51 protein-coding genes (1 of these 51 running past the window's edge) are annotated in these 57,671 nt (G+C 38.5%); 31 read left to right on the top strand and 20 right to left on the bottom strand.

The genetic code is table 11. From position 1 onward, the window contains the following. From nhaA to IW22_RS21595, 3 genes are all read right to left on the bottom strand, one after another. Positions 1–1,104: the 5' portion of a Na+/H+ antiporter NhaA gene (gene nhaA / locus IW22_RS21605; RefSeq protein ID WP_034731141.1), read on the bottom strand. Its footprint begins 75 nt before the window's first position; the window shows 1,104 of its 1,179 coding nt (coding positions 1–1,104); it begins with the start codon at positions 1,102–1,104; its stop codon lies off the left edge, out of view. A 2-nt stretch (positions 1,105–1,106) separates the two neighbouring features. Beyond that, positions 1,107–3,317 carry a RelA/SpoT family protein gene (locus tag IW22_RS21600; RefSeq protein WP_034731136.1) on the bottom strand — a complete coding sequence of 737 codons (2,211 nt, stop codon included), beginning with the start codon at positions 3,315–3,317 and terminating at the stop codon, positions 1,107–1,109. 111 nt (positions 3,318–3,428) lie between these two features. Continuing rightward, positions 3,429–3,794, bottom strand: coding sequence for a hypothetical protein (locus IW22_RS21595; protein WP_034731133.1), 366 nt, complete (start codon positions 3,792–3,794; stop codon positions 3,429–3,431). Between the two features lie 235 nt (positions 3,795–4,029). Here IW22_RS21595 and IW22_RS21590 point away from each other — a divergent pair, with 235 nt between their 5' ends. After that, entirely contained in the window at positions 4,030–5,286 is a 1,257-nt protein-coding gene (locus IW22_RS21590; RefSeq protein WP_034731129.1) for a photosystem II stability/assembly factor-like protein, read from the top strand. A 456-nt stretch (positions 5,287–5,742) separates the two neighbouring features. Here IW22_RS21590 and acs read toward each other — a convergent pair whose 3' ends face one another. The 9 genes from acs to IW22_RS21545 all read right to left on the bottom strand — a co-directional run bounded on the left by acs (position 5,743) and on the right by IW22_RS21545 (position 17,107). After that, positions 5,743–7,674, bottom strand: a complete 1,932-nt coding sequence (gene acs / locus IW22_RS21585; protein ID WP_262483642.1) for an acetate--CoA ligase — start codon at positions 7,672–7,674, stop codon at positions 5,743–5,745. A 40-nt stretch (positions 7,675–7,714) separates the two neighbouring features. Beyond that, the gene (locus IW22_RS21580) at positions 7,715–9,601 is read right to left on the bottom strand and encodes an AMP-binding protein (protein WP_034731122.1); all 1,887 of its coding nucleotides are present in this window, start codon (positions 9,599–9,601) and stop codon (positions 7,715–7,717) included. A gap of 150 nt (positions 9,602–9,751) precedes the next feature. After that, positions 9,752–10,114, bottom strand: coding sequence for a response regulator transcription factor (locus IW22_RS21575; RefSeq protein ID WP_034731121.1), 363 nt, complete (start codon positions 10,112–10,114; stop codon positions 9,752–9,754). A gap of 6 nt (positions 10,115–10,120) precedes the next feature. Continuing rightward, positions 10,121–12,826 (bottom strand): ATP-binding protein, encoded by a 2,706-nt coding sequence (locus tag IW22_RS21570; RefSeq protein WP_034731118.1) that lies wholly within the window; start codon positions 12,824–12,826, stop codon positions 10,121–10,123. Beyond that, complete coding sequence (locus IW22_RS21565) at positions 12,819–13,013, bottom strand: hypothetical protein (RefSeq protein ID WP_034731116.1); 195 nt, start codon at positions 13,011–13,013, stop codon at positions 12,819–12,821. The genes IW22_RS21570 and IW22_RS21565 overlap by 8 nt, the downstream gene beginning before the upstream one ends. A gap of 69 nt (positions 13,014–13,082) precedes the next feature. After that, on the bottom strand, positions 13,083–13,310 hold the full coding sequence (locus tag IW22_RS21560) for a DUF6814 family protein (RefSeq protein WP_034706377.1): 228 nt from the start codon (positions 13,308–13,310) through the stop codon (positions 13,083–13,085). A 43-nt stretch (positions 13,311–13,353) separates the two neighbouring features. After that, positions 13,354–14,934 carry an MFS transporter gene (locus IW22_RS21555; protein WP_051891348.1) on the bottom strand — a complete coding sequence of 527 codons (1,581 nt, stop codon included), beginning with the start codon at positions 14,932–14,934 and terminating at the stop codon, positions 13,354–13,356. A gap of 50 nt (positions 14,935–14,984) precedes the next feature. Then, on the bottom strand, positions 14,985–16,364 hold the full coding sequence (locus IW22_RS21550; protein WP_034731113.1) for a hypothetical protein: 1,380 nt from the start codon (positions 16,362–16,364) through the stop codon (positions 14,985–14,987). A gap of 326 nt (positions 16,365–16,690) precedes the next feature. Beyond that, positions 16,691–17,107, bottom strand: a complete 417-nt coding sequence (locus tag IW22_RS21545; RefSeq protein WP_034731110.1) for a terminase gpP N-terminus-related DNA-binding protein — start codon at positions 17,105–17,107, stop codon at positions 16,691–16,693. Between the two features lie 160 nt (positions 17,108–17,267). Here IW22_RS21545 and IW22_RS21540 point away from each other — a divergent pair, with 160 nt between their 5' ends. The 8 genes from IW22_RS21540 to argH all read left to right on the top strand — a co-directional run bounded on the left by IW22_RS21540 (position 17,268) and on the right by argH (position 26,148). Beyond that, positions 17,268–17,873: a GNAT family N-acetyltransferase gene (locus tag IW22_RS21540; protein WP_051891347.1), complete on the top strand. Its 606-nt coding sequence runs from the start codon at positions 17,268–17,270 to the stop codon at positions 17,871–17,873. Continuing rightward, a complete protein-coding gene (gene argG / locus IW22_RS21535) occupies positions 17,842–19,035 on the top strand; it encodes an argininosuccinate synthase (RefSeq protein WP_034731108.1) in 1,194 nt (397 codons plus the stop codon). The genes IW22_RS21540 and argG overlap by 32 nt, the downstream gene beginning before the upstream one ends. 126 nt (positions 19,036–19,161) lie before the next feature. After that, positions 19,162–20,124, top strand: coding sequence for an N-acetyl-gamma-glutamyl-phosphate reductase (gene argC, locus IW22_RS21530; RefSeq protein WP_081874002.1), 963 nt, complete (start codon positions 19,162–19,164; stop codon positions 20,122–20,124). A 292-nt stretch (positions 20,125–20,416) separates the two neighbouring features. Further along, positions 20,417–21,556 (top strand): aspartate aminotransferase family protein, encoded by a 1,140-nt coding sequence (locus IW22_RS21525; RefSeq protein WP_034731197.1) that lies wholly within the window; start codon positions 20,417–20,419, stop codon positions 21,554–21,556. Positions 21,557–21,603: 47 nt separating this feature from the next. Continuing rightward, positions 21,604–22,563: an acetylornithine carbamoyltransferase gene (locus IW22_RS21520; RefSeq protein WP_034731102.1), complete on the top strand. Its 960-nt coding sequence runs from the start codon at positions 21,604–21,606 to the stop codon at positions 22,561–22,563. 169 nt (positions 22,564–22,732) lie between these two features. Then, positions 22,733–23,527, top strand: a complete 795-nt coding sequence (argB, locus tag IW22_RS21515) for an acetylglutamate kinase (protein ID WP_034731099.1) — start codon at positions 22,733–22,735, stop codon at positions 23,525–23,527. After that, positions 23,502–24,584: a M20 family metallo-hydrolase gene (locus tag IW22_RS21510; protein ID WP_034731096.1), complete on the top strand. Its 1,083-nt coding sequence runs from the start codon at positions 23,502–23,504 to the stop codon at positions 24,582–24,584. The genes argB and IW22_RS21510 overlap by 26 nt, the downstream gene beginning before the upstream one ends. Before the next feature lie 259 nt (positions 24,585–24,843). Beyond that, positions 24,844–26,148, top strand: a complete 1,305-nt coding sequence (gene argH / locus IW22_RS21505; RefSeq protein ID WP_034731093.1) for an argininosuccinate lyase — start codon at positions 24,844–24,846, stop codon at positions 26,146–26,148. 153 nt (positions 26,149–26,301) lie between these two features. Here argH and IW22_RS21500 read toward each other — a convergent pair whose 3' ends face one another. Then, positions 26,302–26,763: an Lrp/AsnC family transcriptional regulator gene (locus tag IW22_RS21500; protein ID WP_034731090.1), complete on the bottom strand. Its 462-nt coding sequence runs from the start codon at positions 26,761–26,763 to the stop codon at positions 26,302–26,304. A gap of 240 nt (positions 26,764–27,003) precedes the next feature. Here IW22_RS21500 and IW22_RS21495 point away from each other — a divergent pair, with 240 nt between their 5' ends. From IW22_RS21495 to IW22_RS21435, 13 genes are all read left to right on the top strand, one after another. Continuing rightward, entirely contained in the window at positions 27,004–27,900 is an 897-nt protein-coding gene (locus tag IW22_RS21495) for an aspartate carbamoyltransferase catalytic subunit (RefSeq protein ID WP_034731088.1), read from the top strand. A gap of 140 nt (positions 27,901–28,040) precedes the next feature. Beyond that, positions 28,041–29,123 carry a carbamoyl phosphate synthase small subunit gene (locus IW22_RS21490; RefSeq protein ID WP_034731085.1) on the top strand — a complete coding sequence of 361 codons (1,083 nt, stop codon included), beginning with the start codon at positions 28,041–28,043 and terminating at the stop codon, positions 29,121–29,123. Between the two features lie 10 nt (positions 29,124–29,133). Continuing rightward, on the top strand, positions 29,134–29,496 hold the full coding sequence (locus IW22_RS21485; RefSeq protein ID WP_034731082.1) for a four helix bundle protein: 363 nt from the start codon (positions 29,134–29,136) through the stop codon (positions 29,494–29,496). Between the two features lie 45 nt (positions 29,497–29,541). Continuing rightward, positions 29,542–32,721, top strand: coding sequence for a carbamoyl-phosphate synthase large subunit (carB, locus tag IW22_RS21480; RefSeq protein ID WP_034731079.1), 3,180 nt, complete (start codon positions 29,542–29,544; stop codon positions 32,719–32,721). A gap of 150 nt (positions 32,722–32,871) precedes the next feature. After that, on the top strand, positions 32,872–34,425 hold the full coding sequence (locus IW22_RS21475; protein ID WP_034731076.1) for a rhomboid family intramembrane serine protease: 1,554 nt from the start codon (positions 32,872–32,874) through the stop codon (positions 34,423–34,425). 231 nt (positions 34,426–34,656) lie between these two features. Next, positions 34,657–35,127, top strand: a complete 471-nt coding sequence (locus IW22_RS21470) for a DUF1203 domain-containing protein (RefSeq protein ID WP_034731073.1) — start codon at positions 34,657–34,659, stop codon at positions 35,125–35,127. A 63-nt stretch (positions 35,128–35,190) separates the two neighbouring features. After that, entirely contained in the window at positions 35,191–35,961 is a 771-nt protein-coding gene (locus tag IW22_RS21465) for an isocitrate lyase/phosphoenolpyruvate mutase family protein (protein WP_034731070.1), read from the top strand. Positions 35,962–35,966: 5 nt separating this feature from the next. Beyond that, on the top strand, positions 35,967–37,010 hold the full coding sequence (locus IW22_RS21460) for a bifunctional transcriptional activator/DNA repair enzyme AdaA (protein WP_034731068.1): 1,044 nt from the start codon (positions 35,967–35,969) through the stop codon (positions 37,008–37,010). 23 nt (positions 37,011–37,033) lie between these two features. Further along, entirely contained in the window at positions 37,034–37,609 is a 576-nt protein-coding gene (locus IW22_RS23865; protein ID WP_051891346.1) for a Crp/Fnr family transcriptional regulator, read from the top strand. 59 nt (positions 37,610–37,668) lie between these two features. Next, complete coding sequence (locus IW22_RS21450) at positions 37,669–38,493, top strand: acyl-CoA thioester hydrolase/BAAT C-terminal domain-containing protein (protein ID WP_034731064.1); 825 nt, start codon at positions 37,669–37,671, stop codon at positions 38,491–38,493. Between the two features lie 155 nt (positions 38,494–38,648). Continuing rightward, entirely contained in the window at positions 38,649–40,805 is a 2,157-nt protein-coding gene (locus IW22_RS21445) for a TonB-dependent siderophore receptor (RefSeq protein WP_051891345.1), read from the top strand. 58 nt (positions 40,806–40,863) lie between these two features. Beyond that, positions 40,864–42,129, top strand: a complete 1,266-nt coding sequence (locus IW22_RS21440; RefSeq protein ID WP_034731061.1) for a PepSY-associated TM helix domain-containing protein — start codon at positions 40,864–40,866, stop codon at positions 42,127–42,129. After that, on the top strand, positions 42,113–43,171 hold the full coding sequence (locus tag IW22_RS21435) for an alpha/beta hydrolase (RefSeq protein WP_034731057.1): 1,059 nt from the start codon (positions 42,113–42,115) through the stop codon (positions 43,169–43,171). The genes IW22_RS21440 and IW22_RS21435 overlap by 17 nt, the downstream gene beginning before the upstream one ends. 118 nt (positions 43,172–43,289) lie before the next feature. On the opposite strand, the gene IW22_RS21430 is transcribed toward IW22_RS21435, so the two are convergent. The 3 genes from IW22_RS21430 to IW22_RS21420 all read right to left on the bottom strand — a co-directional run bounded on the left by IW22_RS21430 (position 43,290) and on the right by IW22_RS21420 (position 45,771). Further along, positions 43,290–43,703: a hypothetical protein gene (locus tag IW22_RS21430; RefSeq protein ID WP_034731055.1), complete on the bottom strand. Its 414-nt coding sequence runs from the start codon at positions 43,701–43,703 to the stop codon at positions 43,290–43,292. Positions 43,704–43,856: 153 nt separating this feature from the next. Continuing rightward, complete coding sequence (locus IW22_RS21425) at positions 43,857–44,909, bottom strand: hypothetical protein (protein ID WP_131401776.1); 1,053 nt, start codon at positions 44,907–44,909, stop codon at positions 43,857–43,859. 7 nt (positions 44,910–44,916) lie between these two features. Then, the gene (locus IW22_RS21420; protein WP_034731051.1) at positions 44,917–45,771 is read right to left on the bottom strand and encodes a hypothetical protein; all 855 of its coding nucleotides are present in this window, start codon (positions 45,769–45,771) and stop codon (positions 44,917–44,919) included. 76 nt (positions 45,772–45,847) lie between these two features. On the opposite strand from IW22_RS21420, the gene IW22_RS21415 reads away from it, so the two are divergent. From IW22_RS21415 to IW22_RS21395, 6 genes are read left to right on the top strand one after another with little or no spacing between them, the layout of a single operon-like run. Further along, positions 45,848–46,366, top strand: coding sequence for a Crp/Fnr family transcriptional regulator (locus tag IW22_RS21415; RefSeq protein ID WP_034731047.1), 519 nt, complete (start codon positions 45,848–45,850; stop codon positions 46,364–46,366). Positions 46,367–46,420: 54 nt separating this feature from the next. Continuing rightward, positions 46,421–46,969 carry a DinB family protein gene (locus IW22_RS21410; RefSeq protein ID WP_185113586.1) on the top strand — a complete coding sequence of 183 codons (549 nt, stop codon included), beginning with the start codon at positions 46,421–46,423 and terminating at the stop codon, positions 46,967–46,969. Between the two features lie 9 nt (positions 46,970–46,978). Beyond that, positions 46,979–47,098: an MGMT family protein gene (locus IW22_RS24070; RefSeq protein ID WP_081874004.1), complete on the top strand. Its 120-nt coding sequence runs from the start codon at positions 46,979–46,981 to the stop codon at positions 47,096–47,098. A gap of 29 nt (positions 47,099–47,127) precedes the next feature. Then, positions 47,128–47,733, top strand: coding sequence for a DUF2911 domain-containing protein (locus tag IW22_RS21405; RefSeq protein ID WP_034731184.1), 606 nt, complete (start codon positions 47,128–47,130; stop codon positions 47,731–47,733). A gap of 3 nt (positions 47,734–47,736) precedes the next feature. Beyond that, positions 47,737–48,264: a GNAT family N-acetyltransferase gene (locus IW22_RS21400; protein ID WP_034731044.1), complete on the top strand. Its 528-nt coding sequence runs from the start codon at positions 47,737–47,739 to the stop codon at positions 48,262–48,264. Beyond that, entirely contained in the window at positions 48,261–48,620 is a 360-nt protein-coding gene (locus tag IW22_RS21395; protein WP_034731041.1) for a cupin domain-containing protein, read from the top strand. The genes IW22_RS21400 and IW22_RS21395 overlap by 4 nt, the downstream gene beginning before the upstream one ends. A 103-nt stretch (positions 48,621–48,723) precedes the next feature. Here the strand turns inward: IW22_RS21395 and IW22_RS21390 are convergent, their stop codons facing one another. The 3 genes from IW22_RS21390 to IW22_RS21380 form a co-directional block, all read right to left on the bottom strand. After that, positions 48,724–49,467: a dienelactone hydrolase family protein gene (locus IW22_RS21390; protein ID WP_034731036.1), complete on the bottom strand. Its 744-nt coding sequence runs from the start codon at positions 49,465–49,467 to the stop codon at positions 48,724–48,726. A gap of 109 nt (positions 49,468–49,576) precedes the next feature. After that, a complete protein-coding gene (locus tag IW22_RS21385; RefSeq protein ID WP_034731032.1) occupies positions 49,577–50,188 on the bottom strand; it encodes an HAD family hydrolase in 612 nt (203 codons plus the stop codon). Between the two features lie 490 nt (positions 50,189–50,678). After that, positions 50,679–51,110, bottom strand: coding sequence for a type I restriction enzyme HsdR N-terminal domain-containing protein (locus IW22_RS21380; RefSeq protein ID WP_034731026.1), 432 nt, complete (start codon positions 51,108–51,110; stop codon positions 50,679–50,681). Between the two features lie 7 nt (positions 51,111–51,117). Here IW22_RS21380 and holA point away from each other — a divergent pair, with 7 nt between their 5' ends. The 3 genes from holA to trxB all read left to right on the top strand — a co-directional run bounded on the left by holA (position 51,118) and on the right by trxB (position 54,514). Continuing rightward, entirely contained in the window at positions 51,118–52,155 is a 1,038-nt protein-coding gene (holA, locus tag IW22_RS21375; RefSeq protein ID WP_034731023.1) for a DNA polymerase III subunit delta, read from the top strand. Positions 52,156–52,216: 61 nt separating this feature from the next. Then, complete coding sequence (locus IW22_RS21370; RefSeq protein WP_034731019.1) at positions 52,217–53,110, top strand: alpha/beta hydrolase; 894 nt, start codon at positions 52,217–52,219, stop codon at positions 53,108–53,110. Positions 53,111–53,572: 462 nt separating this feature from the next. Next, a complete protein-coding gene (gene trxB, locus IW22_RS21360; protein WP_034731014.1) occupies positions 53,573–54,514 on the top strand; it encodes a thioredoxin-disulfide reductase in 942 nt (313 codons plus the stop codon). A 725-nt stretch (positions 54,515–55,239) separates the two neighbouring features. Here trxB and IW22_RS21355 read toward each other — a convergent pair. Continuing rightward, the gene (locus tag IW22_RS21355) at positions 55,240–56,649 is read right to left on the bottom strand and encodes a T9SS type A sorting domain-containing protein (RefSeq protein ID WP_034731009.1); all 1,410 of its coding nucleotides are present in this window, start codon (positions 56,647–56,649) and stop codon (positions 55,240–55,242) included. Positions 56,650–57,671: the final 1,022 nt, after the last annotated feature.

Genomic DNA, 57,671 nt, shown 5'->3' with positions numbered 1-57,671 from the left:
AGAAGCGATCAGAATGGCAAATTTAGCCTCATCCTGAATCGGAATATCATCTTTAAAGGAAAGAAGGGCAATAAAAATAGACATTGTAAATCCTATTCCCGCGAGAAGTCCGACACCAGCCATCTGTGGCCACGTACTGTTTTGAGGCAGGGAACTGAGTTTTAGTTTAATCGCAATAAACGAGAACAGATTGATCCCGATCAGTTTTCCTAAAATCAAACCGCAGATAATTCCCATCCCTAATGTACTCGTAACTCCTGCTACCATTTCACTGGTAAACGCAATATTGGTATTCGTTAAGGCGAATATCGGCATGATCAGAAAACTTACCGGAAAATGAAGCTTATGCTCCAGTTTTTCAAGAGGAGAAATGTCTACATTCGAAACATTCGTAGGAATGGAGAAGGCAAGTAAAACCCCTGCTATAGTCGCATGAATCCCTGAATGATGCAGGAAGTACCATAAAAACAATCCCGGAATGATATAAAAAACAAGGCGTGTAACCTTTAAAAAGTTTAGTAAAAATAATAAAGCTGCCGTTCCAAAAGACAACAGAAGATACGTCCAGTGAATTTGTTCTGTATAAAAAACAGCAATCACCAGAATCGCACCCAGATCATCTACAATGGCCAGTGCAGCAAGGAATATTTTAATTGAATTCGGGATCTTTTTCCCAAGCATTGAAATGATCGCCAGTGAGAAAGCAATGTCCGTGGCCATAGGAATTCCCCAGCCGCTGCTGTAATCCGTCCCGGCATTGAAAAAGGTATAGATCACCGCAGGAACCAGCATTCCGCCTACAGCTGCAAAAATGGGCAGTGAAGCGTTTTTAAAAGAAGAAAGTTCTCCTTCCACCATTTCTCTTTTGATTTCCAGCCCTACCAGCAGGAAGAAAACAGCCATAAGGCCGTCATTGATCCAGATGCTGACCGGATAGGTAAGATGGAACAGTGAAGTACCTACTTCTTTATCTAAAAAGTTCTGGAAACCTTCACCGGCAGACGAATTAGCGATTAATAATGAAACCAGTACACAAAAAATAAGGATAATTCCTGATGCCTGATTACTGCTGAAAAATTTTTTAAAATATAGAGATAAATTCATGCTTATGATTGTACTCGTCTCACTCTTGAAACGCCGTCAATATTTTTAAGTTTTTTAAATGTTTCTTCCAACTGGCCTTTATTTTTCACTTCGAGATTAATATTCCCGGTAAAAATGCCGTTGTTGGATTCTATGGACATACTTTTCATATCCATTCCCATACTTCCACTGATCACGGTGGTAATATCGTTGATCATTCCCATTCTGTCGAGACCTTCAATTTCGATCTTCACTCTGTTCTTGAAGCTTTCCGCATTCACCCATTTGGCAGGGATCACACGGTAATCGTACTGGGCTCTCAGGTTGATGGCATTTGGACAGTTGTCACTGTGAACTTTAATACCATCAGAAATGGTAATAAATCCGAAAATTTTATCTCCGGGAATTACCGTACAGCATTTTGCATAGCTATAATTCAGCTTTTCTTCATCTTTTCCGAAAATAATCATGTCGAGGTTTTGCTCTTTCGGCTCCTCATAGTGCACATTTTTCGGTGGCGATTTTCTGAATCTGGAAAGTAAATTGTTGAATACGTTTTTACTTTCGATATATTTTCTCAGGCTGCTGACATCCAGTTCATTGCTTTGGAATTTAAGGAAAAGTTCCTGAGAGGTTTTTAAATTAAAGAATTTCTGAAGTTTGTTGACCTCTTCATCATTAAAATTGATCTTCGCATGACGCAGCTTTCTCTGAAGAATTTCTTTTCCTTCTTCTACCAGCTGGTTTTTCTGAGAATTCAGATAACTTTTGATCTTCGACTTCGCTTTGGAGGTAACCACAAATTCCAGCCAGTCAGACTTTGGTTTCTGGTTTTGAGAAGACAGAATGTCGATCTGATCACCATTTTGAAGCACATAGGAAATAGGAACCAGCTTTCCGTTGATCTTTGCCCCAAGACATTTCATCCCAAGGTCAGAGTGAACGGAAAAAGCAAAATCCAGCGCCGTAGCATTGGTGGGAAGGATTTTAATTTCCCCTTTTGGCGTAAATACAAATACTTCCTTAGAATATAAATTGAGCTTAATATTATCTAAAAGTTCAGAAGTAGAAAGGTTCTGCTGCTGTTCAAGAACTTCGCGTATCTCCGTTACCCATCTTTCGAAATTACGGTCTTCGGAGCTCTGTTTGTAGCCTTCTTTGTATTTGTAGTGTGCGGCAACCCCTTTTTCTGCGATCTCATTCATCCTTTCCGAACGGATCTGTACTTCGATCCATTTTTTATCCGGACCGAGAACTGTCAAATGGAGACTTTCATACCCTGTAGAACGGGGCTGTGTGATCCAGTCCCTCATTCTTGAAGGATTACTGTGATAAACGTCGGTTACGATAGAGTAGATCTTCCAGGCAAGAAATTTTTCATTTTTTGCATCCGATTTGTAAATAATCCTGATCGCATAATTGTCAAAAACTTCCTCAAAAGAAACCCCTTGCTTCAGCATTTTCCTGTAAATGGAGGAAATGGCTTTTGCGCGGCCTTTGATATTAAAGTTTAAACCTTCTTCTTTTAATCTCTCCGAAACTTCGGTTTTAAACTCCTCAATATATCGTTCACGGTTTTCTTTGGCAGATTCCAATTTCTCCGTGATCTCGTTGTAAACTTCGGGATTGTTATATTTTAATGAAAGATCTTCAAGCTCTGATTTGATATTGTACAGACCCAGACGGTGTGCCATGGGAGCGTAAATATACACAGTCTCCGAAGCAATTTTTTTCTGCTTATCCGGAGCCATGCTTTCCAGCGTTCGCATATTGTGAAGGCGGTCGGCAATTTTGATCAGAATCACTCTGAAATCTTCTGAAAGCGTCAGTAAGAGTTTTCTGTAATTTTCAGACTGTACCGAAATGTTCTGATGATTCATGATGGAGATCTTCGTGAGCCCGTTCACAATGTTGGCGATCTTTTCTCCAAAAATCTTTTTCAGATCTTCATAGGTGTAGTCCGAATCCTCTACTACATCGTGCAGCAGGGCACAGGCAATGGAAGTAGCTCCCAGACCAATCTCGGTTGCTACAATTTTAGCAACGGCAATGGGGTGGTAGATGTAAGGTTCGCCGGATTTTCTCCTTTGATCCTTGTGAGCATCCAATGCAATATCGAATGCCTTCCGGATGAGCTTGTTATTTTCCTCATCCAGAGTTCTGTATGTATTAGAAATCAAATCCTTATACCGGGCAAGGATCTCTTTATTTTCCTGTTCTAAATCGTAACTCATTTGTGCTAATGCCTATATTTAAACGAAAATACGAAATTTTTTAAACTTTTCACGCATAAAAAATCCGCAGAACGCTCCGCGGATTTCCGGTTATTAGATTTTATGTTTTTGTCAGAATTTCACTTCTGAATCCATGCCGCTGCTTGATGCCTTTATTTTCACATCGGGGCTGTTATGGATTTCGGCTCTGTTTCTGGCATCGATAAATCTTTTGAGATTATCATAGTTCGCCTGCCCAATACCCATATTCTCGAATAAATAGGTCTTCAGTACTGAATTTTGGCTAAAAATATTCCGGGCGCCATCAGTTTGGTTATTATCTTTTACCGCAACACTCGCCAGGTACTGAGAGGTTTCAGAGCCGTTGTTAAGATATACTATGTAATCTGAATTTTCAAATCCTGAATTTTCCAGATCGGCTTCAAGCTTTTTGTAATCGCTGTGATGTGCAAATAATCCAGCTAATATATTTGACATAAGCAATGGTTTTTTAAATTGTACTTAAAGATAATAAATATTTTTCAATATAACTAGTGTAAATGTAATAAAACTTCATGTTTATTATTTTATCTATAATATAATGTTAAAATTATTAGGAATATCTATTGAACGGGTGTTTGATTTTTGAGGAAGTTTAAATTTTACACATTTAAAAATGTTGTACACTTGGTTTAAATAATTCAAATTTGTTTTTATAAAAAATTAATCTACCATGAGAACAGTTTTATTTATTTTTTCCTTACTGTCTTCGTTGATGCAGGCGCAGTACAGCTGGACTACTTTTTCATATCCGCCTTCTAACGGAACCGGAAGATATGATGATGTGTTTTTTCTGAATGAAAATCTGGGCTGGGCGGCACGCGGAGGCAGTGGAGCTGTTTTTAAAACGACAAACGGAGGTAATACCTGGGTACAAAAGGCGGTGAACGGACCTGCTAATCAATATTACCGGAATATAGAATTTCTTAACGAAAATGTAGGCTTTTTGGGAACTTTGAACAACAGTTTCTATAAAACGGTTGACGGTGGAGAATCATGGCAAAAAGTAAATAATATTTCACCTTATCCTGAGGCTATCTGTGGTTTGGACTGTGTAGGAACTTCTACCGTTTATGGCTGTGGCGCATGGTTTTCTCCGGCCTATATTATAAAATCTACAGACAGTGGTAATACATGGGAGTATATCGATATGTCTGCCTATGCGAATGCTTTGGTGGAAATTAGTTTCATTAACGAAAATGTAGGTTTTGTTTCAGGAAACGACAATGACGGAGCTGTAATCCTAAAAACGCTTGATGGCGGGGCAAGCTGGACAAAAATTTACAACAGCAACATCGCCAGTGAATTTGTTTGGAAAATGCAGTTTCTGGATAATAATAAGATCTTCTGCTCTATCGAATCTGAAGCCACAAACGCAGGGAAACTTCTGAAATCTGTGAACGGAGGATTTACGTGGGAAACAAAAGATTTTCCGGATCCTTATGTACAGGCTGTTGGTTTTGTATCGGAAACGCACGGCTGGATGGGCGGTCACAGTACAGGATTTTATGAAACTTTAGACGGTGGAAATACCTGGACCAATACCGGAGTGGGGGGGTCTCTGAACAGAATCTTTTTTGTCAATAATAATCTTGCTTTTGCTGCCGGATCCAATATTTATAAGATGACGAGAGGAAGTTTGGACGTTAAAGAAAACCCCGGTGAAAATCAGGAAAGAAAGCTGAAAGTAGAAGTTGTTCCGAACCCTGTAAAAGATAAGCTGAACCTCAATGTTTATTATGTACATACCGATCATATTGTTATTGGGTTGTACGAAGCTTCCGGAAAGTTCATTAAAAATATTCTGAAAGATGACATCAGCGCTAAAGGATTGAAAAAATACTCTCTGGATTTCAATTATCCAAAAGGGAATTATCTTCTTGATGTGCATTCTAATCTGGGAAGACAATCGATTAAAATAATAAAGTAAGAAGTGAGTAAGTAAGTTGGAAGCGCGAAGAGGGGAGTTGTTGAAAGCTACAGGAGGAATCTTAAAACTGCCTTTTACATCTATATACAGGATCAATTTCAAAACCTGGAAATGAGATAAGCTTTTTTTAACGCAAAGATTTTTATTTTAGAGAGAGTTGAGTTTTTAGGAAGGCAAAGAGTGTGACTGCGTCACTGATGAAGCGATCGGTATAAATCGTCCGCTTAATTGAATCAATGAAATTGATTCCTTCTTTGCAGTCTTAAAATTTCACATTGTAATAATCAAACTTTGCGTTTAAAAACTTGATCTCCTTCCCAATTCTGTACCTCATATCCCTGAAACTTATAACTCATCATTTAAAACTCATCACTCTGTTGACCTGAGTTCAAGTTAAAAATAATAAATGCGCAGAGGTTTTCTGCGCATTTACTTTATCATGTTCAATCAGTTTACTTAACCGATTCTTTCATTTTTGATTTCTTCCACGATTTCAGGATTCAACAAAGTAGAAATGTCTCCGAAATTACTGAAATCTCCTTCTGCAATTTTTCTCAAAATTCTACGCATAATTTTCCCTGAACGTGTTTTCGGCAGCCCAGAAACAAACTGGATCTTATCAAGCTTGGCAATAGGGCCTATCTGGTCTGAGATCAGCTGATTGATCTCCTTCTTAAGGTTTTCTTTATCACGGCCTTCTCCGGTTTCTTTTAAGATCACGAAGCCATACAAAGCATTTCCTTTGATGTCATGAGGATAACCAACGATTGCAGATTCTGCAACGGCAGGATGCTCATTGATACTGTCTTCAATAGGAGCGGTTCCCAGATTATGCCCGGAAACAATGATCACATCATCTACACGGCCTGTAATTCTGTAGTATCCGACTTCATCTCTCAGTGCACCGTCTCCAGTGAAATATTTCCCTGGGAAAGCGCTGAAATAGGTTTCTTTATATCTTTGGTGATCACCCCAGATCGTTCTGGCAATTCCCGGCCATGGAAAACGGATGCAGAGATTTCCGGTTACCTGGTTTCCTGTAATTTCATTGCGTTTATCATCCATCAAAACAGGCTGGATTCCCGGAAGTGGAAGCGTAGCATAGGTTGGCTTAGTTGGAGTTACAAATGGAAGCGGAGAGATCATGATGCCTCCTGTTTCCGTCTGCCACCAGGTATCAACCACCGGACATTTTTTCTTTCCGACATGGTCATTGAACCAGTGCCATGCTTCTTCGTTGATAGGCTCGCCTACAGAACCTATCACCTTCAACGTACTTAGGTCGTGCTTATCTACCCATTCCGTGCTTTCTTTAGCTAATGAACGGATGGCGGTAGGAGCAGTGTAAAACTGAGTGATCTTATGTTTTTCGATCACTTCCCAGAAACGGTCCGGTTCAGGATAGGTAGGCACACCTTCGAAAATAACAGTGGTTGCCCCATTAAGAAGCGGTCCGTATAAAATGTAGGAATGTCCTGTGATCCATCCTATATCTGCAGTACACCAGTAAATATCGTTTTCTTTATAGTTGAATACATTTTTAAACGTATAGGCTGTGTACACCATATAACCGGCAGAGGTATGAAGCATGCCTTTCGGTTTTCCGGTAGAACCTGAAGTATATAGGATGAAAAGAGGATCTTCGGCATCCATGATAACAGTCACGAAATCAGCGGAGGCTTTTTCATACAGATCAGCCATCCAGTGGTCTCTGCCTTCTTTCATTTTGATCTCGTTGTGTGTTCTTTTCACTACCAGAACGGAGTCTACGCTTGGTGTTTTTTCCAATGCTTCATCTACGATCGTTTTCAGATCCAGCACTTTATTTCCTCTGTAACTTCCATCTGATGTGATGATCATTTTGGCATTACAGTCATTGACTCTTGAAGCCACGGCAGAAGCGGAAAATCCTGCAAAGATCACGGAATGCACAGCTCCCAGCTTGGCGCAGGCCAGCATAGTAACGGCCAGTTCAGGGATCATGGGAAGATAGATGCAGACTCTGTCGCCTTTTTCAATCCCCATTTCGCGTAAAACATTGGCAGTTTTGTTGACGCGGTTGTACAGTTCATTGTAGGAAATATGCTGTGCTTCCTCTTTCGGGTCGTTGGGTTCCCAGATAATGGCTGTCTTTTCACCTCTTACGGCCAAATGTCTGTCTATACAGTTTTTGGTGATATTTAATTTAGCATTCTTAAACCATGTGATTTTGGCTTCATTCATATCATACTTAACCACCTTGCTCCATCTTTGGTACCACACAAAATTTTGATCAGCTATTTTGTCCCAGAATTTCTTCGGGTTTTTAATAGACTTTTTGTACTCTTCAAAATAATGCGGCAGATCTTCAATTAAGTAATTTCTCATATCCCTTCGTTTTTTTGAAATTTGAATTTTATTAATATTAAATATATGTTTAATTTATCGCTTAAGCCCTATAGTCATTGATTTTTTCCTGAATTTCCTCGATGATTTTTTCATCATCAATGGTAGACGGAATCTGAAAATCTTTTCCGTCCAGCAGCGTTCTTATCAGTTTCCTTAAGATCTTTCCGGAACGTGTTTTTGGTAAGCGTTTGACAACCATAGCGTTTTTTAAAAAAGCCACAGCGCCAATCTTTTCCCGAACCATTCTGATGATATCTTTTTCTACTTCCTCTTCAGAGATTATTGTTCCATTTTTCAAAACAATTGTAGCAAAAGGAACCTGTCCTCTCAGTTCATCATCGATACCTACGACGGCACATTCTGCAACATCGGGATGCGATGAAACAATTTCCTCCATTTCCGACGTTGAAAGCCGGTGTCCGGCTACATTGATCACATCATCCACTCTTCCGGTAATGAAAATATAGCCGTCTTCATCCCGAATAGCGCCGTCTCCCGAGAAATAATACCCTTTGTACTGTGAAAGGTAGCTGTTCTGAAAACGCTCATTGTCATTCCAGATGCCTAAAAGTGCGCCCGGAGGAAGAGGAAGTTTGATGATTAAATAGCCTTCCTGATGAGCATCAAGTTCATATCCGTTCTCATCAAAGATCTTGATATCATATCCCGGAATAGGTTTTCCGGCGGAAGCTCTTTTAATTTTATATTGATCATCGAAAGTCATAAGTCCCAGCATAGGCCATCCGGATTCGGTCTGCCACCAGTGATCAATAGCGGGAACTCCAATGTGCTCTGCAAACCAGTCTAAAGTGGCCACATCACATCGTTCTCCGGCGAGAAACTGTTTTTTGAAATGAGACAGATCATATTTTTTAACCAGTTCACCGTTCGGGTCTTCTTTTTTAATCGCTCTGATGGCTGTCGGAGCAGTAAACATCGCAGACACTTTGTATTCTGAAATAATTCTCCAGAATGTACCCGCATCAGGTGTCATGATGGGTTTTCCTTCAAAAATAATCGTTGTATTCCGGTTGATAAGCGGTCCGTAGACGCTGAAACTGTGACCTACCGCCCATCCGAAATCCGAAGCTGCCCAATAGGTTTCTCCGGGCTCAACTCCGTAAATATATTTCATGGAAAACTTCAGCGATGTAGCATAACCTCCGGTGTCCCGTGCAATTCCTTTCGGTTTTCCTGTAGTTCCTGAAGTATAAAGAAGATACAACGGATGGGTAGACTCCACTGAAACACACTCAACAGGCTCTGATTTTTGAACCAGTTCTTCATAATCAATCAGTCCTTCGAACATTTCATTCTGATTGTCTACCAGTTTTCTGTTGTAAACAATAATGTTGTCCACTTTATCCTGCGCAAGTTCAATGGCTTTTTCAACGAGTGGTAAATAAGGAATTCTCCTGGCTATTTCTATACCGGCTGTAGCGGTGATCAATGCTTTAGGCTTGCAGTCATCAATTCTTACGACCAGTTCATTCGGGGCAAAGCCTCCGAAAACCACATTGTGAATCACTCCGATTCTTGCACAGGCCAGCATGGCAAAAAGTGTTTGCGGAATCATCGGCATATAGATAACGGCTGTATCTCCTTTTTGAAGGCCTAATGAAACCAGTCCTCCGGCCAATTTTGATATCTCTTCTTTGGCCTGATTAAAAGTGTAGGTTTTCTTCTGATTGGTAACCGGAGAATCATAGACAATGGCAATCTGATCTCCAAAACCATCTTCAATGTGCTGATCAATGCAGAGATAACACATGTTGAGTTTTCCATCCGCATACCACTGAGGATAATCATTTTTATCTTTAGAAAGAATCTGCTCCGGAAACTCAAACCATTGTATTTCTTTGGCCTGTTCTTTCCAGAAATTTTCTTTGTCTTCTATGCTTTGTTTAAACAGAATATCTGCGTCCATATTAATTTTTGTGTTTCATGTTTTTTTGTCATCAAGAAGAGGCTTCTTCACTTTAATCCCAAATATCCCAGTCTCAAATCTCGTGTCTAACGTCTTGATTCTTGGTTCTTGATTCTTGCATCTTGATTTTTATCTCTTCCCTTTCTTATTCTACCCAAACATCTCCTCAATCTGCTGCATCAGCTTCTTAATGGAATAAGGCTTCGTTACATACGCATCAGCGCCCATTTTTAGACCTTTTTCTATGTCTTTAGGGTTGTTTTTTGCGCTCAGAAAAATGACTTTTGTGTCATTCATCCTTTCATCTTTTTTGATGGCTTCCAGGGTGCTGTATCCGTCCAGATTGGGCATCATGATGTCCAGAAGGATCACATCGGGAGCCATGGTTTTCAGGAAGTCCAGAACTTCTGTTCCGTCTCTTGCGATATAAACGTCGTAGCCGTTTTTCTTAAAGCTGTATTCCAGCGACATTAATATTTTGTGTTCGTCATCGGCAATAATGATCTTTCTCATAGATGGTTATTGGTTTTGTTCAACTTCATTTATAATCTCTTGTAGTCTGTTGTAAGGAATGCGTATCGTAAAAGTGACACCCAGACCGCTGTTTTCTGCCTGTATGGTTCCGCTGTGAGCCTGAACGATCTTTTTTGAAATAGCCAATCCGAGTCCGCTTCCTGTAGGTTTTAAAATATTCTGGTTTTTTGACTGATAAAATTTATCAAAGATCATTTCCAGATCTTCTTCCGGGATGTGTCTTCCGGTGTTAAAAATGCTGATGATCAGATAGTTTTCTTTTTCTGATAATTTGGTTTGTATGGTTCCCTGATCATCGGTAAATTTTAAAGCGTTTCCTAAGATATTCTGGAAAAGCTGAATCATTCTCGCCTCGTCGTGTTCAAATGTAGGATGATTCAGGAGATTCACTTCACTTAAATGAATATTTTTCTGCTGTATCAGATGGAGTAGAGGATTTAACGCTTTTTTGTAGGTTTCAAGAATATTATTTTCTTTGATGTTCAGAGCAATTTCGCCGTGTTCCAGTTTATCAAGGTAAAGAATATCGTTGATGATCTCGCTCAGCCTGTCAGATTCCGTGATGATGTTGTTTAAAAATTCCTGTTTGATGTCTGTTGGAATATCGTCATCGTCTGCCAGAATTTCTCCTGCCGAACGGATGGCAGTGATCGGGGTTCTTAATTCGTGTGCAACAGAATCCAGAAAGTCATCTTTCTGACGGTCTTTCACGATTAAGTTTTCATTAGCTGTTCTCAGGTCATCAGAGAGTTTCTGCAATTCTTCAGACTGTTCCGTCAGCTTTTTATTGAGTGTAATATTTTCCTTGGATTCTTCTAAAATGTTTAAAACTTCCTTTAAAGATATTTTATCTTCTTTAGTCACGCCCTCGATCAGAATTTTTGCGGATGCAGTCCCAATTCTTCCTGCGAGAAGGTTTTCAGAGAATTTAATAAACCTTGAGTCTGCCGTTTCCGTTTTAGAATCAATATTATATTTTAAATTAAAAATCCTTAAGGCCTGTTCCGTTTTATTTTTGCCCAAAAATCTTTCCAAAATATTCCTGATATCTGATACATAAGCGGTTCCGCGCCATACAAAAGCATTCTCATGATTTAAGATATGCTTATCAATATCCACATATAATTCTGCAAAATTTCTTTCCCGGTAGTTTCCTTTAACGCTTACCGAAATAATGGTAAATAAGGCTGTATTGGTAAAAATGGACCAGAAAAATATTTCAGGAATTCTGCTTAAAAAAGAAATATGGAAAAATCCGAAAGCATTATAGGTTTCCCGGATAAAGCCTTTCAGTTCAGGGTTGTAAGAGAAATAGTACTGCGGAATAATGAGTCCGAAATAGCAAATGGCCAATCCTGCGAGAAGCCCTGTTACCGCCCCTTTATAACTTCCCCTTCTCCAGAATATCGCTCCGAAAAAGGATGGCGCCAGCTGTGCAATTACAACAAATGAGATAAGTCCCACAGAATCCAGCGATGTTTTCAGAATAAAATATTTATAGAAAACAAAGGCCATGATGATCAATGCGAAAATGCTGAATTTCCGGATGTTCGTGATGTTTCTTGTATTTCGGACTTCGTTGTCAGACTTGAATTTTCCCAATAAACCATAAGGAATGATGAGGTTATTGGAAAGCATGATGGATAAAGTGATGGCCGAAATAATAATCATGGAAATGCATGAACTCAATCCTCCCAGAAATACAAAAACAGTGATTAAAGTATTGTCAAAATATTGCGGAATCAGAATAGAGTAGAACTCAGGATTTACCTTTTCTCCGTCAAAAATAAGCCTTCCTCCCCACGCAATCGGGAAGATGAATATGGTAAAAATCAGTAAGTAAAGAGGAAAAAACCAGATCGCTGTTCTGATATGCTTTTCCTGTCTGTTCTCAATAATAGCGGTGTGAAACTGCCTCGGCAGAATGCAGATGGCTGTGGCGGAAATCATACACAAAACCATCCAGTTCATAGCACCTTCAATCCCATTAAACGTGTTTTTTTCTTTAAAATCTTCAAATTTGCTGGCTTTTTCATAAATATCGGAAAAGCCGTCGAATACAAAGTAAATCACAAAAATACCCAGAATAATAATGAAGAAAAGCTTTAAAAAACTCTCCAGGGCAATGGCGGAAATAATACCCAGACGTTTTTCTGAGGCATCTACATATCGGGTTCCGTAATAGGATGAGAATAAAGCGATTAAAACAACCACAAACGTCGCGTTGTCAGTCAGTATATTGCTGGACATCGATGTTTCAGTGACCAAATGGAAAGTTTCAGAAATTGCTTTGATCTGAAGTCCGATGTATGGAACGATGGCTAACAGGCAGACGATCGTAATGATTGCACTGAAGCTTCTGCTGTTTCCGTACCGCAAAGAAATGAAATCGGCAAGACTGCTGATTTTGTTGATTCTGGAAATTCTTACAATCTTCGTGTTGATGTAGATCCAAGCAGGAATAATCATGATGGGGCCAATGTAGATCGGTAGATAATTTAGTCCGCTGGTAGCGGCAACGCCAATGCTTCCGTAGTAGGTCCAGGCCGTGCAGTACACCGCCAGAGAGAGCGCGTAGATGTAAGGGTTGTTGATCCACCGCTTGCTCTTCTTCTTCTCTGCCAAGTGGGCAACTAAGAACAAAAGGGCGAGATAGAGTAAAACAACAAAAAATAACGCGAAACTACTCATCATACTTTTTTACGATTACAAAAGAAATTATGATGGAGATCATCCAGACCGCGAACAGATAGATCAGAATCATCGGGTAGCCGAAAACATCTTTTTCACTGTTGAAAAGCAGTGAAATAGGGATGCTGAAAGCCATCATCAGTCCGATGCTCAGGATAATCAGTTTTTGTTCGTGCCTTTTCTTCATAAATGATGATTGATAAAAGATAATTGATGGGTAACTATCACCCATCAATTATCATTAATCTTTATAAAATTAAATCTTGTCGTCTGAATATTCTCCCGTCAGCGAATAGTATCCGAAAATAGCCATTCCACCCGAGATGATCGGCATCAGCACAAATAAGATGATAATCCCGAATACCAGATCTTCCTGCTTTCCTGAGGTGATTTTGGGAATCCCCAGAACCGTAGTTCCGAAATATCCCACCACCAGCGCCACTGCAATCCAGAGTATGCCTAATATTTTTTTTAGTCCGTTCATTTTAGTAGTTTTAAAATTAGTAAAAAATTAAGTGATTCGGTATTTAATCATGAATATTATTATTCTTATTTTTAAGATAAAACAATCCGATGATTAAACAGACTGCGGCGACCCCAATCGGATACCAAAGTCCTTCCAGATACCAGGTAGGATGTCCTGCATCTTTCCCCTGAGTCACCAGATACGTGGCTACTGCCGGAAGAAGTCCTCCGAATACCCCGTTTCCGATATGATAAGGCAGAGACATAGAGGTGTAGCGAATCCTTACTGGGAACATTTCAACAAGGAAAGCAGCGATTGGTCCGTAAACCATAGTGACAAACAGTACCTGAATAAATACCAGGAATACCAAATACCATTTTGTATTGTCTTCCAGTTTCAGGGTTTGTGTCACTTTTGGTTCTTCCGCTTTTCCGTCTTTCATGACAGGTCCGGCCGGCGACCAGTGGACAACACTGTCTTTTTTAATCAAAGTTCCGTCCGTGTACAGGGTTTCTTTATGGAAAGTGATTAGGCTGTCTGAAGCAATATCAGCATGAATTTTTGCCGTTCTTTTTTCAGTAATTCCACTAGCTGCTACGGTTTTGTTTTCCAGACTTACACTCTTGAACATACTGTCATAGATCGGTCTGTAGGATAAAATAGCGACCAGCATTCCGGTCATCATAATGGCTTTTCTTCCCACTTTATCGGAGAGCCATCCAAAGAATACAAAAAAAGGAGTTCCTAAAAGCAGGGCAGTGGCCATTAATGAATCTACCTGTGAGGACTCTACATTCAAGACCTTCTGGAGGAAACTCATGGCATAAAACTGTCCCGTGTACCAGATTACCCCTTGTCCCATGGCGGCTCCAAATAAGGCTAGTAAAACAAATTTGAAGTTGTATTTATTTCCGAAACTTTCTTTTAATGGGTTTTTAGATGTTTTTCCTTCACTTTTAGCTTTTGCAAAAAGCGGAGATTCCTTCATGTTTTTTCTGATTACATACGAAACTCCAACCATTAAGATAGAAATCCAGAATGGAACTCTCCATCCCCAGTTGTCAAATTCTTCCGCAGAAAGTGTATTTTTAGTAATTAAGATAACAATCAACGAAATAAAAAGTCCAGCCGTTGCCGTTGTTTGTATCCATGAAGTCCAGTAGCCTCTTCTGTGTGGCTGTGCATATTCTGCTACATAAGTGGCTGCACCTCCATATTCACCTCCAAGGGCTAATCCCTGTAATAATCTTAGAATTAAAACTAAAACCGGTGCTAAAAAACCAATGGTTTTATAACTTGGAATACACCCGATCAGGAAAGTGGAGAATCCCATAATCAGCAGGGTGACAAGGAACGTGTATTTTCTTCCGATAATATCACCCAGTCTCCCGAAAAACAGAGCTCCGAAAGGCCTTACCACAAATCCGGCAGCAAAAGTTGCCAGTGTAGATAAAAATGCGGCAGTAGGATTATCGGCGGGAAAAAATTTAGTCGCTAAAACGATTGCTAAACTTCCAAAAATATAAAAGTCATACCATTCTATCAGAGTACCGAGTGATGAGGCGGTGATCACGCTCCAGATGGTGCGGTTCTTCTGCCGTTCGGTCATATTCTCGTAGTTTTCGTGGTGATTTTCGCTCATGTTGATTGATTTTGATGTTAATGAATTAAGATATTGAGTTCATCCCGTGTTTAAAGGTAAATTTGGAACTGTACAATGAATTCGCCTTTTGAAGAAGGGCTTTCTGTAGGGCTGGTGTAAACCGGTCTTGTGGAATATTGGGTAGTAATTTTTGCGTGATGCCCATCTATGAACCAGTTGGCTCCCACATCGAACTGAGAAGACGATTTGTCGAATGCTTCAAAGCTCTTGTGCGTATACGCTGCGAAAGGCTGTATTCTGATCTTCGGTTTTTCTGCCTGATTGGGAAGAAGTAGGCCTGCCTGAGCATACACTACATTTCCCGTTCCGATCATGGGTTGTAAGTTCCCGGGACCTGCGATGGCTCTGTTTCCTGCAAAATTAGGATCATTGGCTGCAATATTCATCGTTCCCAGATTTCTTATGTAGTTAGGTCCGAAATTGTAGTTATAATATCCGGCATAGGCGGAAACGGCCATTTTGTGCTTGGCATTTCCCAAAGGAATATCTGCAAAAGCATCCACTGCTACGAGGGTGATATCATGTTTTTCAATATTGGAATTGATGGAAGTTCTCGTCCCGTCAGCCTGATGATAAAAACCTGCACCCACATTGAAGACTCTCTTTGTTCCTAAATAAGAGCCCACTTTGAAAGGAAGCGTATTGGATTCTTCATCAAGGAACTGATATTCAACATAACCCGCTTTTGAAAAGCTTGGATTTCCATTATTGTCCACGGCTGCCGCTCTTGAAGGATCTGTAACATTAACCGGAGCCAAATCTGTCGCAAAAGGTTTGTTTAAGCTGAATCGGTATTCCAGTTTACCATATTTTCCTTTCGCAAACATTCCGAGCTGTCTGGCAAATTGGTCCGAATTATCGATTAACGGCCATGAGAAAATAGGGGAGTCCACAGTAAGGAAATTTAACGTAGAAGCCATCGTCATTCGGGAAAGTCCCATATAGTAATGAAGTCCTGCCCCTAAAGATAAACTGAATTTTCCGGCTTCTCCAGGTAAAATAACTGCGTACTCATTCCATGCGTCATGAAAAAATAACTGTGGTTTTTTTCCGTTTCCATAACCTCCTGTTCCTGTGGTGCCTGTAGCTCCGCCGTTGATGAAGGTTTGGTTATTGATCCCAAAGTGAGCAAGGATCATGTATCTTTTAGAAATTTGGGCATACATTAAAGCTCTTAATCTCCTGTTTCCCAGACTCCAGGAATTGTCAGTGGGTTCTCCGCCTACCATGCTTCCCGGATTCATTTGGGTATTCCTGAGCCAGAACTGGTCCCATAAAATAAATCTGATGTACTTATCTCCTTCCTGATTGAGGTTTAATTTTAATCCGCCTCCGTAATCAGGAGAACCCTGTGAATATAAAGAACTGCTTATTAAGGCTAATCCAATAAATGAAAGTAATTTCTTCATAAATTATCAATTTTTGGCGTTGTTTTTTGTGAAAGCCAAATTGTAATTAATAATTTAGTTACAAAAATTTAATATATATTAGTGGTAATGCTATAGTTTTTATGTAATGATTTGATTTTTAGATATAAGATACGAGTTTCCGGTTTTAGCGTTGGAGAGTGTGAGTGTTCGAGAGTTGGAGAGTTAATGATTCTGAAGGTTATTGTTGGTTGAATCTTGGCTAACGAATTGGTGTCTGGTGGTTGAGGTCCTCGAAGCCACCATTCCTACGTCTGAAATCTGATGTCTTGCATCTTGATTCTTGGCTCTTGAATCTAATATCTCATCTACTTCTTAAATCGCTCCCATTTAATCAGCATATACTTATCCGCAAACTGAGTAATGATAAGACCTGAGTTTTTGATGTTGTCTTCCTGGGCAATGTATTCAATCAATTCATTCTGTTTTAGAATTTTATAAACCGGATGGAACTCAGAATGGGGGGGCCTTGTGATGTTGTATTTTTTAATCCAGGAACTGATGGTGACGTGAGAAACCCCAATAATACGCTCTATTTCTCTAAAGCTTAAACCTTCAAGATAAAGCTGCAGGGCCTTGGTTACGTAGTAGTCATCGATCTGCTTTCCTATTTTTTTGACAGTAAAATAGTAGTTGCAGTCTTTGCAGAGAAATCGCTGTTTTTCGTTAATGATTCCGCTTTTTACAATGGTGCTGCCATTACATTTTGGACACTTATTTTCCATAACTATATGTTTTTAGCAAATATATAATAATTTAGCAAAGTTATATTTTGTTGCAAAGATAAAATTACCTGTTTATTTCTTTAAATCAAAAAAAATATCTTTTTAATTTGGTTTTTAAAGTTATTATGCTTTAAATTTGCCAAAAAAATCAGATAAATAAATGGAAATAGAAATTTCCTCATGCGAACATCTCATGTATGTGAGTGAAATACAGCAGGAAATGTATGATTCAGCACAGCGCAGAGGAACGGGGATCGCAAAACGTTCCATCGAATACTTAACGAAAAAGATTTCAGAAGGTAACGCTGTGGTTGCCACTGAAAATGGCGAATGGGTGGGATTCTGCTACATTGAGACGTGGTCGCACGGTCAGTTTGTAGCCAATTCGGGACTGATTGTATCTCCGAATTACAGGAACAGAGGAGTTGCCACTTTGATTAAGAATAAAGTTTTCCAGTTATCTAGAGAAAAATATCCGACTGCGAAGGTATTTGGATTGACCACAGGACTTGCCGTAATGAAAATCAACAGTGATCTGGGTTATAAGCCGGTGATCTATTCTGAACTGACTCAGGATGAAGAATTTTGGAGCGGTTGTAAGAACTGTGTGAACTATGAAATTTTAATGAAAAAGGAACGTAAAAACTGTCTGTGTACAGCGATGCTTTTCGTTCCTGAAAATAATAATAATGTAAACGGGACTGAAATTCAGCAGTCCGAAATTGATGATTACAATGGAGAAAAAGAAAGTAGTCTTAGCGTTTAGCGGAGGTTTGGATACCTCTTACTGTGCTAAATATCTTAGTGAAACACTGGGATATGAAGTGTATGCAGTCACTGTAAATACTGGTGGTTTTTCAAAAGAAGAAGAAAAAGAACTGGAGAAAAAAGCCTTCAATTTGGGGGTGAAAGAGTACAGGTGCGTTGATGCTCAGGAAGATTATTACAATTCTTGTGTAAAGTATCTGATCTTCGGAAATGTGCTGAAAAACAATACCTACCCGTTATCTGTAAGCGCTGAGCGTACGGTTCAGGCGCAGGAAATTGCAAAATATGCCATTGAAACGGGTGCAGATGCTATTGCTCACGGAAGTACGGGAGCTGGAAATGATCAGGTTCGTTTCGATTTGATTTTCCAGGTGATGTGTCCAGAAGTGGAGATCATTACGCCAATCCGTGATATGAGCTTGTCCCGTGAGGAAGAAATTGAATTCCTGAAAGCTCATGGTTACGAAATGGAGTTTCACAAAGCGCAGTATTCTGTAAATAAAGGACTGTGGGGAACGTCTGTCGGAGGAAAAGAAACATTAACATCGAGAAATTCTCTTCCGGAAGAAGCTTTTCCATCACAAATTAAAGAAACTCAGCCTTCAGAACTGGAAATTGAATTTAAAAACGGTGAGGTTGTAGCAGTAAACGGAGAAAATTTTGAGCATTCCGTGAAGGCGATTCAAAAAATTGAAGAACTGGCTTCCGCTTACGGAATCGGTCGTGATATTCATGTTGGAGATACCATTGTGGGAATTAAAGGAAGAGTAGGATTTGAGGCAGCGGCGGCATCAGTGATCATCAAGGCGCACCATTTATTGGAAAAACATACGCTTTCAAAATATCAGCAGATGATGAAGTCTCAGCTTTCCGACTGGTATGGAAACTGGCTTCATGAAGCATTATTCCTGGATCCTGTGATGAGAAATATTGAATCCTTCTTAACCGATTCTCAGGAAACGGTCAGCGGAAAAGTGTTTGTAACCCTTCATGCATACAGGTTTGTTTTAAACGGAATTGAATCCAAGCACGATCTGATGTCCGATAAATTTGGAAGTTATGGTGAAGCCAACAGAGCATGGACAGGTGAAGATGTAAAAGGATATACAAAAATTGTAAGCAATTCCTTAAACATCTACCACCAGATCAATTCAAAATAAAAAATAAAGAGTTCCAACGGAACGATTTACCAAAGGATAGGACGCAGTCCTATCAATAAGAACGATTTACCCAAGAATAGGATGAAATCCTATCAATCATAATCAAATCATCATATCATTAAAAATATGAAAAAAGTAGGAATTGTAGGCGCCAACGGCTACACGGGAAGCGAATTGGTCCGTGTGCTGGCTTTTCATCCCAATGTGTCATTGAGTTTTTTATATAGCCGTTCCAATTCGGGGACAAAAATTTCAGATTTGTACCCGGATTTAACGGCAGTTTGTGAGCAGGTTTTAACGGACCAACCGGAAGACGTGGATATTTTATTTCTGTGTCTCCCTCATAAGGAAAGTCAGAACTGGCTTACTAAAAACCCTGTAAAAGATGAGACTTTAGTCATTGATCTTGGAAATGATTTCCGTTTGGACGGAAGTTTGGGAAACAGAAATTTTATCTACGGACTTCCTGAAATCAATAAAAAAAATCTGGAAGGTGCAAAAAGTATTGCCAACCCGGGATGTTTTGCAACGGCGATTCAGCTGGCGCTTCTTCCATTAGCGGGAAAAGGTTGGTTGAATGAAGTGTACACGACAGGAATTACAGGCTCTACGGGTGCAGGTCAGTCTTTGCAGGCAACAACACATTTCACGTGGAGGAATGATAATATTTCGGCGTACAAAACGCTGACGCATCAGCATGTGGAGGAGATTTTACAGCAGTTAGTTTCGTTTAATCATAAAGATATCAGTCTGAATTTTGTTCCATGGAGAGGAGATTTTGCAAGAGGAATTTTTACAAGTTCTACAGTGAAAACAGATTTAGTACTTTCAGATATCGTTCAGTTGTATCAGGATTTTTATGAAGAAGAGCCTTTTGTAAAGGTAAGTGAAAATGCAATTGATTTAAAGCAGGTTGTCAATACCAATCGCTGTGTGATTCATATAGAAAAGAGTGGGAATGTAGCGGTTATTCACTCAGCGATTGACAATTTGTTAAAGGGGGCTTCCGGACAGGCCGTACAAAACATGAATATAGCGATGGGCTGGGAAGAAAACCTGGGACTGAACTTAAAGCCAGTAGCATTTTAAAAAAGTGAATGGTCAATAAGTCAATTGTGAATTGAAAAACCGAAATATTCGACTTAGGAAAATGGAGCGTTAAGAAAATTAATTCTATGAACGTTAAGAAAATTCTACTGTTTGAAGCGCGACAAAAATGTTGAACCGAAAAACAAATGCCGAATTCGCGCAAGTTTTAGAATTTTTAGAGAATAGAAATAATTTTTAGCGGAAGTTTCCAGGTCTTGAAATTTTGTTTCTTTTGTTTGACTACGTCGAATCTTCGATTTCAAGACAAAAGAAATTAATTAAAACAAAAAAAATGAATTTATTCAACGTATATCCATTATTCAACATAAATCCGGTAAAAGCTCAGGGTTCATTCCTTTGGGACGACAAAGGAGAAAAATATCTTGACTTTTACGGAGGTCACGCAGTGATTTCCATCGGACACAATCATCCGCATTATCAGACTCAATTGAAAGAGCAGCTGGAGAAAATATCTTTCTACTCAAACTCTGTTCAGAATGAATTGCAGACTGAGCTGGCAGATAAATTAGGGAAACTTTCAGGCTATGAAGATTACAACCTTTTTCTGTGCAATTCAGGAGCTGAAGCGAATGAAAATGCTTTGAAGCTGGCGTCTTTCCATAACGGAAAAAGTAAAGTACTTTATTTCTCAGGATCTTTCCACGGAAGAACTTCTGCGGCGGTTTCTGTGACGGATAATCCAAAAATTGTAGCTCCCGTTAATTTTTCTGAAAGGTTTATTAAGTCTGAATGGAATGATATCAAACAGCTTGAAGAGATCTTTGAAACTGAGGGAAGTGAAATTTCATCTGTCATCATTGAAGGAATTCAGGGAGTAGGCGGAATTATGATCCCGACAGCAGAATTTTTATCCAAAATTAAAGAACTGTGTGAAAAATATGACGCAGCATTGATTCTGGATGAGGTTCAGTCAGGATACGGAAGAAGCGGATATTTCTTTGCGCATCAGGAATTTGGAATTGAACCGGATATGATCACGACGGCCAAAGGTATGGGGAATGGTTTCCCAATCGGAGGTGTTTTGATTCATCCGAAGTTTGAGGCAAGTAATGGTTTATTGGGAACGACTTTCGGAGGAAATCATCTGGCCTGTGCCGCGGCCATTGCTGTTCTGGATGTGATGAAGGAGGAAGATTTGACGACAAATGCTCAGCAAATGGGTGATTATATTGAAAACGAAATTAAAGACTTTCCTCATATTAAATCCATTCGAAGGAAGGGTTTAATGATTGGAGTAGAGTTGGATCAAGACTGTTCAGAAGTGAGGAAAAGTTTGTTGTACGATCATCACATTTTTACAGGGAATTCCAATGATAAAAGTGTATTGAGGATCCTTCCGGCTCTTACTATCGGCAAAGAAGAAACAGATCTTTTTGTCGGTGCTTTAAAAGTAGTTTTAGATAAGATTTAACTTATAAATGGGTTAAGATTATCACAATTAATTAAAAAAATCATCAAATGAAAAAATTTACCTCAGTAAGCGACGTAAAAAACTTACAGGAAATCATAAAGAAAGCATTACAAATTAAAGAAAACCCCAATTCCGAACCGGAAAAAGGAAAAGGGAAAACAATAGGCCTTGTATTTTTAAATTCAAGTTTAAGAACCCGTTTAAGCAGCCAGATCGCCGCACAGAACTTAGGATTGAATGTCCTGACTTTAAATGCAGCCCAGGAAGCCTGGAATCTGGAATTTGCAGACGGAGCCGTAATGAATGGTGACACTGTTGAACATATCAAGGATGCAATAGAAGTATTAAATCAATATTGTGACATCATTGCAGTGCGTTGTTTCGCGGGCATGAAATCTAAGGAAGACGATGTTAACGAAAGTATCCTGAGCCAGTTTGAGCAGCACGCCAAAGTGCCTGTGATTTCCCTGGAATCAGCAACGCGACACCCACTTCAAAGTCTGGCAGACTGCATTACCATTACAGAAAACTGGAAAGAGGAACGCAAACCGAAAGTAGTTCTTACCTGGGCGCCGCACATTAAGCCGATTGCTCAGGCTGTAGGAAATTCCTTTGCAGAATGGATGCAGGAAATGGACGTAGATTTTGTCATCGCCAATCCTGAAGGCTATGATCTGGATAAAAAATTTACAAAAGACATCAAAGTAATCCACAATCAGGACGAAGCTTTACAGGATGCCGATTTTATCTATGTAAAAAACTGGTCCTCTTTCGATGATTACGCAAACATGCCGGAAGTAAAAGAAAGCTGGATGCTGACCGGAGAAAAGCTGGAAAACACCAACGATGCTAAAGTAATGCACTGTCTTCCGGTCCGTCGTAATGTAGAATTAAGTGATGAGATAATGGACGGAGAAAACTCCATCATCTATCAGCAGGCCAAAAACAGAATTTTCTCTGCACAAGCTGTCTTTTCAGAAATTTTGAATGAATTGAATTCTAAATAACTGGAATTCATAAGGATCTCAAGAACATTTAAAACCACAAAGAGTTCCAACGGAACGATTTAGCCAAGGATGGGAGGAAGTCCTATCAAACTATCGATCAAACATAAACGCATAAAAAGTTCCAACGGAACGATTTAACCAAGGATAGGAGGAAGTCCTATCAACCAAAATGAAAGAAAAATTATACATCATAAAAATAGGAGGAGCCCTGATCGACGATCCGGAGCTGCTTGACCAATTTTTAGAGCAGTTTTCTGAAATAAAGGAAAAGAAAATTTTGGTTCATGGAGGTGGAAAATTAGCAACTACACTGGCTGATAAATTGGGCGTTGAACAAAAAATGATCAACGGACGAAGAATCACGGATAAAGAGACGCTGGATATTGTGGCGATGGTCTATGCGGGAGGAATCAATAAAAATATTGTGGCAAAACTTCAGCAGAAAAAATGCAAAGCAATAGGTTTTTCCGGAGCTGATGCGAATTTGATTAAAGCCAAAAAAAGAGAACATCCCGAAATAGATTTCGGTTTTGTGGGAGATATTGAGAAAAAAAGTGTGGACAGAAAATTGATCTCGAAATTGATTAAACTTAAACTTGTTCCTGTTTTTTCAGCGATTACCCATGATAAAAAGGGAAACCTCTTCAATACCAACGCAGACACGATTGCTTCGGTCATGGCTCAGGCTTTATCTTCAAAATATGATGTGGAGTTGTTGTATTGTTTTGATAAAGAGGGTGTTTTGGAAAATATTGAAGATCCGGAATCAGTTATAAAAAGGGTGTCTGAGGAAGAGTTTTCTGTTTTAAAGGAAGCTGGAAAACTTCATAAAGGAATTTTGCCCAAACTTGAAAATGCTCTTGGAGCAGTAAAAAATAATGTAAACAAGGTATTCTTAATTAAAGAAACCGAATTAAAAAATCATATAGAAAGCCATTATGGAGGAACTGAAATCTGTTTATAGTAAAGAAGAGCTACTGACTCAAGCAGTTGAATTGCTTAAGAAACTGATTGCAATTCCTTCATTCAGTAAGGATGAATACAATACGTCTGTAGAAATTGAGAACTTTTTTAAGAAGCACCATATTCCTGCGAAACGTTTTAAAAACAACATCTGGGCGGTCAATAAAAACTTTGATGTATTGAAGCCTTCCATTTTGCTGAATACCCATCACGATACGGTAAGACCGAATAAGGCCTACACACTGGATCCGTTTCTTCCGGTTGAGCAGTACGGAAAACTGTACGGACTGGGAAGTAATGATGCGGGAGCTTCTCTGGTGTCTATGGCTCAGGTTTTTTTACATTTTTATGAGAAAGAAGATTTAAAATATAATTTAGTTATTGCGTTGACGGCAGAGGAGGAGATTTCAGGATTTGATGGAATTGAGGCCTTATTTCCACAGCTTCCGGACATCGGACTCGCCATTGTAGGAGAACCCACGCAGATGAACCTGGCGATCGCGGAAAAAGGACTGTTGGTAATAGACGGGGAAATGAAAGGAACTCCTTCTCACGCTGCTCATCCGAACGATGATAACGCTATTGTAAAATGTATGGAAGACCTTCAGCATATTCTGAATTTCAGATTTCCGAAGGTTTCAGATTATTTAGGGGAAGTTAAAGTGACGCTGTCGGGAATTCATGCCGGTGTTCAGCATAATGTAGTTCCGGAAGCCTGTACGTTCACTTTGGACGTAAGAGTTACCGATGAATATTCCAATCAGGAAGCTCTTGAAATCATTCAGTCGCAGATGAAATCTTCATTAACTGCCAGATCTTTCAGGTTAAATTCCTCAAAAATAGAAATGGATCACCCTTTTGTACAGGCAGGTCTGGAAATCGGAAGGACCACTTACGGTTCACCAACATCATCCGACCAGGCCATTATTCCATGCACATCCGTGAAGATTGGTCCCGGCGACAGTAGGCGCTCCCACACCGCAGATGAATACATCTATATCAAAGAGATTGAGGAAGGAATTGAGATTTATATAAAGATCTTAGAAAAAGTTTTATAAAGAGAAACTAGAGGCTAGAAATTAGATACCGGAAATTGATATATACACCATATCACTAACATCTAATTTCTAACTTCTAATATCTGAAAAAAATGTTTTAACCACGCTCAGCAGACCAACCAAAGTTCAGTTTTTAATAAGGATTTATGCAAAAAGACCATTAAAAACGAAGACTTTTCAATGCGGAGATGTTTTTTTATAGTTAAAGAGGCTTTGCTGAGCAGGTTGAAACGAATTAAATATTGTAAAGAATATTATTATGAAAAAAATATGGCAAAAGGATGACCTGGCCACCAATATATTAGTCAACACATTTACAGTCGGGAAAGATCTTGACTTTGACGAACGTTTAGCAAAATATGATGTTAAAGGTTCCATGGCACACTGCCAGATGTTGGCAGAAACCGGAATTATCTCCGGCGAAGAATCAGAACAGATGCTTTCTGTTTTGACAGATATTTTAAAAGAGATTGAGAACGGAAACTTTGAAATCGATAAAGAAGCAGAAGATATCCATTCTCAGGTAGAAGCGATACTCATTGAAAAATTAGGCGATACCGGAAAGAAAATTCATACCGCGAGATCCCGTAATGATCAGGTATTATTGGATATTAAACTTTATTTGCTGGATGAGATCCGTGAAATCACAGCTTTGACAGATGAGTTTTTCCAGATTTTAATCCAACTGGCTGATCAGCATAAAAATAAATTGCTTCCCGGTTATACCCATCTTCAGATTGCCATGCCATCATCGTTTGGATTATGGTTTGGAGCCTATGCGGAAGCATTGTTAGATGATGTTGAACTGTTGTTTTCGGTGAAGAATATTATTAATAAAAATCCTTTGGGTTCAGCGGCAGGATACGGTTCTTCTTTCCCTATTGACAGAGAAAGTACGACCTACAACTTAGGTTTTCAGTCGATGAACTATAATTCGGTGTATGCGCAGATGACCCGTGGAAAATCTGAGAAAATGCTGTCTATGGCAATGGCTACTTTGGCAGGAACGCTTGGGAAATTTGCCTACGATGTCTGCCTGTATTTAAGCCAGAACTTCGATTTTATCAGCTTTCCGAAAGAATTCACGACAGGAAGCAGCATTATGCCTCATAAAAAGAACCCTGATATTTTCGAGCTGGTTCGTGCACGATGCAACAGAATTCAGTCTTTGCCGAATGAACTTATCTTATTGACGAATAATTTGCCGTCAGGCTACCACAGAGACGTTCAGCTGACGAAGGAAATTCTTTTCCCGGCTATCGATTCATTAAAAGAATGTCTGGAGATTTTAAGCTACACCCTTCCGAATATTCAGGTGAAAGATGGAATTCTGGAAGACGAGAAGTATAAATATCTTTTCAGTGTAGAGAAAATCAATGAAGAAGTAAAAAAAGGAAGTTCATTCCGCGATGCTTATGTAAAAGTAGGGCAGGAGATTGAAAATAATGAATTTGAGTTCGAAGTTGGAAACTTAGACCACAGTCATCAGGGAAGCATAGGAAATCTATGTCTGGACAAAATAGAATATCAGTTTAACAAGCTGAAGAATAAACTATTGGGTTGATTTTGAACCATTAAGATTATTGAAGCTTTTAAGTTAAGTTAAGAAAATCTGCGATTTTTAAAAGCAGTTAGCTTGTTAGAATTCGCTAGCGAATCCTTAACTATCCTTAATCACTTAAAGAAATCTTAATGGTTTAATTCAATTTAAAAATGATTATTCCAGATCAATTTTAAACTTAGTTGATTTTTTAACCTCATGAAGCACAATAGAACTGTGATACTGGCCAATATTAGGAATATTTGAGATCACATTCACTGCGAAATCATTATAAGAATTAATATCCTTTGCAATGATTTTAAGCATATAGTCATACTCACCGGAAAGACTGATAATTTCCTGAACTTCATCATGTTTCATAATGTTTTTCTCAAAGGTTTCCAGTACTTTCTGAGACTGTTCCTTAAGACGGACATTACAGTAGACGACGATATTCAGACCCAGTTTTTCACGGTTCAAAAGACCGACATATTTCTCAATGATGCCATGTTTCTCCAGCTGCTTAATCCTTTCATAGGTAGGAGTAAACGTAAGACCTATCCTTTCTGAAATTTCTTTTACAGATAGCGTAGAGTCTTCCTGAATAATGCTGAGAATCATTTTGTCTTTTAAATCCATAGGGAGAATTGAGTTTTAACAAAAATATCAATTAAAAATGAAAATAAGGAAAGATTACAGGTTTAAATTTTTTTAGAAATTTGGTTTTGTAGATTCGTAAAAATATTATATCTTTGCACCTAATGAATAAAAGAGTATTTATATCATTAGATTTACCGGGCGAAAGCGCCCTTTACGATATTTATTGTTATTAAGCGAAGATCCTGTCTTCGCTTTTTTTATGCTCAAAAAATAAGAATTATGTTTACAATTACAGAACTAAGCACCGAGAGAATCAACAGTATACTGACCGAAGCACTGGCTTTTGCCAACGGAAAAACTGCAAAAATTGAAGGAGAAATTTTCTGCTCAAATCTTTTCTTTGAAGACAGCACAAGAACAAAGACAAGCTTTGACATCGCCGAAAGAAAACTGGGTCTGCAGGTAGTACCTTTTGATGCTTCCCACAGTTCTGTAAACAAAGGGGAGAGTCTTTACGATACTGTAAAAACCATTGAAAGCCTGGGTGTGAATCTGGTTGTGATCAGAGATAAGAAGGACAGATATTTTGAAGAACTGAGCAATATCAAAATTCCGATGATCAACGGAGGAGACGGAACAGGAAACCATCCATCCCAGTGTATGCTGGATCTGATGACCATCTATCAGGAATTTGGAAAATTTGAAGGACTGAAGATAGGAATAGTAGGAGATGTAAAACACAGCCGCGTAGCCAATTCAAATGCTGAAGCATTGAGAAGATTAGGTGCTAAAGTTTATTTCTCAGGACCTGAACACTGGTTTGATGAAGGCGCTTTAATTAACGGAACGTATTTACCGGTTGATCAGCTGATCGCTGAAGTAGATGTTCTGATGCTGTTAAGAATTCAGCATGAAAGGCACGATGCAAAAATGAGCTACACCGCTTCTGAATACCACAGAAAATACGGTTTGACGAAAGAAAGAGAAAAAGTAATGAAAAACGGAGCGATCATCATGCATCCCGCGCCCATCAACAGAGGCGTTGAAATAGATACAGACCTGGTGGAATGCGACCGCTCAAGAGTATTCAAACAGATGCAGAACGGAGTCTTCGCAAGAATGGCTATCCTGAAAGAAGCACTGGAAAAAGAAGGATATACCTTTAAAGAATTGTAAAAAGTAAAAAGTAAAAAGTAAAAAGTAAAAAGTAAAAAGTAAAAAGTAAAATGTATGAATATAAATACATTATACAACCGACATTATACATTGTACAAAAGAAATTATACAGAATAAAATAGAATAAAGAGATAAATAAAATGAAGAAAAAATTAATACTGGAGTCCGGTGAAGTGTTTCATGGAGAAGGTTTCGGAGCAGAATTGGAAACTGCCGGAGAAGTAGTTTTCAATACCGGAATGACAGGGTATCAGGAGTTGATCTCCGATCCGTCATACTGCGGTCAGATTGTTTGCATGACCTATCCGCTTATCGGAAATTATGGTATTAACCGTGATGATTATGAAAGCATCGAGCCGGCTATTAAAGGACTTATCGTAAAAGAACTTTGCGATCTTCCTTCCAATTTCCGTACCCAGATGACTTTAGAAGAATTATTTAAAAAGAAAAACCTTTCAGGGATTTCCGGAATCGATACCAGAAGACTGACAAGAATTCTACGTAATTCAGGAGTTGTGAAAGGGAAAATTGTAAACGTTGAATCTGATGAGAACCAGGTGGTTGCAGAATTAAAAGGAACCAACTTCCCAATCAATCAGGTGGAAACCGTTTCTACAAAAACAGCTTATGCCAATCCGGGAAGAGGATTGAAAGTTGTTTTGGTAGATTTTGGTTCTAAATTAGGAATTATCAGAGAGCTGTCTCAAAGAAACTGCGACATCACTGTAGTTTCCCACGACACCACTGCAGAAGAAATTCTGTTAATGGATCCGGATGGAATCATGCTTTCAAATGGTCCTGGTGACCCGGAAGATAACCCTAAGGCATTAGAAATGATCCGCGGATTACTGGGAAAAGTTCCAATCTTCGGAATCTGTCTTGGCCATCAGCTGATCGGTCTGGCTTGTGGCGCAAAAACGTTCAAACTGAAATTCGGACACAGAGGAGGAAACCATCCTGTATTGGATCTTGAGAAAAACAAAGTGTCTATCACTTCTCAAAACCACGGTTATGCAGTAGATCAGGAAAGTCTTAAAAACACAGACCTTGTAGAAACTCACATCGCCCTAAACGACAGAACCAACGAAGGTCTGAAACACAAGATCCACCCATGCTTCTCCGTTCAGTACCACCCGGAAGCAAGCCCTGGTCCTGAGGACGCGAACTATTTGTTTGATGAGTTCATCGATCTAATGTACCAATTTAAAAATGTAACAGTTTAACAATAATTAAATGATCAATTTCGAAAACAATCCTTTAATTGAAAAAACCGTGAAATTCTCTTTAGATATTCTTGAGTTTTGCGAATTATTGGAGCAGCATAAGAAATTCGTCATTGCTAAACAGTTATTACGCTCAGGAACAAGTATTGGTGCCAATTCTTTTGAAGCACAGAATCCTTACAGTAAAAAAGATTTTGTGAATAAAATGAAAATTGCAGCCAAGGAACTTGAAGAAACAAAATATTGGTTATATCTGTGCAAACACTCCAAAAATTATCCTTTTGAAGATAAGCTGGAAGCACAGATCATAGAAATTGGGAAAATTATTTATAAAATTTTAAGCACAAGTTTATCAAAGGAAAACGGTTTGTAAACATTGTTACACTGTTAGATTGATAAATTGTTACATTTTAAACCTATGAAAAGAAACGACATAAAAACAATTTTAGTAATCGGTTCAGGCCCTATCATCATCGGGCAGGCAGCTGAATTTGATTACGCAGGAACGCAGGCTTGTCTGTCTTTGAGAGAAGAAGGCTACAAGGTGATTTTGATCAACTCAAACCCTGCGACTATTATGACGGATGTAGAAATCGCAGATAAAGTATATATCGAGCCGATTTCACTTCAGTTTGTAAGCCACATCATCAGAAAAGAACGTCCGGATGCTTTGCTACCAACGCTTGGAGGTCAGACAGGTCTGAATATGGCGGTAGAACTGGAAAAATCAGGAATTCTTGAAGAATGCAAAGTGGAAGTTTTAGGAACTACACTTTCTGCGATCAACAGAGCTGAAGACAGAGATCTTTTCCGTGAACTGATGAGAGAGCTTAACGAACCGGTTCCTGAATCAGATATCGTAACTACAGTAGAAGGAGCAATCCGTTTTGCTGAAGAAATCGGATATCCGGTGATTGTTCGTCCTGCCTTTACAATGGGAGGAACAGGAGGAGGTATCGCCTCTACGGAAGCTGAATTGAAGGAGATTGCTGAATTAGGATTAAAATACAGTCCGGTAACGCAGTGTCTTATCGAAAGATCAATTGCAGGTTTCAAAGAAATTGAATACGAAGTAATGCGTGATGCGAACGACAATGCGATTGTAGTTTGTAACATGGAAAATATAGATCCGGTAGGAGTTCACACAGGGGATTCTATCGTAGTGGCGCCTTCTCAGACACTTTCTGACAGAGAGTACCAGTTATTGAGAAATGCTTCTCTAAAGATCATCAGAGCCCTGGGAATTGAAGGAGGATGTAACGTACAGCTGGCTTTAGACCCGCATTCATTCAACTACTACATCATCGAGGTAAACCCTAGAGTTTCCCGTTCATCAGCATTGGCAAGTAAGGCGACAGGATATCCGATCGCAAAAATTGCAGCGAAGATTGCGGTAGGTTTAACGCTTGACGAGATTATGAACCCGGTAACAGGAAAAACTTACGCATGTTTCGAGCCTGCTCTTGACTATGTGGTAACGAAATTCCCTAGATTCCCGTTCGATAAATTCGAAACCGCGGACAGAAGACTTTCTACACAGATGAAAGCAACCGGAGAAGTAATGGCCATCGGAAGAAACTTCGAGGAATCTTTACAGAAAGCCGTTCGTTCTTTAGAAACCGGTTTAAGACACCTGGGGTTAAAAACAAAACAGGCTGCTGCTTTAACGGACGAAGATATCGAAAGAAGAATCAGAGTTTGTGATGATGAAAGATTGTTCATTATTTGTGATGCTTTAAGAAGAGGGTATGATTGGGAGCAAATTGTAGAATGGAGCAAGATTGATAAATTCTTCATCTGGAAATTAAAGAAACTTGTTGATTTTGAAAAAGAAATTGCAGCCAATAAATTCAATAAAGAGACTTTAATTCAGGCTAAAAAATTAGGATTCTCAGATCAGAATATCGCTCACTTATGGGGATCTTCTCAAAGAGAGGTTTATAATTTCAGAAAAGAAAATGGCGTGATACCGGTTTACAAAATGGTAGACACGTGTGCAGCAGAATTTGAAAGTGAAACCCCTTACTTCTACGGAACTTATGAAGAAGAAAATGAAAGTGTTGTAACTGATAAAGAAAAAGTAATCGTTCTGGGTTCAGGACCAATCAGAATCGGACAGGGAGTTGAGTTTGACTACGCGACTGTTCATTCGGTTTGGGCCATCAAAGAATTGGGTTACGAAGCGATTATCATCAACAATAACCCTGAAACAGTTTCTACGGATTTCTCAATTTCAGATAAATTATACTTCGAGCCTTTAACGGAAGAAGATGTAATGAGCATTATTGATCTTGAAAAACCTATGGGAGTGGTGGTTCAGTTCGGAGGACAGACTGCGATTAACTTAGCTGATAAACTGGCAAGTTACGGAGTAAAAATTCTGGGAACTTCCCTGGAAGACTTAGACAGAGCTGAAAACAGAGATAAGTTTGAAAAAGCTCTTCAGGAAATGGGAATTCCACAGCCTTTAGGAAAAACATCAACTTCAAAAGAAGAAGCGATAAAAATTGCTAACGAAATTGGTTATCCGGTTTTAGTCCGTCCAAGTTATGTATTGGGAGGAAGAGCAATGGAAATTGTGTATACAGAAAGCGAATTGGCTCATTACATGGAGTTTGCGGTAGATGCGAGCCCGGAACACCCGGTTTTGGTAGACCGTTACATTACAGGAAAAGAAGTGGAAGTAGACGCCATCTGCGACGGTGAAACGGTTATTATTCCTGGAATCATGGAACACATTGAAAGAGCGGGAGTTCACTCCGGAGACTCTATTGCGGTGTATCCACCTCAGAATGTTTCACAGGAGGAAATCGATACTTTGGTAGACTATACACAAAGACTGGCCAAAGGATTGAATGTGATCGGTTTAATGAACATCCAGTATGTTCTTTTCGAAGGAAACGTATACGTGATCGAAGTGAATCCACGTTCATCAAGAACAGTTCCGTTCTTATCCAAAATCACAGAAGTTCCGATGGCGAACTTAGCAACAAAAGCGATTTTAGGCCAGAAACTGACAGATTTAGGGTACAAAAACGGATTGGTTCCGAATAAAGAAGGAGTCTTTGTAAAAGTTCCGGTATTCTCTTTCTCAAAACTGACGAAAGTTGATATTTCTCTAGGACCAGAAATGAAGTCTACAGGAGAAGTAATGGGGAAAGACACCACTTTGGAAAAAGCCCTTTACAAAGGACTGATTGCAGCAGGAAGAAAAGTTCCGATGCACGGTTCAATTTTGTTCACGGTAGCAGACAAGCACAAGCAGGAAGCGGCAGACCTTGCGGCAAGATTCCACGAAGTTGGTTTCAGAATCTGGGCAACGGAAGGAACGGCTAAATTCTTCGAAGAAAAAGGTATTCCTTGTAAAATAGGATACAAAATCGGAGAAGATGATGTCAACCTGATCGACCTGATTCAGAAAGGAAAAGTACAGTACGTCGTAAATACCATGACCAAAGGGAAGCAGGTAGAAAGAGACGGATTCCAGATCAGAAGAATGAGTGTGGAAAACGGTGTTCCTTGTTTAACATCCATGGACACGGTAGAAGCCATCCTGAAAGTAATTGAAAGTATGAGTTTCAAAATGGAGACGATGTAATCATCGGATTCAGATGATATATTTCAAGCCTCGCGAGTTTTCTTGCGGGGTTTTTGTTTAATTTTGTGGGTTTTTACAAACTTTAAATGCAGCACAGATGCTGGCTGCAATGATTAATGGCACTTTATAAAAGAGTAACACCTGGAAAACATGAACGAAATTTTGGACAAACTAAAATTAATTTTTAAACCCTTTTTGATTATTGCAATTTGTTTTATTGTAGGATATACTTTTTTGCATTGGATATTATTTATCAAAGCGGAAATTCCACTGAAAGAACAGATTGTGAGATTTTGGCTGCCTTTTGGACTTCCTTTTATTCCAATATTAATTTGGCTGAGGCCAAAAATAAAGTTGTTGTATTTCAAAAATGAAAATGCTTCATTTTTATACCAGTTTATTGCTTGCGTCGCTATAGCAATTCCTACCATAATTGCTCAGGAATATTTAGTAACTGCTATAGGTAAGCTTACAGAAGTTGAAAATATATCACAAATTGATAAGAGTGAAAAAACTAAATATTATTCTTTAAAGAATTACTACATCGACAAGAGACATATTGCTGTGCAAAATACAGTAACGGTAACCGGGAAAAATAATACAAACTTTAATATGCTGATCTATGTTGCGATGCCAATTTTAAAAAGCATTTCCGACACAGCAAGAGCAGAAAGTAAATTTTGGTTAGGAAAGCAATATAGTGAACGGATAAGCAACAATCTTTCAGATCAGGAAAAAAAAACTAAATACAAAATATTTGCAGAACAAAAACAAAAAGAATTTGAAAAAACTGACTTTAGCAAATTCAAGTATTTAGAAATAATGGGAAATACTGAAGATCATGATGAATTTAATAAAGCCATTTCAAATTTAGGAATGATCAATGGGAATGATCAGATAATTTTTAAAGCTCAAAATGAGCCTTTTGAAAATAGAAATGGTAAAAAGTTAGAATGGATTTTTGGTTCACTGGGAATTGGAATCTTAGTGTACTTTATACTTTTATTATTTTCTAAGTTTGATAAAAGGCGATTGGAAGATTTTAAAAGCGGGAGGACTGAAAAAGATACAGATCTGAAAGAAATATTTGAATTTTTCATCCCCAAAAAAGATTTTTTTATTACCCCAATAATTATTAACCTGAATGTACTCGTTTTTATTGCAATGGTTATTGCTGGTTTTGGCCTTATATCTTTCAAAGGAGATGATTTATTAAGCTGGGGAGCTAATTACAGACCAGTCACGACTGACGGCCAATGGTGGAGGCTCGTGACAAATACTTTTATGCATGGTGGGCTTATGCACATGTCAGCCAATATATTTGGGCTTTTATTTGTAGGTGTTTTCCTTGAACCGCTTTTGGGAAAGACCAGATATTTACTTGTTTATTTGACAACAGGGATACTAGCAAGTGCTGCCAGTATCTGGTGGTATCCTGCTACAGTAAGTATTGGAGCTTCGGGTGCTATTTTTGGACTGTATGGTTTCTTTTTAGCAGCCTTATTACTTAAAGTGTTTCCACCTGATTTTGGCAAAGCATTTTTATTAAGCACACTTGTTTTTGTTGGCTTTAATTTACTTATGGGTCTTACTGGCGGTGTTGATAATGCTGCCCATATTGGAGGCCTCTTAAGTGGATTTATAATTGGAATCATAATGTCAAGACAGCTTAAATTAAAAATTGATATGCAGAACGAAGAATAGGAGAAACGGCGCTTTTTGTTTAACATCCATGGACACAGTAGAAGCCATCCTGAAAGTAATTGAAAGCATGAGTTTCAAAATGGAGACGATGTAATCATCGAAACCAGATAATATAATTTCAAACCCCGCGAGTTTTCTTGCTGGGTTTTTGTTTTTAATGAGATGAAAAATACTTGTCCGTTTTTCGGTTGTACTGTGAACGGCGGCAATTTAAATTTGTAAAAAAAGGAAATGAATAATTTTAAATTTGAAGCATTGAACCATTTAGATTTTGAATATTTGAATGATTTATCAGAAACTGAACTCGCAGAGAATCATATTAAAAAGATGAAAGTAGATCAATTCCCGGGTTTTCCTTGCAGGACTACTTTGGAAGATGCTAAAATCGATGAAATGGTTTTTCTCCTCAACTATGATTTTCACAATGTCAATTCTCCCTATCGGGCAAACGGACCTGTTTTTGTAAGGGCAAATCAACCGACAAAGACTTATGAAAACAACGAAATTCCGGTAATGTTCAATCATAGATTGCTTTCACTTCGGGGGTATAATAAAGAGGAAATGATGATTTTTGCTGATGTTTCTGAAGGTAAATTTTTAAAAGAAAAACTTTTACAAATTCTGGAAAACCCAAAGATTGAATATATCCATTTACATAATGCAAAACCAGGATGCTTTAATTGTACTGTAAAAAGAATATAAAATACTTGTCCGTTTTTCGGTTGTACAGAAACAGGATCTGTATTACTTTTATAAAAAATTAAAATGACAGCAATTCATAAATTCAGAGAACTGCATAAGCAGGATGATCCGTTATTAATAGGAAACGTTTGGAATGTACAAAGTGCCAGAGCATATGAAAAGCTGGGTTATCAGGCAGTAGCCACTTCTAGTTCCGCTGTAGCCTTCAGTCTGGGATACGAGGATGGCGAAAACATGAGCTTTGATGAATACTTTTATATCGTTGAAAGAATTTTGAAATCCGTCACCATTCCTTTGTCCGTAGATTTGGAAGGAGGTTATGGAAAAACAGTGGAGGAAATTGTTGTAAATATTTCCAGACTGGCAAATGCCGGTGTAGTTGGAATCAATATCGAAGACAGTGTGATCATTAACGGAACCAGAAAACTATTGAGTACGCGTGATTTCTATGAAAAATTAAATGCAGTCATTCTCCAGCTTAAAGAACAGAACATAGATATTTTCATCAATGTAAGAATAGATCCGTTTCTTTTGGGAGTAGACAATGTAATTGATGAAACGATTAACAGGATGAAAATCATTGAGGAAGTAGGAGCGGACGGAATTTTCGTTCCATGCATTACCGAAGTACAGGACATTGAGAACGTTATTAATACTTCAAAACTTCCGTTTAGTGTCATGTGTATGCCGGAACTTCCGGATTTTCAAACCCTTAAAAAGTTAGGGGTTAAAAGAATTTCATCAGGAAATTTCTTAAATGGGTATATTTATGGTCAGTTAGAAACCGCGTTAAAAGCCATTGGAGAGGGCGGAAGTTTTTCTCCTATTTTTTAGATATCATGAAACTTACAGAAGAAAGAATGTATCAGGCATCTTTAGAAAAAGATTCCTCATTTGAAGGCATTTACTGGATGGCTGTAAAAACCACGGGTATATTTTGCCGGCCCACCTGTACGGCCAGAAAACCCAAAAGAGGGAACGTAGAATTCTTTGTCAATACCGAAAAAGCGATAGAAAATGGCTACAGACCCTGTAAAATATGCAAACCGCTTGAAAAATTGAATGAAACGCCCCGCTACATTCAGGATTTGCTGGACGAACTGCAGCAGAATGAATCGCTAAAGATCAAAGACGCAGATCTTCTGGAAAGACATATTGAACCGGTAACGATCAGGCGGTGGTTTCTGAAAAATCATGGAATGACCTTTCATACTTTTCAACGGGAATTCAGAATGAATAAAGCATTCAAAAAAATAAAAAATGGTGAAAGTATTATAGAAGTGGCATTGGATTCAGGCTATGAAAGTTTAAGCGGCTTCAATGAACGTTTTAAAGAAGTCATTGGTACCACACCTAAGAATACAGGCCGCCGGACCATCATTGATCTGAAACGAATTGAGACCCCATTAGGACCCATGTTCGCCTGTTCATGCGATGAAGGAATCTGCCTGCTCGAATTTACAGACCGGAAAAATATAGACCGCCAGTTGGCCCATTTGTCCAAAGTAATGAATGCCGAAATCGTTCAGGGTGAAAATAAACATTTTGAACAGCTGGAAAACGAGTTGAATGAATATTTTGAAGGAAAAAGAACAACGTTTGAGGTGCCTCTTTATATCACAGGAACAGATTTTCAGAAAAAAGTGTGGCAGCTTTTAACAGAAATCCCCAAAGGTGAAACCCGTACCTACAAACAGCAGTCTGAATTTTTGGGGAATCCTAAAGCCGTACGCGCCGTAGGAACAGCCAATGGAATTAATAAAATTGCCATTATCATTCCATGCCATCGTGTGATAGGCTCAGATGGTGAATTGGTGGGATATGCCGGAGGAATATGGAGAAAACAAAAGTTACTTGAGTTGGAAGGCGCTATCTTATTTTAAATATCTTTACAGAAAACACCGCCATGTCCTCAGAATTTGACCCCGTTCTACATCACTTCAGCCAATATATAAAGCTCAGCGAGACTTTAAAAAAAGAATTGCAGAACAGATTATCCCTTCAGACTTTTGAAAAGGGAGAGCTTTTACACGATGCTGATAAAATCTGCACCAAAAGCTATTTTATTCTAAACGGATTGACCAGAACCTATTATCTGAAGGACGGAACAGAGATCAGCGAATATTTCTCCAGTGAAAACGAATGGGTCAATTCCCCAAAAAGTTTTATAGGACGCATAAAAGATATCTATTCCATCGACTGTCTCGAAAAAACAGAAACCTTCTGCCTCAAAATAAATGATCTGGGCTATTTATTCGATCACTTCCCTGAAATGGAACGGTATGCAAGATTATCTATGGGAAGCGTATTCGGGCACCTTATGGAACGGATTACATCTCAAAGATTCACCACTGCTAAAGAAAAGTATAAACATTTTCTGATGGTTTACAAAGGAATTTATCACAGAATTCCGCTGGGAATGACGGCCTCTTATCTCGGAATTACCCAGTCTACACTCAGCAGATTGCGGGCAGAAAAGTAGTTTTTGATCTAGAGCAAAAATTATCCGGATTTGCTGAGATATTTTTGTTAAAAAAAACAATGAAACTATTATTTAAAATTTTCTGCCTCCTGACGTTTGTATGCTCATTGACTAAAGCTCAGGATACCATTCAATCAAAGAATACAGATGCCATTTTGTATCAGCCTTCCCAAAATATAAAGGGTCTTGTTGTAGGCCTTGGAGGATCGGAAGGAGGAAATGCATGGGCGTCGAAGCACTGGAAAACAGTTAGAGATCAGTTTTTAGATAAAGGATATGCATTCCTTGCGCTAGCTTATTTCGGATCAAAGAATTCTCCAAAACTGCTTGAAAAGATTGAAATTCAGGATGTACATAATGCTATAAACTTCTCAAAACAGAAAGTTCACACAGAAAAAGTGGCTGTGATAGGTGGTTCAAGAGGAGCGGATCTCGCTTTACTCCTGGGAAGCTACTATCCTGATATCTCATGTATCATCGGGCTGTCGGGAAGCCATGCTGTTTTCCCGGGAAATACAGATCATTTTTCGACTTCGAGCTGGACTTTTGACGGGAAAGAACTTCCTTTTGTTCCTGTGAATGAAGCAGCAGTTCCTTTTATGATGGAACGGAAAATAAGAAAAGCCTTTGAAGCAATGCTGCAGGATAAAGAATCTGAACAGAAATCCCTTATCAAAGTCGAACAGATCAAAGCTCCAATTCTCCTGATGTCCGGAACTGAGGACGAAATCTGCCCTTCATCAGAAATGTCTGAAAAAATCATTCAAAGATTAAAAAACAATCATTTCAAATACCGTTATGAACACCTACCGTTCAAAGGAAGCCATTCCGAACCGTATCAGCATTTCGATAAAGTCTTTGATTTTCTTCAGAAAAACTTCTAATCTACTTAACGCCAATTGTAGCCTTATCCTCATCCTTAACCTTTAGCCCCTCTATTCATCGTATTTTATAAGAAGTTAATTTTTATGACATGTATCAGTTTTTATTTAGAATTAATAAAAATAAGATAATTTTGCGGAACTAACTTACTTATACAATGAAAAGAATAATTATTTCTGCTTCCTTTCTGGCGGCAACGATGCTGAGTGCCCAGGAAACGGATACCATCAAAGTTTCTGAAATTCAGTCCGTGTCACTGCAGGGAACCCACAATTACAGAACAAAAAAATCTGAATCTGTAGCGAGACTACCTCTCGAAAACCTTGAAAATCCTACCGTGTACAACATTGTCCCGAAAGAAATCATCAGCGAAATGAACGCCGTTGATTTTAATACGGCAATGGCTTCCGCACCGGGAGTGGTGGTGAGTAATAGCGTGAACGACAGTGGAAACGATATCTTTCTAAGAGGCTTCAGCTCTTCTGCTAACTTCAGAAACGGTCTACTTCAGAATCCCAGAGTACAGTCGGAAATTGCCAATGTGGAGAGAGTAGAGGTGATCAAAGGGCCTTCGGGAACTCTTTTCGGCGGAACCCTCGCCAATTATGGAGGTATCGTGAATATTGTCACCAAAAAGCCACAGGAAAATTTCGGGGGAATCATCGGTTATACGACAGGAAGTTGGGGAATGAACAGGATTACAGCTGATGTGAATACCCCTTTGAATAAGGAAAAGACAGCATTGGCAAGATTTAATGTGGCAGCATATTCCCAGGATTCTTTTCAGGATGCAGGCTACAATAAAGGGCTGTTTTTCTCAGGAAGTATTCTGTATAAAGTGAGTGATAAAACAACGGTGACTTTGGATACAGAATTCCATGCACCGGAAAAAACACTAAATGCTTACGTAAGGCAGTCCGAAAAATTAACGATCGGTTCCATGAAAGACCTTACAGGAGCTCACGACAGATCATTTACCAGCAATGATATCGGCTCGAAAAGAACCAATTTTGTCACGATGGCTGAGGTGACCCATAAATTCAATGATCAGTGGACTTCCAGAACTTCATACCAAAGAGGAGAAGCTAATGAAAACGGATCTATATTTTTAGTATTAAGCTATCTCGACAATAATACGGTAAGTCGTGGAATTCGTCCTTTTGACAGCTATAAAGTGACTACGGATAATATTCAGCAGAATTTTATCGGAGATTTTAAGATCGGGAATCTGAGAAACAGACTTGTAGTGGGGCTGGATTATTATCAGCAAAGCACGAAAAATCAGTACGGAATGTTCAAAAGAAGTGCTACAGATACCGTAGGTTCTGTGTTTGCTCCTTATGATATTATTAAGCTGGACGAAGCCTCTGCCTGGCAGCCTATCTCCAGAAGTCTGGTTGAAAATCTTGAAAGAATTCCCAATGATCCCACCAGTAAAGTAAAACCGACTAATTACGAAATCAGCCATTTCAGTACTTTCAGCGTTTATGCGTCCAATGTCCTCAATATTACAGACCATTTACTGGTAATGGCGAGTTTAAGAATGGACAACTATAAAAATGATGATCTCAAAACCAATGGAGTAAAAGGAACCGGAAATTACAGTCAGACACAGTTTTCACCAAAATTCGGTTTGGTATATGAAATTGTAAAAAATGAAATCTCATTTTTCGCGAACTATGTCAACGGTTTTAAAAATTTTGCACCGTCTCTGAACCAGGATGGCGTTCTTACAAGCTGGGAACCTGAGCAGGGGAACCAGTTTGAAGGTGGTTTTAAACTCGATCTGTTTCATAAAAAATTACTTTCCACCATTACCTATTACAATATGAATGTCAACAACAGACTCATTGCTGTTCCGGGCGGTTTGGGCAGTATGCAGGATGGAAAGATCAAAAATCAGGGGTTTGAAATGGACGTTATCGTGAATCCTTTCAAAGGCTGGAATATCGTTGCCGGATACGGATACAATGACAACAAATACGACGACAGAGGCGTGAATAACGGAAAAAGAATCGCGTGGACACCAAAGCATGTCGCCAATCTCTGGACCAGCTACAAGATCATGGACGGCTCCTATGAAGGTCTGGGATTTGGGGCAGGATTTAATTTTGTAGACAAAACCTATATCAATATCACCAATCATTTCCTGGCACCGGCTTATACCACTGTAGGAGCCACTGTTTTCTATGATAAAAAGAAATACAGAATTGGGGTGAAGATGAATAACGCACTGAATGACACCTACTGGAATTTCTACGGCCAGCCTCAGAAGCCTAGAGAGATCCTTGCCAACTTTGCCTTTAAATTCTAACCTTAATAAAACAAAAATAAGAGCGGTAATTCTTTGCCGCTCTGCTGTATTGATAGATATGGAAAAGAAAACAACAGATAAAAAGAAAAAGCAGGGAAAATCCCTCACCAAAAAAATTACAGGATGGCTCCATCTCTGGCTGGGATTGGTCTCGGGGATTATTGTACTCGTTGTGACCCTTTCAGGAACGATGTTTGTCTTCTGTGATGAAATCATTGATTTATGCGGAGGAAGCGCCAAATATGTACAGGTTCCGGCTAATGTAAAAAAAATGTCACCGGAAGAACTGCTGGCTAAATTCCATCAGCAAGTTCCGGACAGAAAAGCATTTTATTTTGACACTTATAAAGAGGCGGACAGAACGTTCAGGGTAGCCTCGGCTAGGAAACCACCCAAAGATAAAAATGTTCCCAAAGCAGGAAAACCAAAAGGTCGCGGACCAAGAGGTGTATTTGCCTATCATTATCTTGACCCTTACACCGGGAAAATAACAGGTTCAACGAAAAGCTATGAATTTTTCTACATTGTGGCTCATATCCATGCTCAGCTTCTGGCCGGAAAATTCGGAAAAACAGTAGTAGGAGTAGCTTCCATTATATTTTTTGTTCAGTTAATTGGCGGACTCATTCTCTGGTGGCCGAAAAAGTGGAATAAAACGACAAGGACAGCGGCCTTTAAAATAAAATCAGGAACCAAATGGCGCAGGAAAAACTATGATTTTCATAATGTGTTAGGGTTCTATTCATTGTTACCGGCTGTATTTATTACGATTACGGGGTTGATTATGGCCTACAAAATTTTGACAGATCTTACTCAGGAAGCCTTTGGCGGAATCGCTGATGCCCATGAAATTGCTGAACAATATGAACCTAAGTTTGATCCTGAGAAAAAGGCGCTGTCTTATGCAGATTTCGTAGAGAAGAATTTCAAAAAATTTCCGGAAGCCAGACAATTCAGAATGAGCATTCCAAGGAATGATTCTGCTACAGTCTACAATGTCGTTGCGGCAAAATTTATCGGTTTGAAAAGCCTTGCCAGCGGTAAAAGCATGGAAGCCAATAAATATACCGGAGAGGAAATTCAGTATCCGAAAGAGGTCATTATGCATGAAGTGATCGAACATATGAACTTTGATCTCCACGTAGGATATTGGGGCGGTATGTTTGGGAAGATCTTCACCTTTGTGATCGGAATTATCTGTACAAGCCTTCCGGTAACGGGCTTTCTGATCTGGTGGGGCAGACGCAAAAAATCACCGAAAAAATCAACAGAAGTTAAAAATATTCATCAACATAGAAAAGAACATCATGAACAGCCGGCTTAAATTTTTATTATTGAACCTATTCCTTCTTTGCAGTTTCTCAGCAATGGCGCAGGAAAAAATAAACATCGGGGAAAAACAGGTTATATCCTCATCGATTCTCAATGAAAAAAGAGAGATTTGGATCCATCTTCCGAAAACCTATAACGACAGCAGCATCAGCCCTGCAAAATATCCGGTGATCTATCTTCTGGATGGAGAAATCAATTTCGAATATTACACAGGAATGAGCGATTTTCTGGCCAGACCGCCTTATGCAGATATGCCGGAATGTATTGTTGTAGGCATCAAAAACACGGAAAGAACCAGAGATCTTACGCCTACAAAATCACAGAAGAAAAGCCCGGTAAATCCGAATGTCGTTCTTTTCGGAGACAGTGGCGAAAGTGAAAATTTTGTCAGATTCATACAGGAAGAGTTGAAACCTTTCATTAGTAAAAACTACAGGACGCAGGATTATTCCATTCTAGTAGGGCATTCTTTCGGAGGACTTTTTGCCGTGAATGTTCTGCTTACCCATCCGGAATATTTCAATGCTTATGTAGCGAATGATCCTAGTTTGTGGTGGGACAACAATGTGATGATTTCCAGGACAAAAAGCTATCTGGAAAAAAACAGAACATTTCCGGCCCACAAATTTCTGTACGTTTCTCGGGCTAACAATGAAGAACAGAACAAAAACTGGAATTCCGATATGACTCAGGCGATTGAAGAATTTAAAGGAATTGTTGAGAAAAATGGCTCCCTTAACTATAAACACCATTTCTTTGAACGTGAAGTCCACGGAACGGTTTCCTATCCTGGGAATTATGATGCTTTGAAATTTATCTTTAAAGGTTTCAGAACAGATATTAAAAAACTGTCTAAGAATCCGCAGCTGCTTGAAGAAGAATACAAAAGGTTCTCAGAGAAATCTGGATCTAATTTTACTCCTTCCGAGACTTATCTGAATGTCGTTCTTAAATTCATGAAGAGTAATGATTTTAAAGAATCGGAGGATTATTTTATAAACTTAAAGAACAGACTGTATCCTAAGATTAAATAATTGATTAATCTTATAAAAACTCATTAAGTTTAGGGTAGATTGAGGAAGTAATTCAATCTGCCCTTTTTATTGGAGATTTTAAAAACAATAGGGAAGTGTAAACCCTTTTAAACGGTTTTTAATTAATTTTTGGTTTTACGAATCTAAGACAGACAAAATTGAATACTGCAGAAATCACCCAGAAAGGAGAGGCAAAAACGACCGCAAATATGAAAAGGGGAATGATTCCTTTTAAACCTGCAATGATGATTCCGTCCGTAGCCATGCGGGTAGCTATTGAAGTGAGAATGCAGGCAAGTAGTAAGACTGAAAGACTTAAACTTATAGCAATACCGGCCAGTTTCCATTTTCCTAAGGTTCCGGGATGGCTCTGTATTCTGTAAAATACAGCACTGCACATTAAACAGATCCCTGATGATATAAGAACAGGATAGATCAGAGATAAATCTGCAGCCATGATCACTAATGCAAAATTGGTGATCAGTACATTAATGAAAGTACAGAGTATAAAAAGAAAGACATTTTGTTTCATGGGCATTGGTTAATCAATGACTTAAATTACAACTATTTTTCAGACTTCATCCTGAAAAATAACCTACAGGTCCGTACTATATTAAAAAGAGCAAACCTGAACATTCACAGATTTGCTCCTTATTTCTATAGAAGAATCAGGCTCAGTTCTTGCCTAATGCCTGTTGTCACAATTGATGGTAAGATCTTTATGTGCTTTATCTAAAAATGTAATAGAAGGGCAGCCAAAAGATTGGGAAACAAATCCAAAAACCACAGTAGGTTTTCCCTTGAAAAGATTGCCGGTCCATTGGAATTTATTGGCTCCGTCGGTGTCTATTCCATTCAGTGGAGTGAATTCTGCACCATCGCCACCGGGAGTGATTGTTTTTTCAAAGATTTTTTGGTTACGGTTGTTAATCACTGCAAGTTGACGTTCCTGAACCATATCGCCTTCAAGAAAGTCCTGAAGATAATAAGTGAGGTCGTCGTTATCCTTAAACTGAAAAGTCTTTCCGTATTTAAATGAGGAACCGGAGAAATATTTTTTTGAAACCTCTGTGGATGATTTTACCCACTGCATAGGTTTGATCTTATTTTGAACAAATGGATCTTTATTTCCAAAATAGGCAATAGCGTTCGAATAACGGTCAAAAATATCCATGTCTTTTTGAGTTTCGATCTGGAAGCCAATCATATAAGAACCAGCGTCAACTTCTTCTCCTTCGGGAGCATATGGCGTAAGATAAGCTACGGCTTTTAACTTGTTGAGAGGCGTTTTTTGTAGTTTATTGAACTCATAATTGAAAAAATACAGAGAATCATTCTCAGTAAGATGCATACCGGTGAGCATTTTCTTTCTGTACTCACCATCAAGTTCTAAATACTGAAGCTTTTCAAAAGGAACATTTTTCTGATTTTTGATGAAGTCTGAAGGAATCGCATGAGAATCTGTATAGATATCTGATACGGAAATAAAAACATCCATCAGCTCATTACGCTGTACAAGAGAGACATTGTAAATATTGAAATGATTATAATCTATTTCATCGGTTGACTTCGCCGTTTTTACAGAATCATTGGGGATGCCTGTTGAATTGGATGCCGGTTTACTGACCTCTTTTTTACAACCCATCATAACCAGTTGTAAAAATAAAAGGACTAAGGCTGTACTGAATTTCATCATGGGTCTTACCTGAAAAAGTGAATAGTGTTTAGAATGTTGCACGGTTTAATTATTTTATGATATAATAAGGTTCTGAAAAATATTTACTCGGCTTGATATACGCCGTTTTTCTATCAGCATCAAAGACCCAGTTGAATCTTCTCAAAAGGTCCGCACCAAAATAATTAACCGTTTGTTTTTTCAGATCACCGATAAAAAATCCGGCTGAGACATCTTTTAAAACACTGTTTCCTACTTTCAGAAAAGGAAGTATGCCTTGTTTGGTGGTGATGCTTTTCCCACTGGAGTTTTTTAAGGTTTTTTCGCCTGTGATCTTCAGTTTTTTATCCAGTTCTTTTTCTGAAGCAAAATCGTTACTGTAGAGCAATCCTCCTGAGTATCCGGACTGAAGTACAAAATAAGCTTCCTGCTGTTTGTCACCGTCAATAACGTTGTCGGCTACAATATAAAAACCTTCATGATCATATAGGGTAACAATAGGTTGGTAGTCTTTCACATCAGGTGCTTTATCATAGACAATAAACTGATTGTGGTCGTAATCTATTTTAAATGCTTTTCCTCCAAACAGGACGGTTCCGATCTTTCCGTCGGCCTCATGGCCAGCCATTTGATTGTCTGTAAAACGGACGTTATTCAATGTCAGTTTTCCAATTTGCACGGTATTATTTTCACTGATTTCCTCTTTGTCAAAAACAATATGATCCGCTTTTCGCTGTCTTTCCGGAGAAATTGCGGCGTCTTCCATCGCGATCTGAAACATCAGATCCAGAGAATCCTTTTTATTGACTAAAGTTTTTACGATGATATTATTATGTTTGGTAAGTCTGAAAGGAATGGTCTGCTGTGCCTGTACACTGAAAAAGACCGTAGAAAACAGTAAGATAAGACTTGTTTTTTTGAACATGATGAAGTGATTAGTGGTTAAAATCCGGAATTTTAAAATTACCTATTATCTTTGGAACAGCAAACATTAATATCAAATGATTCAAAAACTGCTCAATGGTGGACTGCACTGGGAAAAAAGGGAATTCAAGCGGAATGAATTTCTGAAGATATCAGGGAGTGCCGATACCGATATTTATTTTGTGGAAAATGGCAGCGTCCGGATTTTTATAATGGATGAAAATGAAGAAAGGATCATCCGTTTCGGGTATACCGGGAATATTGTTGTTTCTATGGATTCATTTCTGTCGGGAAAACCTTCGGATTTTTATATTCAGGCGATCAAAAAAACAACCGTAAAAGTGGCTTCAAAAAAGGATTTCTATGCATTTATTCAGTCTGGTGAAGATCATCTTAAGTTTTGGATCTCAATTTTAGAAGATCTTGTTTTGCAGCAGCTCGAAAGGGAAAAAGATCTTTTGACGAATTCACCCAAAGAACGCTTTGAAAGAGTCTTAAAAAGAAGCCCGAAACTCTTTCAGGAAGTCCCGAATAAATATATCGCCAACTACCTCAGAATGTCTCCGGAAACTTTATCACGGCTTAAAAAATCTTGAGTTCAGTCAAGATTTAAGAAGAAAACGATCCCGAAATTTGCATAAAAATCATCAATGAAAATGTCTACACCACAATTGCTGGATGAGTTGAAGAGTCTTACCCAGACTCATTTAAAATATGCAGAAACCCTTTTGCAGCAGACGGATGAAAAACTCAATTCCAGAATGTCGGAAGGCAGCTGGAGCGTACTGGAATGCCTTGAACATCTCAACCGTTACGGAGATTTCTATATCCCTGAAATCAATCAGAGGATTTCTTCTTCAAAAACGTCTCCCACACCTGTTTTTAAACCTGGAATTTTGGGCAATTACTTTGCAAAATCGATGCTTCCGAAAGACAAATTAAACAAAATGAAAACTTTGAAAAGCATGGATCCCATCAACAGCCAACTGGATAAAAGAGTAGTGGAGGAATTTGTCAGTCAGCAAGGTCAGTTTTTAGATTTGCTGGAAAAAGCGGCAAGTGTTGATTTAAATATAGTAAAAACCAGCGTCAGCATTTCAAAACTGATCAAAATTAAACTGGGAGATACTTTTCGTTTTGTGATTTATCATAATGAAAGACATATGCGCCAGGCAGAAAGCGTTTTGAAGAATTTTTAATCAAATGAAATCGCTATTGTAATACCATATCATCGGGTAATTGGTTCAAACGGAGAGCGGGTGGGCTATACAAGAGGAATCTGGAGAAAGCAAAAATTATTGGGAGTAGAGAAGGCTGTTTTGTTTTGATTTTTGTAAATTTAGGCAAAAATTTACACGTGAAAAAGTTACTATTTGCACTTTGCATATCAGCTTCGGCTTTAAGTTTTGCTCAGGATTATTCTGTACCGGCTGCAAGTCCGCGTCAGAAGGTAGAGCAGCAGTTTTCAATGTCTAAGATCAGCATTGATTATGGAAGACCGGGAGTGAAAGGGCGTAAGATCTTCGGAGAACTGGTTCCTTACGGACAGGTTTGGAGAGCTGGCGCGAACTCATCTACTAAGATCACCTTCGGACAGTCTGTGAATTTCGGAGGGAAAATGGTTCCGGCCGGAACATATGGTCTTTTCATCGTACCAACAGAAAAAGAATGGAAAGTAATATTGAATAAAGATTTCCAGCAGTGGGGTGCTTATACCTACGATCCAAAACAGGATGTCGTAGATGTTATGGTCCCTGTGAATAAACTGGCAGACAAGCAGGAGTGGTTTGAAATTACCCTTAATCCTACAGATGAAAACTCAGGAAACTTAGTGATTAAGTGGGATATGGCTCAGGCTGAGGTGGCTTTAAAACCTGCAAAACCTGATGCGGTAATCAAAATTTCAGATAAGCTGAAAGAAATTAAAAAAATTGAAGCAGACGCAGCAAAAGCTAAAGGCTAAACAATGAAATTTTCAATACAACCTGTTTTAGACAGTGAAGAATATCAATTAATCCCCTTACAGCAAGGGGATTTTGAGTCTGTATATGAAGTGGCTTCCGATCCACGGGTTTGGGAGCAGCATCCTAATAAAAACCGTTATCAGAGAGAAGTTTTTGAAAGCTTTTTTAAAGGCGCTATGGAAAGCGAAGGTGCTTTTAAAATCATAGAAAAATCGTCTGGTGATGTTCTGGGAAGCACGCGTTTTTATAATTATGACGAAGCTGAGAACCGTATTTTCATAGGCTATACTTTCTACGGAACGAAATCCTGGGGAAAAGGAATCAATCCGAAAGTGAAAAAAATGATGCTCGATTATATCTTCCAGTTTGTAGATAAGGTACATTTTCATATCGGCAAAGAGAATATCCGTTCCCAGACTGCACTGGAAAGAATTGGCGGGCAGAAGATCGGTGAAGAGGAAGTGGCTTATTTTGCAGAACCTACGAGAACCAATTTCGTGTATGAAATAAAAAAAGAAGATCACTCATGAAAAAATACAAAATCCAGAAATCACCGTTCGTAGTACCTACTACAGACGGGAAATTAATAGAAGAACATTGGGGAAACTCCACAGGAAATTCAAATGTGTCCATCGCTCACATGGTAGCACCACCGGACTGGAGTGAGCCGCATCAAACGCCGGAATTTGATGAATTCACCCTGATCATTTCCGGAAAAAAGCAGTTTGAAATAGACGGCGAAATCATAACCTTGGAAAAAGGGCAAAGCATCCTGATCGAGAAAGGCGCAAGAGTGCGTTACAGCAACCCGTTTTCAGAACCATGTGATTATATTGCCATCTGCCTTCCTGCGTTTTCTATGGAACTGGTGAATAGAGAGAATTAAAAATGTACCAATATAACAGTGTAACAATGTACCAATTCGATTTCTCGGTAAAACCATTGTTACACTGTTACATTGATAGATTGTTACATTGAAATAAATTTATTTATTTCAGTATTTCCTTCAAAAACATCACCGTATGATTCCAGGATCTTTTAGCCATTACTTCATTGTAATCCGGTGACTTCGGATCGGTGAAGGTATGCTTGGAATGGGCGTAGGTGATGATCTGCCAGTCTGCATTTCCTTCATTCATTTCTTTGATTAAATTATTGTAATCCTCAGGAGTTACACCTTTATCATCCGCAGGGTTTTCAACTAAAATTTTTGTGGCAATAGGTCCGTTTTTTCGGGTTTGATCTTTTCCGATACTTCCATGAATGGATACAACGCCCACTACCGGAAGGCTTCCTCTGGCAGATTCTAAAGCACCTGTTCCACCGAAACAGTAGCCGATCACGGCAATTTTATCAGAAATAGCTCCATTCTTTTTCAACTGTTCCAAAGCTAAAGAAATACGCTTCTGATAAGCATCATAATTTTGTTTATAATATCCTGATGTTTTACCTGCAGAAGCATTATCTGCCGGGATATTTCCTTCACCGTAAATATCGGCAATGAAAGCAATATACCCTTGTTTTTCAAGTTCGGAAGCAGCAGTTTTAGCTTCGTCATCAATACCTTTCCACGCGGGAAGAATCAAAACTCCCGGAAGTTTTTTACCTGCGTTGGAAGTGACCAGGCCATTCAGTTTCTGTGAACCGTCCTGATAAGAAATGGTCTTAAGTTTCTGGCTGAAAACGGTTCCTGTGCACATTATACAGGCTGTTAATAGAAGGGTGCGTATCATATTGTAATATTTAATGTATATTTTGAATATTCACGGACATAAAAAATCCTAATCTAAATTACTGAAAATAACTTATCATGAGGATTATAAATTATAAAGACGAATAGCGTCAGAATTTAATTCCCAGGTTGGTCAGTTCATGTTCAAGATCCGTATCAGGATTGATTTTAATGGTGGTAAAGCCTAAAGTCTTAGCCATTTCAATATTCCTTGGGTTATCATCAATGAAAACAGATTCAGCTGCCTGAATATTGTATCTTTCCAGGAGTACATGCCAGATTTTTGGATCCGGTTTGATCAGTTTTTCTGTTCCTGAAACTACAATTTTCCCATTAAATATTTGAAAGAAGTCGTAGTTTTCCAGCGCATAGGGGAAAGTTTCTTCAGACCAGTTGGTCAGTCCGAACAATTGATAATCGGTGTTTTTTAAACGTCTTAAGATCTCTACATTTTGTGGAATATCACTTTTCAGCATCACTGTCCAGTTATCGTAATAGGCTCTGAGTTCCTTTTCCCATTCGGGGAATTTTTTCACCTGAATATCAGTGCCTTCTGCCAGACTTCTTCCTTTGTCCTGCTGCTCATTCCATTCCGACTGGGCAATGTTTTCCAGAAAGTACTCCATTTTCTCATCGTCCTTGAAATAATCTTTGAAAAAATACCTCGGATCCCAGTCCATTAAAACGCCGCCAAAATCGAAGATGATATTTTTAATTTCCATAGATGCTTTTAAACTTTTTTAATTGTATTTGATTACAAAAGTCGCAAAAGTTTTGGTATTTAAAGCCTTGATATTAATTAAATTTCAAAAGATTCTTATTCTGGAAATACTGGGTTCATATAAGCGGGAGATCAAGAGAAAATATAAACTTTTTAATCACAAAAGGCACAGATTCTCATTGTACGCTTTTAAAAGATTAAGATAGATGAAGGCAGTAAGGTGAGTTAAGAAAAAAATCAATGATTTTTTTAAGTTGGACGCTTCAAAGCTAAGCTAACCTTAATATTCTTAAAAACTTAATGAATCTTAATGGTTTAAAATTTTCTCTCACGCAGATTAAAATGATAAGGCAGATTTTTCTTTTACAGCAAAGAAAATCGTAGATTTTCATAGAACTTAAGTGTACTTTCTATACGCAATGCATTCACTTTAAAATAACTAAAGTGTTCAAAAACTTTTGTGACTTTTGTGGTGAAAAAAAATCAGCAGTCTACTCAGGTTTGTAAAACTGATACTGTTCATTTTCATAATACGCATTGATGTGATGCAGCCCATTCGTCAGGATGATTTCTTTTGCTCCGATGATGGAGTTGTACCTCGCCGTCTGTTCAAATGTTTTCTCCGTCAGTTTGATCTTCGGGGCTTTGCATTCGATCAGGATCACGGGTTCTGTTTTTTCCGTTACTAGAAGGTCGATTCTTTTGGTAAGGCCGTTCAGAAGGATCTTTTTCTCTGTGATCAGGGCAGATGGAGAATAGCCTTTTACCGTAAGATAATAGTGGATCCAGTGTTGGCGTACCCATTCTTCAGGAGTGAGCAGAAGGTAAGTTTTGCGGACTAAGTCATAAATAAAAAACTTATCTTTGTCTTTCTTGAATTTAAAATCAAAAGTTTCCTGAAAATTCAGTTTTGGAAGTTCCATTAATAAGATGAAAGAATTAGATTTAATCCTCAAAAATATTAAAAATAAAGAAGTTTTACCTATTTATTTTTTCCACGGAGAAGAACCTTACTTTATTGATGCTGCCGTAAAAGTGCTTGAACACGACTTTCTGGAGGAAGATGAAAAGGCTTTTAACCAGACTGTAGTGTACGGAAAAGATACCTCTTATCATGAGATCCTTTCCCTTGCGAGACAGTTCCCGATGATGGGCGACAGGCAGGTGATTATTGTAAAGGAAGCTCAGGATCTGAAATTTAATGAGGATGAAAACCGCGTTCTGGAAACCTATGTGGAAAATCCGGTTCCTTCTACAGTCCTTGTTTTTGCGCATAAACATAAGAAGTTGGACAGTAGAAAAAAAGCTGCAAAAGCACTGGATAAAGCCAAAGCGCTTTTCTTAAGTGAATCTGTGAGAGACAGCAATCTTCCAAAATGGATTGCTGATGAATGTGCCCAACTGAAAATCAAAATTGCTCCGAATATTTCCAATCTACTGGCAGAATATCTAGGAAATGACCTTTCAAGAATTGCCAACGAACTGAACAAGCTGAAGATCATCCTCAAAGAAGGCGAAATGCTGGATGGAACAATCGTAGAAAACCATATCGGGATCAGTAAAGAATACAATGTTTTTGAACTTCAGAAAGCTTTAGGAACCAAAAATGCCGATGCCGCATTCAGGATCGCTCATTTTATGGGCAAAAATCCAAAGAACAATCCTTTTGTGATGATGCTGGCGAATCTGTACAGTTATTTTTCCAATGTGATCATTTATCAAACGATGGCTGGACAGCCACCACAGGCTATTGCTTCACAAATGGGCGTTAATCCCTATTTCATCAAAGACTATGCGGAAAGTGCAAGGTTATATCCTTTAAAGCATGCTACCAGAGTCATTTCTATCTTAAGAGAATTTGACATGAAAGGGAAAGGCCTTGGAGCGGTGAATATGGGAGAAGCTGAACTGATCAAGGAACTGGTGTATAAAATTATCAATGTGGATAAGATTAAGATGAAAGTTTGATGAGTTTTTGAGTGGGAGAGTTTTAGTGTGGGAGTGTTTTAGGGTTTTATTTTTTGTTGGTATGAGAAAAAGTGTTTTCCTGATTGTTTTGTATGTGTTTTTGATGGTTTTTGCGAATCAGAATACTTTTGGACAGACGATAAAAGGCAGTCATTATGAATTAAATATTGCCCCGGATCAGAAAGCGGTTCTTATTTTATTTCCCTGTTTTCCCTGTAATATAGAACATACAAAAACGGAAGCCCGATTTTTAAAAGGCATCGACAGAAAAGGCATCACAACGATTCTTTTAGACTATAATCAGAAATTATTTTTAACGGAATCTGAAAAGCAGAAGTACGCAAAAACTTTACACAGGATCTTTAAACGCAACAAAATTTCGCCCGATAATATATACATCGGAGGTTTTTCCGGTGGAGGAAATGTTGCCCTTCTGATGACAGCTTTTCTCATTAAAAATCAGGATCCTCTACAACCCAGAGGCCTGATGGTCGTAGATTCTCCCATCGATCTTGAAAAGCTCTATGATAACGCCAAAAAAGGTGTAGCCAAAAATGCAGATCCCGAAGCTGTAGAAGAGGGAAGGTACCTGACGGAGCTTCTTGAAAAAGAAATAGGAAAACCGGATACGAGCCGTGAAAAATATAAAACGTTGTCACCCTATTTAATGTCTGCATCTCCTGATGAAGGCAATATCCAATATCTTAAACATATTAAAACAAGATTGTACTGCGAACCTGACCTGAAATGGCAGCTCGAAAAGAAGAACAGAACCTACGAAGAACTTAACGCCTACGTACTGGAAAAAGCCCATCAGACATTACTTAAAGCAGGAAATACACAGGCAGAACTGATCCAAACCAAAGACCGCGGCATCCGAGCCAACGGAACAAGACATCCGCACTCCTGGAATATCGTGGAGGGGAATGAGCTGGTGAAGTGGATGGTGGAGTAGTTGGGTATGAGAGTCGGAGGGTTTGAGGGTTTGAGGGTTCGAGAGTTGGAGTGAATGGTCAATTTTGCTTCGCAAGTGAATGGTGAATTTAAGAACCAAGAATCAAGAGCCAAGAACCAAGAAAAAAGATACAAGACATCAGATTTCAGATATCAGACGCTGAATTCATTAACTTAATTACTACGAACTAGCAACCAGCAACTAGCAATTAGCAACCTTTCAACCCAAAAAACCAGCAACCAGCAACTGACAACGCTTCCCCAACTCATTGACTCTAAACCCCTCAAACCCTCCGACTCTAATACTCTCCAACTCCGAAACCCTCCCACACTCAACCACATACCACCCAATCGACAGTCCCCATATTTCATATTGACAAGTATCATTAAAAATACTTTAATAAAACAGTAAAAATTACGAAATTAGCAGCCTGAATTAAAATCTTTTTGAACAAAGTAAATTATGGAACAAAACATTTTAGATTGTGTGATCGTTGGATCCGGGCCTTCTGGCTTTACAGCGGCTATTTATGCAGCAAGAGCAGACTTGAAACCAGAATTATACACAGGTTTGGAGCCGGGCGGACAATTAACCACAACTACGGAGGTTGATAACTTTCCAGGATATCCGGCAGGGATTACAGGGCCTGAAATGATGATGGATCTGCAGAAGCAGGCGGAAAGATTCGAGACTAAAGTTCATTACGAAATGATCACTAAAGCTGAATTCTCCAAAGAAGAAGGCGGTGTTCACAAATTATACGCAGGAAATAAGGAAATCCTGGCCAAAACAGTAATTATCTCTACAGGAGCTACTGCAAAATACCTAGGCCTTGATGATGAGAAGAAATATGCAGGAGGCGGTGTTTCCGCATGTGCTACGTGCGACGGATTCTTCTACAGAGGAAAAGACGTGGTGGTAGTAGGAGCAGGAGATACAGCGGCAGAAGAAGCGACTTATCTTGCAAAGCTTACGAAAAAAGTAACAATGCTGGTAAGAAAAGACGTGTTCAGAGCTTCTAAAGCGATGATCCACAGAGTTGAAAACACACCGAATATCGAAGTGAAATTCAACCATGAATTAATCGGGATTGAAGGGGAGAACAGCCTTGTTGAAAGAGCGATGATCATCAACAACCAGACTCAGGAGAAATCTTCGGTAGATGTAGATGGTATCTTCATTGCCATCGGTCACAAGCCGAATACTGATATCTTCGTTGGACAGATCGATCTTGATGAAAACGGGTATATTCTTACTGAAAAAGGATCTACAAGAACCAATCTTCCGGGTGTATTTGCAGCTGGAGATGTTCAGGATCATATCTACAGACAAGCGATCACTGCTGCAGGAAGCGGATGTATGGCGGCTATGGATGCAGAGAAATATCTTGCTGAATTACATTAGTATTCAGCTTTTACAATATAAAGCGTACCCGGTGGGTGCGCTTTTTTATTTTGCTTTAACCTGTATTTTAACCACAAAAGTCACAAAAGTTTTAAACACTTTAGTTATTGTAATGTAAATGAATGGCGCATAGAAAGTACACTTAAGTTTTTACGAAAATCTTTGATTTTCTTCTTATGTGAACTTAGTATTTTCAGGATGATAAAACTTCTGAAACTAAAGTGGCCTAAAGTGTTTAAATGCATTAAAACTTTTGTGACTTTTGTGGTTAAATAGGGCATTTTTTGAACCATTAAGGATCATGAAGGTTTTAAGAATATGAAGTTTAAGCTTCGCTTTAAGGTATACAGCTAAAAAAAATCATTTGATTTTTTCTTAACTCACCTTACTGCCTTCATTAATCTTAATGTTTTAAAAGCTTAAAATAAACTGTGAGAAACGATAAAATCAACCACAAAAGTCACAAAAGCTTTTTTAAACACTTTAGTTATTGTAAAGTAATGTATTGCGCATAGAAAGTACACTTAAGTTTTTATGAAAATCTACGATTTTCTTGAGTGTAAAAGTAAATCTATTGACCGAGCTTTAAATCTTGGAGATCATCATTCCCCTGCATTGGAGGGGTGGCGAAATTTCAAAGAATTTTTGACGGGGTGGTTTTAGCACCATAAAAAAAACTGCTTCAAGGGGAAGCAGTTTTGTCGTAATCATCTGTTGTTACAGATTTATTTTTTAATGATCTTAAAGGTTTTGTTTTTTCCATTTTGGAAGTTAATTTTTATAATATAAATTCCACTTGCGAGATGGGAAACATCAGCAGATTCATTAGTAAGTTTTTTTATCCATATTCCGGTTGAAGAATAAATATCAATCGTGCTCATCTTTTCTTTTGATGTAATGACTAATTGGTCTTTTACCGGATTTTCTATTTGTATTTCTTTATTCTGGGTAACTTCACTAGCGGATAAAGTAGAAGAGCTGTTAAGTACATATTTTACAACCTCAAACGCTCCGTTATACATACCTTCTCCACCATATACAAGGATGCTGTTATCAAAAACCTTAATGCTGACGATAGAATGGTTTTGCAAATTAGGATCATTTTCTACAAAGTTTCCAACTGAAGGGTCCACAGTTCCACTTTGATCAAGCTTAGAGATATAATAGGCATGTCCACCATTGGCATTTACATTTCCAGCAACATAATAGTGGCCGTTTTTCTCATAAAGATCAAAAAGCATCGCTCCAGCAGGGGGATTATAATTGAAGGCAGGATCTATGCTTCCGTCTGCGTTTATTCTTTTTACGGTACCAAAGCCGGAACCCGTGTCTACCATGTCTATGCATGCTATTTTATTATTGCTGTCTATAATGGCCTTACTTATCGCTAAGGGAGGATCTACGGCCACCTCTCCATTATTACCGAAGCTGGTCATAACCTGTCCGTTTGAATTGTACTTTTTTATGGTATAGGCATAAAAACACATAATACTGGACTGTTGATCCAATAATATATAGCCGGGAATAGCAGGAATTGCAAGTTCTCCGTTATTTCCAAAACTGGTATCCTCGGTTCCATCATTGTTTATTCTAAACAGATGGAGTTGGGAATCTGATGAACCATTCGGATGATATCCCTCTCCGGCGACCAGTATTTTATTATCCTGCTCATAGAGATCAGTAAACAGGACAGGATGGGCTAGAATTTTTGTTCCTCCGTTACCAAATGACAGATCCGGCTGTCCGTTTGGAAGGATTCTGATAACATCAAAATGAGAAGGGCTGTTGGTGGCAGGATCCATTTTTTTGCAAAGCAATGTCAGTTTGTTATCGGAATGTCTTAAAAAGCCAATAAGATCATCCAACTGGTAATCTAAGAAGATTTTTCCATTGGTTCCAAAAGTAGGATCTAAAGGTCCTGTATAGCTTGTCGCTTTAGAAATAACCAATTGGTGGGTGTTAGAATCGAAAGACCGATAAAAAACACTGCTGTTGGTATCGGTTAAATTGCCTGCTAAGAAAGTTCCTGCAGGCAAATGATGTATTCCATTGGAAGCGAATGAATTGTCCTTTAAAAGTTGGGAATAGATGACATTGACTGTAAGCAATGTTAATAGTAAAATTATTTTCTTCATTTTGGTTTTTTTTGCAAAAATAAATAAAATAGAGGGGTTTTACCTGTTTTTTTGCACATTAAAGTATTCATTGTTAGTGTTTTATACGCTTTTGAAATAACGATATATAACTAATAATTAACTATAAATATTTTAATTTCAAGAATAATATTTTTTTTCTCTGCTTACCACGATAGTAATCCTAAATATGTTGTCAATAATTAATTCATCAAAAAATGAAATTTATGAACTATTTTAAAGTTTATTTACATTTTCAAAGATTTTATTTGAATGGTAACCGCTCATTATATTCGAATTTTATTCAATAGGAAAGAGCTTCAGCTTTTGTCATTGCGAGGAGCGAAGCGACGAGGCAATCTCTTTAACCGCAATTTTTTGTAATGAGCTGCAGAAGATTGCTTCACCTACGGTTCGCAATGACAGTCTTGGTGAAAATGGCGTCTGTGGGATATGTAAACCATACACACAGATATAGTTTGGAAGATGTTTTATACTATTCTTTAGTGATAAAATTAGAACACCCCGTTTCATCAAAATCCTTGGTCTTCCATTGAACGGAAGCTTATTATATTCAACAGGAACGGGTTTCAGCTTTTGTCATTGCGAGGAGCGAAGCGACGAAGCAATCTCTTTAACCGCAATTTTTTGTAATGAGCTGCAGAAGATTGCTTCACCTACGGTTCGCAATGACAGTCTTGGTGAAAATGGTGTCTGTGGGATATATAAACCATACACACAGATATAGTTTGGAAGATGTTTTATACTATTCTTTTGTGGTAAAATAGAACACACCGTTTCATCAAAATCTTTGGTCTTCCATTGAATGGAAGCTCATTATATTCAATAGAAACCGGCTTTAGCCCAATGTCATTAAGTTAAGAATCAATTACAGGCTATCTTTGTGATTTTTAGTAATTATTGGCTTTGCCCTAGCTTTATATTTTGCTGTATTTCTTTGATGTGACCGAGCAGGTCTTATAGGGACTATATGTGATTTTAAAAGAGTTTTATATTCATCCATT

This window comes from Chryseobacterium sp. JM1 (genome assembly GCF_000737715.1).
Lineage (GTDB): Bacteria > Bacteroidota > Bacteroidia > Flavobacteriales > Weeksellaceae > Chryseobacterium.
This window is presented reverse-complemented; position numbering and strand designations above follow the sequence as displayed.

Coding starts and splice junctions, on each gene's coding strand:
- IW22_RS21570 (WP_034731118.1), bottom strand. CDS start 12,826: ATGAGTAGTTTCGCGTTATTTTTTGTTGTTTTACTCTATCTCGCCCTT.
- IW22_RS21580 (WP_034731122.1), bottom strand. CDS start 9,601: ATGGACGCAGATATTCTGTTTAAACAAAGCATAGAAGACAAAGAAAAT.
- IW22_RS21420 (WP_034731051.1), bottom strand. CDS start 45,771: ATGTTCAAAAAAACAAGTCTTATCTTACTGTTTTCTACGGTCTTTTTC.
- argB (WP_034731099.1), top strand. CDS start 22,733: ATGAAAGAAAAATTATACATCATAAAAATAGGAGGAGCCCTGATCGAC.
- IW22_RS21565 (WP_034731116.1), bottom strand. CDS start 13,013: ATGAAGAAAAGGCACGAACAAAAACTGATTATCCTGAGCATCGGACTG.
- IW22_RS21415 (WP_034731047.1), top strand. CDS start 45,848: ATGATTCAAAAACTGCTCAATGGTGGACTGCACTGGGAAAAAAGGGAA.
- IW22_RS21380 (WP_034731026.1), bottom strand. CDS start 51,110: ATGGAACTTCCAAAACTGAATTTTCAGGAAACTTTTGATTTTAAATTC.
- IW22_RS21550 (WP_034731113.1), bottom strand. CDS start 16,364: ATGAAGAAATTACTTTCATTTATTGGATTAGCCTTAATAAGCAGTTCT.
- argH (WP_034731093.1), top strand. CDS start 24,844: ATGAAAAAAATATGGCAAAAGGATGACCTGGCCACCAATATATTAGTC.
- IW22_RS23865 (WP_051891346.1), top strand. CDS start 37,034: ATGTCCTCAGAATTTGACCCCGTTCTACATCACTTCAGCCAATATATA.
- IW22_RS21440 (WP_034731061.1), top strand. CDS start 40,864: ATGGAAAAGAAAACAACAGATAAAAAGAAAAAGCAGGGAAAATCCCTC.
- IW22_RS21600 (WP_034731136.1), bottom strand. CDS start 3,317: ATGAGTTACGATTTAGAACAGGAAAATAAAGAGATCCTTGCCCGGTAT.
- trxB (WP_034731014.1), top strand. CDS start 53,573: ATGGAACAAAACATTTTAGATTGTGTGATCGTTGGATCCGGGCCTTCT.
- argC (WP_081874002.1), top strand. CDS start 19,162: ATGAAAAAAGTAGGAATTGTAGGCGCCAACGGCTACACGGGAAGCGAA.
- carB (WP_034731079.1), top strand. CDS start 29,542: ATGAAAAGAAACGACATAAAAACAATTTTAGTAATCGGTTCAGGCCCT.
- IW22_RS21595 (WP_034731133.1), bottom strand. CDS start 3,794: ATGTCAAATATATTAGCTGGATTATTTGCACATCACAGCGATTACAAA.
- IW22_RS21460 (WP_034731068.1), top strand. CDS start 35,967: ATGAAACTTACAGAAGAAAGAATGTATCAGGCATCTTTAGAAAAAGAT.
- IW22_RS21445 (WP_051891345.1), top strand. CDS start 38,649: ATGAAAAGAATAATTATTTCTGCTTCCTTTCTGGCGGCAACGATGCTG.
- IW22_RS21355 (WP_034731009.1), bottom strand. CDS start 56,649: ATGAAGAAAATAATTTTACTATTAACATTGCTTACAGTCAATGTCATC.
- IW22_RS21410 (WP_185113586.1), top strand. CDS start 46,421: ATGAAAATGTCTACACCACAATTGCTGGATGAGTTGAAGAGTCTTACC.
- IW22_RS21370 (WP_034731019.1), top strand. CDS start 52,217: ATGAGAAAAAGTGTTTTCCTGATTGTTTTGTATGTGTTTTTGATGGTT.
- IW22_RS21390 (WP_034731036.1), bottom strand. CDS start 49,467: ATGATACGCACCCTTCTATTAACAGCCTGTATAATGTGCACAGGAACC.
- IW22_RS21490 (WP_034731085.1), top strand. CDS start 28,041: ATGAAGAAAAAATTAATACTGGAGTCCGGTGAAGTGTTTCATGGAGAA.
- IW22_RS21485 (WP_034731082.1), top strand. CDS start 29,134: ATGATCAATTTCGAAAACAATCCTTTAATTGAAAAAACCGTGAAATTC.
- IW22_RS21450 (WP_034731064.1), top strand. CDS start 37,669: ATGAAACTATTATTTAAAATTTTCTGCCTCCTGACGTTTGTATGCTCA.
- IW22_RS21495 (WP_034731088.1), top strand. CDS start 27,004: ATGTTTACAATTACAGAACTAAGCACCGAGAGAATCAACAGTATACTG.
- IW22_RS21590 (WP_034731129.1), top strand. CDS start 4,030: ATGAGAACAGTTTTATTTATTTTTTCCTTACTGTCTTCGTTGATGCAG.
- IW22_RS21525 (WP_034731197.1), top strand. CDS start 20,417: ATGAATTTATTCAACGTATATCCATTATTCAACATAAATCCGGTAAAA.
- IW22_RS21435 (WP_034731057.1), top strand. CDS start 42,113: ATGAACAGCCGGCTTAAATTTTTATTATTGAACCTATTCCTTCTTTGC.
- IW22_RS21510 (WP_034731096.1), top strand. CDS start 23,502: ATGGAGGAACTGAAATCTGTTTATAGTAAAGAAGAGCTACTGACTCAA.
- holA (WP_034731023.1), top strand. CDS start 51,118: ATGAAAGAATTAGATTTAATCCTCAAAAATATTAAAAATAAAGAAGTT.
- argG (WP_034731108.1), top strand. CDS start 17,842: ATGGAGAAAAAGAAAGTAGTCTTAGCGTTTAGCGGAGGTTTGGATACC.
- IW22_RS21555 (WP_051891348.1), bottom strand. CDS start 14,934: ATGAGCGAAAATCACCACGAAAACTACGAGAATATGACCGAACGGCAG.
- IW22_RS21520 (WP_034731102.1), top strand. CDS start 21,604: ATGAAAAAATTTACCTCAGTAAGCGACGTAAAAAACTTACAGGAAATC.
- IW22_RS21500 (WP_034731090.1), bottom strand. CDS start 26,763: ATGGATTTAAAAGACAAAATGATTCTCAGCATTATTCAGGAAGACTCT.
- IW22_RS21545 (WP_034731110.1), bottom strand. CDS start 17,107: ATGGAAAATAAGTGTCCAAAATGTAATGGCAGCACCATTGTAAAAAGC.
- IW22_RS21470 (WP_034731073.1), top strand. CDS start 34,657: ATGAATAATTTTAAATTTGAAGCATTGAACCATTTAGATTTTGAATAT.
- IW22_RS21540 (WP_051891347.1), top strand. CDS start 17,268: ATGGAAATAGAAATTTCCTCATGCGAACATCTCATGTATGTGAGTGAA.
- IW22_RS21560 (WP_034706377.1), bottom strand. CDS start 13,310: ATGAACGGACTAAAAAAAATATTAGGCATACTCTGGATTGCAGTGGCG.
- IW22_RS21475 (WP_034731076.1), top strand. CDS start 32,872: ATGAACGAAATTTTGGACAAACTAAAATTAATTTTTAAACCCTTTTTG.
- IW22_RS21395 (WP_034731041.1), top strand. CDS start 48,261: ATGAAAAAATACAAAATCCAGAAATCACCGTTCGTAGTACCTACTACA.
- IW22_RS21575 (WP_034731121.1), bottom strand. CDS start 10,114: ATGAGAAAGATCATTATTGCCGATGACGAACACAAAATATTAATGTCG.
- IW22_RS21400 (WP_034731044.1), top strand. CDS start 47,737: ATGAAATTTTCAATACAACCTGTTTTAGACAGTGAAGAATATCAATTA.
- IW22_RS21430 (WP_034731055.1), bottom strand. CDS start 43,703: ATGAAACAAAATGTCTTTCTTTTTATACTCTGTACTTTCATTAATGTA.
- IW22_RS21465 (WP_034731070.1), top strand. CDS start 35,191: ATGACAGCAATTCATAAATTCAGAGAACTGCATAAGCAGGATGATCCG.
- IW22_RS21385 (WP_034731032.1), bottom strand. CDS start 50,188: ATGGAAATTAAAAATATCATCTTCGATTTTGGCGGCGTTTTAATGGAC.